Annotated in this window: 47 protein-coding genes (2 of these 47 running past the window's edge); 32 read left to right on the top strand and 15 right to left on the bottom strand. The window is 74.1% G+C overall.

What is annotated here, in order from left to right; all coding sequences use genetic code 11:
* The 3 genes in view from ACIQVD_RS01670 to ACIQVD_RS01660 are tightly spaced (at most 1 nt apart) and all read right to left on the bottom strand, a layout consistent with a single transcriptional unit that may run on beyond the window.
* Positions 1 to 1,106, bottom strand: the 5' end (the start) of a protein-coding gene (locus tag ACIQVD_RS01670) for a transglutaminaseTgpA domain-containing protein (RefSeq protein WP_402285274.1). Its footprint begins 1,393 nt before the window's first position; 1,106 of the gene's 2,499 nt are visible here — the first part of the coding sequence; its start codon is at positions 1,104 to 1,106; its stop codon lies beyond the left edge, outside the window.
* Positions 1,103 to 2,428 carry a DUF58 domain-containing protein gene (locus tag ACIQVD_RS01665; protein WP_402285272.1) on the bottom strand — a complete coding sequence of 442 codons (1,326 nt, stop codon included), beginning with the start codon at positions 2,426 to 2,428 and terminating at the stop codon, positions 1,103 to 1,105. Before ACIQVD_RS01665 ends, ACIQVD_RS01670 begins: the two co-directional genes overlap by 4 nt.
* 1 nt (position 2,429) lies before the next feature.
* The gene (locus tag ACIQVD_RS01660; protein ID WP_400688633.1) at positions 2,430 to 3,377 is read right to left on the bottom strand and encodes an AAA family ATPase; all 948 of its coding nucleotides are present in this window, start codon (positions 3,375 to 3,377) and stop codon (positions 2,430 to 2,432) included.
* Positions 3,378 to 4,199: 822 nt separating this feature from the next.
* Here ACIQVD_RS01660 and rsmH point away from each other — a divergent pair.
* From rsmH to ACIQVD_RS01580, 16 genes are all read left to right on the top strand, one after another.
* Positions 4,200 to 5,168, top strand: coding sequence for a 16S rRNA (cytosine(1402)-N(4))-methyltransferase RsmH (gene rsmH, locus ACIQVD_RS01655; protein ID WP_400688420.1), 969 nt, complete (start codon positions 4,200 to 4,202; stop codon positions 5,166 to 5,168).
* Between the two features lie 126 nt (positions 5,169 to 5,294).
* Positions 5,295 to 5,783 (top strand): cell division protein FtsL, encoded by a 489-nt coding sequence (locus ACIQVD_RS01650; RefSeq protein WP_402285269.1) that lies wholly within the window; start codon positions 5,295 to 5,297, stop codon positions 5,781 to 5,783.
* A complete protein-coding gene (locus ACIQVD_RS01645; RefSeq protein WP_400688416.1) occupies positions 5,780 to 7,978 on the top strand; it encodes a penicillin-binding transpeptidase domain-containing protein in 2,199 nt (732 codons plus the stop codon). Before ACIQVD_RS01650 ends, ACIQVD_RS01645 begins: the two co-directional genes overlap by 4 nt.
* A gap of 1 nt (position 7,979) precedes the next feature.
* The gene (locus ACIQVD_RS01640; RefSeq protein WP_400688414.1) at positions 7,980 to 9,623 is read left to right on the top strand and encodes a UDP-N-acetylmuramoyl-L-alanyl-D-glutamate--2,6-diaminopimelate ligase; all 1,644 of its coding nucleotides are present in this window, start codon (positions 7,980 to 7,982) and stop codon (positions 9,621 to 9,623) included.
* Positions 9,620 to 11,023, top strand: a complete 1,404-nt coding sequence (gene murF, locus ACIQVD_RS01635) for a UDP-N-acetylmuramoyl-tripeptide--D-alanyl-D-alanine ligase (RefSeq protein WP_402285266.1) — start codon at positions 9,620 to 9,622, stop codon at positions 11,021 to 11,023. The genes ACIQVD_RS01640 and murF overlap by 4 nt, the downstream gene beginning before the upstream one ends.
* Positions 11,020 to 12,081 (top strand): phospho-N-acetylmuramoyl-pentapeptide-transferase, encoded by a 1,062-nt coding sequence (gene mraY / locus ACIQVD_RS01630; RefSeq protein ID WP_400688410.1) that lies wholly within the window; start codon positions 11,020 to 11,022, stop codon positions 12,079 to 12,081. The genes murF and mraY overlap by 4 nt, the downstream gene beginning before the upstream one ends.
* Complete coding sequence (gene murD / locus ACIQVD_RS01625) at positions 12,078 to 13,508, top strand: UDP-N-acetylmuramoyl-L-alanine--D-glutamate ligase (RefSeq protein ID WP_400688408.1); 1,431 nt, start codon at positions 12,078 to 12,080, stop codon at positions 13,506 to 13,508. Before mraY ends, murD begins: the two co-directional genes overlap by 4 nt.
* A 108-nt stretch (positions 13,509 to 13,616) precedes the next feature.
* Complete coding sequence (gene ftsW / locus ACIQVD_RS01620; protein ID WP_400688406.1) at positions 13,617 to 14,984, top strand: putative lipid II flippase FtsW; 1,368 nt, start codon at positions 13,617 to 13,619, stop codon at positions 14,982 to 14,984.
* 6 nt (positions 14,985 to 14,990) lie between these two features.
* The gene (gene murG, locus ACIQVD_RS01615) at positions 14,991 to 16,097 is read left to right on the top strand and encodes an undecaprenyldiphospho-muramoylpentapeptide beta-N-acetylglucosaminyltransferase (protein WP_100835796.1); all 1,107 of its coding nucleotides are present in this window, start codon (positions 14,991 to 14,993) and stop codon (positions 16,095 to 16,097) included.
* Entirely contained in the window at positions 16,090 to 16,863 is a 774-nt protein-coding gene (locus tag ACIQVD_RS01610; protein ID WP_402285263.1) for a cell division protein FtsQ/DivIB, read from the top strand. Before murG ends, ACIQVD_RS01610 begins: the two co-directional genes overlap by 8 nt.
* A 334-nt stretch (positions 16,864 to 17,197) precedes the next feature.
* Positions 17,198 to 18,424, top strand: a complete 1,227-nt coding sequence (gene ftsZ, locus ACIQVD_RS01605; RefSeq protein WP_400688401.1) for a cell division protein FtsZ — start codon at positions 17,198 to 17,200, stop codon at positions 18,422 to 18,424.
* A complete protein-coding gene (gene pgeF, locus ACIQVD_RS01600; RefSeq protein ID WP_402285261.1) occupies positions 18,421 to 19,155 on the top strand; it encodes a peptidoglycan editing factor PgeF in 735 nt (244 codons plus the stop codon). Before ftsZ ends, pgeF begins: the two co-directional genes overlap by 4 nt.
* Positions 19,152 to 19,940 carry a YggS family pyridoxal phosphate-dependent enzyme gene (locus tag ACIQVD_RS01595; protein ID WP_402285259.1) on the top strand — a complete coding sequence of 263 codons (789 nt, stop codon included), beginning with the start codon at positions 19,152 to 19,154 and terminating at the stop codon, positions 19,938 to 19,940. The genes pgeF and ACIQVD_RS01595 overlap by 4 nt, the downstream gene beginning before the upstream one ends.
* 195 nt (positions 19,941 to 20,135) lie before the next feature.
* Positions 20,136 to 20,753 carry a cell division protein SepF gene (locus ACIQVD_RS01590; RefSeq protein ID WP_111553148.1) on the top strand — a complete coding sequence of 206 codons (618 nt, stop codon included), beginning with the start codon at positions 20,136 to 20,138 and terminating at the stop codon, positions 20,751 to 20,753.
* Positions 20,754 to 20,829: 76 nt separating this feature from the next.
* A complete protein-coding gene (locus ACIQVD_RS01585; protein WP_030463138.1) occupies positions 20,830 to 21,120 on the top strand; it encodes a YggT family protein in 291 nt (96 codons plus the stop codon).
* Positions 21,121 to 21,166: 46 nt separating this feature from the next.
* Complete coding sequence (locus tag ACIQVD_RS01580) at positions 21,167 to 22,504, top strand: DivIVA domain-containing protein (RefSeq protein ID WP_402285256.1); 1,338 nt, start codon at positions 21,167 to 21,169, stop codon at positions 22,502 to 22,504.
* A gap of 279 nt (positions 22,505 to 22,783) precedes the next feature.
* On the opposite strand, the gene ileS is transcribed toward ACIQVD_RS01580, so the two are convergent.
* Positions 22,784 to 25,915: an isoleucine--tRNA ligase gene (gene ileS / locus ACIQVD_RS01575; RefSeq protein WP_402285254.1), complete on the bottom strand. Its 3,132-nt coding sequence runs from the start codon at positions 25,913 to 25,915 to the stop codon at positions 22,784 to 22,786.
* Between the two features lie 582 nt (positions 25,916 to 26,497).
* Here ileS and ACIQVD_RS01570 point away from each other — a divergent pair.
* The 3 genes from ACIQVD_RS01570 to ACIQVD_RS01560 all read left to right on the top strand — a co-directional run bounded on the left by ACIQVD_RS01570 (position 26,498) and on the right by ACIQVD_RS01560 (position 28,824).
* The gene (locus ACIQVD_RS01570) at positions 26,498 to 27,001 is read left to right on the top strand and encodes a TraR/DksA family transcriptional regulator (RefSeq protein WP_400688390.1); all 504 of its coding nucleotides are present in this window, start codon (positions 26,498 to 26,500) and stop codon (positions 26,999 to 27,001) included.
* A gap of 67 nt (positions 27,002 to 27,068) precedes the next feature.
* Positions 27,069 to 27,833, top strand: coding sequence for a signal peptidase II (lspA, locus tag ACIQVD_RS01565; RefSeq protein ID WP_400688388.1), 765 nt, complete (start codon positions 27,069 to 27,071; stop codon positions 27,831 to 27,833).
* A 121-nt stretch (positions 27,834 to 27,954) separates the two neighbouring features.
* The gene (locus tag ACIQVD_RS01560; protein WP_402285251.1) at positions 27,955 to 28,824 is read left to right on the top strand and encodes a DUF3592 domain-containing protein; all 870 of its coding nucleotides are present in this window, start codon (positions 27,955 to 27,957) and stop codon (positions 28,822 to 28,824) included.
* 64 nt (positions 28,825 to 28,888) lie between these two features.
* Here ACIQVD_RS01560 and ACIQVD_RS01555 read toward each other — a convergent pair whose 3' ends face one another.
* Positions 28,889 to 30,403 carry an FMN-binding glutamate synthase family protein gene (locus ACIQVD_RS01555; protein ID WP_400688384.1) on the bottom strand — a complete coding sequence of 505 codons (1,515 nt, stop codon included), beginning with the start codon at positions 30,401 to 30,403 and terminating at the stop codon, positions 28,889 to 28,891.
* Positions 30,404 to 30,562: 159 nt separating this feature from the next.
* Between ACIQVD_RS01555 and ACIQVD_RS01550 the strand changes: the two genes are divergently transcribed.
* Positions 30,563 to 31,501: an RluA family pseudouridine synthase gene (locus tag ACIQVD_RS01550; RefSeq protein ID WP_400688382.1), complete on the top strand. Its 939-nt coding sequence runs from the start codon at positions 30,563 to 30,565 to the stop codon at positions 31,499 to 31,501.
* 1 nt (position 31,502) lies between these two features.
* On the top strand, positions 31,503 to 31,964 hold the full coding sequence (locus ACIQVD_RS01545; RefSeq protein ID WP_402285249.1) for a GNAT family N-acetyltransferase: 462 nt from the start codon (positions 31,503 to 31,505) through the stop codon (positions 31,962 to 31,964).
* A gap of 236 nt (positions 31,965 to 32,200) precedes the next feature.
* Here ACIQVD_RS01545 and ACIQVD_RS01540 read toward each other — a convergent pair whose 3' ends face one another.
* Positions 32,201 to 33,223: a mechanosensitive ion channel family protein gene (locus tag ACIQVD_RS01540; protein ID WP_402285247.1), complete on the bottom strand. Its 1,023-nt coding sequence runs from the start codon at positions 33,221 to 33,223 to the stop codon at positions 32,201 to 32,203.
* 220 nt (positions 33,224 to 33,443) lie between these two features.
* Here ACIQVD_RS01540 and ACIQVD_RS01535 point away from each other — a divergent pair, with 220 nt between their 5' ends.
* The gene (locus ACIQVD_RS01535; protein ID WP_402285245.1) at positions 33,444 to 36,272 is read left to right on the top strand and encodes an alpha/beta fold hydrolase; all 2,829 of its coding nucleotides are present in this window, start codon (positions 33,444 to 33,446) and stop codon (positions 36,270 to 36,272) included.
* A gap of 76 nt (positions 36,273 to 36,348) precedes the next feature.
* Positions 36,349 to 37,224 carry an ABC transporter permease gene (locus ACIQVD_RS01530; RefSeq protein WP_402285243.1) on the top strand — a complete coding sequence of 292 codons (876 nt, stop codon included), beginning with the start codon at positions 36,349 to 36,351 and terminating at the stop codon, positions 37,222 to 37,224.
* Between the two features lie 63 nt (positions 37,225 to 37,287).
* Here ACIQVD_RS01530 and ACIQVD_RS01525 read toward each other — a convergent pair whose 3' ends face one another.
* From ACIQVD_RS01525 to ACIQVD_RS01515, 3 genes are all read right to left on the bottom strand, one after another.
* Complete coding sequence (locus ACIQVD_RS01525) at positions 37,288 to 37,842, bottom strand: hypothetical protein (protein ID WP_402285241.1); 555 nt, start codon at positions 37,840 to 37,842, stop codon at positions 37,288 to 37,290.
* 173 nt (positions 37,843 to 38,015) lie between these two features.
* On the bottom strand, positions 38,016 to 39,944 hold the full coding sequence (locus tag ACIQVD_RS01520; protein WP_402285239.1) for a serine/threonine protein kinase: 1,929 nt from the start codon (positions 39,942 to 39,944) through the stop codon (positions 38,016 to 38,018).
* A 183-nt stretch (positions 39,945 to 40,127) separates the two neighbouring features.
* On the bottom strand, positions 40,128 to 41,126 hold the full coding sequence (locus ACIQVD_RS01515) for a serine protein kinase RIO (protein ID WP_402285237.1): 999 nt from the start codon (positions 41,124 to 41,126) through the stop codon (positions 40,128 to 40,130).
* A 374-nt stretch (positions 41,127 to 41,500) separates the two neighbouring features.
* Between ACIQVD_RS01515 and ACIQVD_RS01510 the strand changes: the two genes are divergently transcribed.
* From ACIQVD_RS01510 to ACIQVD_RS01495, 4 genes are all read left to right on the top strand, one after another.
* Positions 41,501 to 41,914 (top strand): helix-turn-helix domain-containing protein, encoded by a 414-nt coding sequence (locus tag ACIQVD_RS01510; protein ID WP_400688365.1) that lies wholly within the window; start codon positions 41,501 to 41,503, stop codon positions 41,912 to 41,914.
* Positions 41,911 to 42,294, top strand: coding sequence for a DUF4180 domain-containing protein (locus ACIQVD_RS01505; protein ID WP_402285235.1), 384 nt, complete (start codon positions 41,911 to 41,913; stop codon positions 42,292 to 42,294). The genes ACIQVD_RS01510 and ACIQVD_RS01505 overlap by 4 nt, the downstream gene beginning before the upstream one ends.
* 185 nt (positions 42,295 to 42,479) lie before the next feature.
* The gene (locus ACIQVD_RS01500) at positions 42,480 to 44,726 is read left to right on the top strand and encodes a M9 family metallopeptidase (protein ID WP_402285834.1); all 2,247 of its coding nucleotides are present in this window, start codon (positions 42,480 to 42,482) and stop codon (positions 44,724 to 44,726) included.
* Between the two features lie 122 nt (positions 44,727 to 44,848).
* Entirely contained in the window at positions 44,849 to 45,436 is a 588-nt protein-coding gene (locus tag ACIQVD_RS01495; RefSeq protein WP_402285233.1) for a dienelactone hydrolase family protein, read from the top strand.
* Positions 45,437 to 45,476: 40 nt separating this feature from the next.
* Here the strand turns inward: ACIQVD_RS01495 and ACIQVD_RS01490 are convergent, their stop codons facing one another.
* A complete protein-coding gene (locus ACIQVD_RS01490) occupies positions 45,477 to 46,568 on the bottom strand; it encodes a winged helix DNA-binding domain-containing protein (protein ID WP_400688359.1) in 1,092 nt (363 codons plus the stop codon).
* 47 nt (positions 46,569 to 46,615) lie between these two features.
* A complete protein-coding gene (locus ACIQVD_RS01485; RefSeq protein ID WP_402285231.1) occupies positions 46,616 to 47,302 on the bottom strand; it encodes a hypothetical protein in 687 nt (228 codons plus the stop codon).
* A gap of 153 nt (positions 47,303 to 47,455) precedes the next feature.
* Here ACIQVD_RS01485 and dnaE point away from each other — a divergent pair, with 153 nt between their 5' ends.
* Complete coding sequence (gene dnaE, locus ACIQVD_RS01480; RefSeq protein ID WP_100835774.1) at positions 47,456 to 50,989, top strand: DNA polymerase III subunit alpha; 3,534 nt, start codon at positions 47,456 to 47,458, stop codon at positions 50,987 to 50,989.
* 66 nt (positions 50,990 to 51,055) lie between these two features.
* Here the strand turns inward: dnaE and ACIQVD_RS01475 are convergent, their stop codons facing one another.
* The 3 genes from ACIQVD_RS01475 to ACIQVD_RS01465 form a co-directional block, all read right to left on the bottom strand.
* Complete coding sequence (locus ACIQVD_RS01475; RefSeq protein ID WP_402285229.1) at positions 51,056 to 51,589, bottom strand: RDD family protein; 534 nt, start codon at positions 51,587 to 51,589, stop codon at positions 51,056 to 51,058.
* A gap of 89 nt (positions 51,590 to 51,678) precedes the next feature.
* Positions 51,679 to 52,128: a type II toxin-antitoxin system PemK/MazF family toxin gene (locus ACIQVD_RS01470; RefSeq protein ID WP_400688352.1), complete on the bottom strand. Its 450-nt coding sequence runs from the start codon at positions 52,126 to 52,128 to the stop codon at positions 51,679 to 51,681.
* Between the two features lie 37 nt (positions 52,129 to 52,165).
* Positions 52,166 to 53,050, bottom strand: a complete 885-nt coding sequence (locus ACIQVD_RS01465) for a LysR family transcriptional regulator (protein WP_100835771.1) — start codon at positions 53,048 to 53,050, stop codon at positions 52,166 to 52,168.
* A 72-nt stretch (positions 53,051 to 53,122) separates the two neighbouring features.
* Between ACIQVD_RS01465 and ACIQVD_RS01460 the strand changes: the two genes are divergently transcribed.
* Both ACIQVD_RS01460 and ACIQVD_RS01455 read left to right on the top strand, forming a co-directional pair.
* The gene (locus ACIQVD_RS01460) at positions 53,123 to 53,950 is read left to right on the top strand and encodes a dihydrodipicolinate synthase family protein (protein WP_400688350.1); all 828 of its coding nucleotides are present in this window, start codon (positions 53,123 to 53,125) and stop codon (positions 53,948 to 53,950) included.
* A 169-nt stretch (positions 53,951 to 54,119) separates the two neighbouring features.
* A complete protein-coding gene (locus tag ACIQVD_RS01455) occupies positions 54,120 to 55,166 on the top strand; it encodes an aspartate-semialdehyde dehydrogenase (RefSeq protein WP_400688348.1) in 1,047 nt (348 codons plus the stop codon).
* A gap of 91 nt (positions 55,167 to 55,257) precedes the next feature.
* Here ACIQVD_RS01455 and ACIQVD_RS01450 read toward each other — a convergent pair whose 3' ends face one another.
* A complete protein-coding gene (locus ACIQVD_RS01450; protein ID WP_402285226.1) occupies positions 55,258 to 56,052 on the bottom strand; it encodes a hypothetical protein in 795 nt (264 codons plus the stop codon).
* Positions 56,053 to 56,195: 143 nt separating this feature from the next.
* On the opposite strand from ACIQVD_RS01450, the gene ACIQVD_RS01445 reads away from it, so the two are divergent.
* Together ACIQVD_RS01445 and ACIQVD_RS01440 are read left to right on the top strand one after the other, a co-directional pair.
* A complete protein-coding gene (locus ACIQVD_RS01445) occupies positions 56,196 to 57,392 on the top strand; it encodes an NYN domain-containing protein (RefSeq protein ID WP_402285831.1) in 1,197 nt (398 codons plus the stop codon).
* Positions 57,393 to 57,458: 66 nt separating this feature from the next.
* Positions 57,459 to 57,671 carry the start of an ABC transporter ATP-binding protein gene (locus ACIQVD_RS01440; protein WP_400688344.1) on the top strand. Its footprint extends 753 nt past the window's final position, so 213 of the gene's 966 nt are visible here — the first part of the coding sequence; its start codon is at positions 57,459 to 57,461; its stop codon lies off the right edge, out of view.

Raw genomic sequence — 57,671 nt, 5'->3', positions numbered from 1 at the left:
CGCCAGTCCGCGGTGTTCGGCAGCTCCAGCCAGGACATCGGGTACGGCATCGGCAGCCAGGCGGTGCTCAGCTGCTCGGAGACGGTGACCTTGGTGCGGACCGAGGTGGTGGGCAGGTTCGGGGCCAGGCCCTCGGGGGCGGGCATGGTGGTGGGCAGCGCCTGGGGGCTCTGCTGGCCGGGCAGCCACTCCTGGCCGTTGAACTCGCTGAGCGCGGCGATCCGCAGGTAGAGCTGGTCGGCGTCGGGCGCGTCGGTGGAGAAGCTCAGCAGCGGGGTGTCGTCGTTGGAGCGCAGGTTGGCGGTGAGCGCGACGACCAGGTTGAGCGAGCGCTCGTCGCCCTTGCCGCTCCCGCTGCCGCCGCCCGCGCCGTCGTGGCCGCCCAGGCCGCCGAACAGGCCGGGGCCGACCGCGGGGGCGAACACCGGCACCAGCACGGCGGCGGCCAGCGCGATCACGCCGATCCGGCGGCCGCCGTTGGACAGCGCGGTGGCGGAGCGGCCGGCGCCGTGGAAGACCCGGCCCCAGCGGGTGAGCCGGTCCTGGCCCTCGGTGTAGAGCAGGGCCAGGAAGCCCGCGGCGCCGAACAGGAACCACAGCCACATGCCGCCGGGCGAGTCGGCCAGGCCGCCGGAGACCGAGTACAGGGCCAGCAGCGGCAGGCCCGCGGCGGCGGCCCGGCGGTAGGTGACCGCCAGGGTGTCGACCAGGACGGCCACCAGGGCGACCGAGCCGACCACGATCAGCCGCAGGCCGTCGCTGGCCGGGGCCGGGATCGCGTACGCCTGGATGTCGTCGCCGCCGCTGCTCAGCAGCGTGGAGACCGCGTCCAGGGCGCCCGGGCCGGGCAGCACGCCGAAGCTCATCGAGGACTGCACGGTGGTGAGCATCAGCACGTACAGCACGACCAGCAGTTGCAGCGGCGGCACCAGCGCCCGGGGCAGCGGCAGGGCGCGCAGCCCGGCCCCGGCGCCGGCCGTGACGGCGATCAGCAGCAGGCCGTGCGGGGCGAGCGCGAACGGGTCCTGGAACAGCGGGGACAGGCACAGCGCCGCCAGGGCGGTGGCCAGGGCCGCGCAGAGCGTCAACTTGGCCCGGGTGGTCACGCGCCGACCTCGTCTCGGTAGGGAACGGTGGTGTTCTGGGTGCGGTCCGCGGCCCGCCACAGCGCGGGCAGCGAGTCCCCGGCCCGGACCGGGAGCACCGTCCAGCCGGACTCGCGCAGCCGGGCGACCCGGGCGGCGGCCGGCTCGTCCGCGCTCTCCGGGAAGAGGTGCCGCAGGCCCGACCAGGTGCCGGTGTCCAGCAGCAGGACGACGGCGCCGCCGGTGCGGCGGCGCAGCCGGGCCAGCCGCTCGACCTGCTCCTCGTCGAGCTCGCCGACCACCGCGACCAGCAGGCCCTCGCCGCCCAGCCGGAGCACCTCCTCGGCGCGGGCCAGGGTGCCGCCGTCGGAGTGCTCGACCACGGCCAGCGCGTCCAGCAGCAGGCCGACGGACTCGGCGGCGCCCGCCCCGCCGCCGGCGCCCTGGCCGGGCACCGAGAAGCCGGTGTCGGTGAGCAGCCGGGTGCGGTAGCCGCGCTGCACCAGGTCGACGGCGACCGAGGCGGCGCAGGACACCGCCCACTCGAACGAGGAGGCCGGGCCGGAGCCGCGGTGCGCCGCCTCCCGGGTGTCCAGCAGCACGGTGGCGCGGGCCTGCAGCGGCTGCTCCTCGCGCCGGACCATCAGCTCGCCGTACCGGGCGGTGGACTTCCAGTGCACCCGGCGCAGGTCGTCGCCGTGCCGGTACTCGCGCGGGATGACGTCGTCGTCGCCGGCCAGCGCCAGGGTGTGGGTGGTGGAGTCGCCCTGCCCGCCGGACTCGCCGGGCAGCCGGACCGGCGGCAGGTCCTGGACCTGCGGGACGACGGTCAGCACGTCGGCGGCGCTGAACGCGCGGGTCAGCTCGCACATCCCGAACGGGTCGGACAGCCGCAGCTGGAGCGGGCCCAGCGGGTAGCGCCCGCGCAGGTCGGAGCGGACCCGGTAGGACACCTCGCGGAAGCCGCGCGGCTCGACCCGGTCCAGCACGAAGCGCGGGCGCGGGCCCAGCACGTACGGGACCTTGTCCTCCAGCAGCAGCAGGCCGGTGGGCACCCGGGAGACGTTGTCCAGCCGCAGGTGCACCCGGGCCTCCTGCCCGGCCGCGGCCCGCTGCGGGCTGAGCCGGCGGCCGGAGGCCACCCGGTAGCGGGTGCGCACCAGCAGCGCGGCGGCGGCCAGCGGGAGCGCCGCCAGCAGCACGCCGACCTGGAGCAGCGCGGTCTGGCCGAACACGAACGCGCAGACCGCGGCGGTCGCGCCGGCCGCGAGGAAGGAGCGCCCCCGGGTGGTCAGTCCGCGCAGCGCGGCGCGCACCCCGGAGGCGCGGGCGGGGCGCGCCACCTCAGCGGCCCTGCGGGCGCGGGATGGGCAGTCGGGCCACCAGGTCGAGCACCACCTGCTCGACCGTGCGGCGGCTCAGCTGGGTCTCCGAGGTGGGGAGCAGGCGGTGGGCCAGCACCGGGACGGCGAGCGCCTGGATGTCGTCCGGGAGCACGTAGTCGCGGCCGTCCAGGGCGGCGTGCGCGCGGGCCGCCCGGACCAGGTGCAGGGTGGCCCGGGGGGAGGCGCCGAGCCGCAGTTCGGAGGTGGTGCGGGTGGCGGCGACCAGGTCGACGGCGTAGCGGCGGACCGGGTCGGCCACGTAGACGGTCTTCACCAGGTCGATCAGCTTGAGCAGGTCGGCGGCGTGCGCGACCGGCTGGAGGTCGTCCAGCGGGTTGGCCGCGGAGTGCAGGTCGAGCATCGCGAACTCGGCTTCGGCGCTGGGGTAGCCGATCGAGATCCGGGCCATGAAGCGGTCCCGCTGGGCCTCGGGCAGGGCGTAGGTGCCCTCCATCTCGACCGGGTTCTGGGTGGCGATCACCATGAACGGCGAGGGCAGCTCGTGGGTGGTGCCGTCGATGGTGACCTGGCGCTCCTCCATCGACTCCAGCAGCGCGGACTGGGTCTTCGGCGAGGCCCGGTTGATCTCGTCGCCGACCACGATCTGGGCGAAGATCGCGCCGGGCCGGAACTCGAAGTCCCGCTGGTGCTGGTCGAACACGTTGGTGCCGGTGACGTCGGAGGGCAGCAGGTCCGGGGTGAACTGGATCCGGCGGACCGTGCAGTCCACCGAGCGGGCCAGCGTCTTGGCGAGCATGGTCTTGCCGACGCCGGGTACGTCCTCCAGCAGCAGGTGGCCCTCGGCGAGCAGCACCGTCAGGGCGATCCGGATCGCCTCCGGCTTGCCCTCGATCACGCTCTCCACGGACTTCCGGACCCGGTCGACCACCGCCGCCAGCTCCGCCAGACCGGTCGGTTCCCGCCGGTCGTACCGGTCCGGCTCCGGCTGGTCCGTGCCCTGCCCGCTGATCGTCGTCACCCGTACGCTCCCATGTTGCACAGTCGCCGGGCGGCTGGTTCGAGCCCGGCCCACCCCGAATACCTGGCGCATTCTTCCCTGTCCCACGGCCAGAAGTCACCCGGCCGGGCGAGACGCGAAGGCTGTCCCGGTTTGGGACGAGCGGCCGGCCCGGGCGGTTTCGCCCGGCCCCGGCGGATCTCCCGCAGCGGGCCGGTGCGCAGGTCGGACCCGGAGCCCCGGACGCCGCCGGTGCGCGGCGGGAACGGCGGGGTGCGCACCCGCCGGACGCCGGCGTCCACCGCGGCGCGGGTGCCCGGAGCGGTGCACCGCCGCGGTCCCGGCCCCCGGGCCCGTTCGGACGGCTCCGCCCCGGTTCACCCGGCGCGGGGGCCCGCCCTCGCGCCCCGGCCCCCGGGCGGCCCGGCCGCCCGTCCGACCTGCGCGAACCGATACCGCCGGCCGGGTGGTGCGCTGGAGCGGAACGTTGACTGACGGGGCGCGGACGATAGGCTGCAGGCGCAGTGGAGCACGGCGGACGGCGCCCGGCGGACGGGCGGTCGGGCCGCTCTCCGCGCCGGGCCGGCCGTCCCGCACGCAGCCCGCGGCCTCCTCCCGCTCCGTGCCCACCTGGCGCACCTTCCCCGGTGCCGGGCGGTCGCTCCTTCCCCGAGCGAGCGGGCGGGGACCACGGGCGGTGTGCGGCGCGGCCGGCCCGGTGCGCGAGAATGGCCCGGCCACACCGCACCTGAGGAAGGGCCCCGCCCCCGTATGAGTACCGACAGCCCCGCCCCCCGGCACATCCCGGTGATGCTGGAGCGCTGCCTGGACGCCCTGGCCCCGGCGATCTCGGCGCCCGGCTCCGTCGTGGTGGACGCCACCCTGGGCCTGGGCGGCCACAGCGAGGCCCTGCTGACCCGCTTCCCGGACGTCCGCCTGATCGCCGTCGACCGCGACCCGCGCGCCCTGGAGCTCTCCGCCGCCCGGCTGGCCCGGTTCGGCGACCGGGCCACCCTGGTGCACGCCGTGTACGACGAGATCCCGCGCGTCCTGGACGAGTTGGACGTCCCCGAGGTGCAGGGCGTGCTGTTCGACCTCGGCGTCTCCTCGATGCAGCTGGACGAGGCCGACCGCGGCTTCGCCTACGCCCAGGACGCCCCGCTGGACATGCGGATGGACCAGACCCGCGGCATCTCCGCCGCCGAGGTCCTCAACACCTACAGCCACGGCGACCTGGCCCGCATCCTCAAGGTGTACGGCGAGGAGCGGTTCGCCGGGAAGATTGCCTCCGCCGTTCTGCGGGAACGCGAGCGGGAACCGTTCACCACCAGCGCTCGTCTTGTGGAGTTGGTCCGCAACGCCATCCCGGCGGCCACCCGGCGCACCGGCGGCAACCCGGCCAAGCGGACCTTCCAGGCGCTGCGGATCGAGGTCAACGGCGAGCTGGAGGTGCTGGACCGGGCCGTCCCCGGCGCGCTGGACGCCCTGGCGGTGGGCGGCCGGATCGTGGTGATGTCCTACCAGTCGCTGGAGGACCGCCTGGTCAAGCAGTACCTCCAGGCGGGCGCGACCTCCACCGCCCCGCCGGGCCTGCCGGTGATCCCCGAGGAGCTCCAGCCCTGGCTGAAACTGCTCACCCGCGGTGCCGAACTGGCCACCGAGGAGGAGATCGAGGAGAACCGGCGCGCCGCGCCCGTACGGCTGCGCGTGGCGGAGAGGATCAGACGGACCCGGAGGTAGCCAGCCGCCGGGAGCAGCGGAGCGAAGGGGAGTGGAGCGGTGCCGGTGGCCGGCGAGCGGACCCGGGGGAGCGTCCCCGGGCAGGGGGGCAGGGCGCGGATCACCGTCCGGCCCGGAGCGCGCTCGATGCGGGGGCGCACCCCGTTCGCGGTGCTGGTGGTCACCCTGCTGTCGGCCGGGCTGCTCGGCCTGCTGATGCTCAACACCGCCCTGAACGAAGGATCGTTCACCCTCTCCCGGCTCAAGCGGCAGACCACCGAGGCCACCGACCAGCAGCAGACCCTGCAGCAGCAGATCGCCGAGCAGTCCGCGCCCGACGCGCTGGAGCGGCGGGCCCGCGAGCTCGGCATGGTGGCCGGCGGCGACCCGGTCTTCCTCAACCCGGACGGCTCGGTCACCGGCAAGGCCAGGGCCGCCGAGGACAAGCCGCCGGTGCCGCGCCCCAGCAGCGCCGCGCCCTCCGACCCGGCCGCCTCGCCCGGCGCGAGCCCGAGCCCCGGCGACCCGGGCATCGACCTCGCGCCCGCCCCGCCGGCCGGTGCCGCGTCCGGCAGTCCTTCCGGCAGCCCGTCCGGCAGCCCCTCGGGCAGCCCGTCCGCCGGGGCGCAGCGGTGAGCCGCCCGCCCGGGGACGCGCCCCGCCCGCGCCGCACCCCGCCCGGCTCCGGCTCGGGCCGCTCCGCCGCCGGCCGGGCCGGTTCGGGCCGCCCCGCCGAACAGCCGCCGCGCCGCCGCCCCACCGAGCAGCAGCCGCCGCGCCGCCGGGTCGCCGAACCGCGCCGCGCCGCCGACGGCGCCCCCGCCCGCCCGGCCCGGCCGCGCGCCGCCGGGCACCGCGAGGTCGCCCCGCCGCGCCCGGGCACCCGCCCGGCCCGCCGCCCGGCCGCGCCGCGCCGCCCCGCCCCGTCCGGGTCGCGGACCATCAAGCTGGCCGATCCGCGCCGCCGGCTGCGGCTGGTGACGGTCTCCCTGCTGCTGGTGTTCGCGATCTTCGCGGGCCGGCTGGTGCAGCTGCAGCTGCTGGACTCCGACGCGCTGGCCGCCGCCGCGGGCGCCAACAAGTACGTGCGGGTGGCGCTGCCCGCCGAGCGCGGCTCGATCACCGCCGCGGACGGCACCGTGCTGGCCACCTCGGTCGACGCGTACGACATCACCGCCGACCCGACCATGTTCACCCCGGAGGCCACCCACCTGCCGGACGCGCCGGAGCAGGCCGCGGCGCTGCTCGCGCCGATCCTCGGGCAGCCGAAGGAGAAGCTGGCCGAGAAGCTGCACCTGAACAGCAAGAACCCGAAGAGCCAGTACGCGCTGGTGATGGCCCGGCAGACCCCGGAGGCGAAGAACCAGATCGCCGACCTGAAGTCCTCGCTCACCAAGCAGGTGGACACCGCGGCCTGCCGCGCCCAGGTGCAGCTGCTCAAGAAGCCCGCCGACAAGGGCGGCCGGCAGTTCCTGGACGCGGCCTGCGTCAACCCGCTGGCCGGGATGTTCTGGGAGCAGTCGACCCGGCGCAGCTACCCGGCGGGCGGCCTGGGCGCCAACCTGGTCGGCTTCGTCAACGCGGAGGGCGTCGGCACCGGCGGCCTGGAGCTCCAGTACCAGCAGCTGCTGGCCGGGCAGGACGGCCACTCCACGTACGCCTCGGCGGGCGGCAACCGGGTCGCCACCGCGGGCGGCGCCCGGCAGGACCCGGTGCCCGGCACCGACCTGCGGCTGACCGTGAACCCCGACGTCCAGTGGGCCGCCCAGCGGGCCATCACCGACCAGGTCGCCAACGCCGGGGCGGAGAAGGGCTACGTGATCGTCCAGGACGTGAAGTCCGGGCAGCTGCTGGCGATGGCCTCCTCGCCCGGCTTCGACCCGAACGACCTCTCCTCGGCCCGCGCCGACCAGCTCGGCAACCCGGCCCTCCAGGACGCGTACGAGCCCGGCTCGACCGCGAAGCTGATGACCATGGCGGCGGTGCTGGACACCGGCAAGGCCGACTGGGACACCCACGTCGAGGTGCCCAACACGCTCCAGCGCTCGGACCGGGTGTTCCACGACGACGTGGACCACGAGACCTGGTACCTGACCCTGGCGGGCGTGCTCGCCAAGTCCTCCAACATCGGCACCATCGAGGCGGCCGAGCACCTGGGCGCCACCCAGGCCGAGTCCAACAAGGTGCTGGCCGACTACCTGGACCGGTTCGGCATCGGCAAGCCCAGCGGCCTGGGCTTCCCCGGCGAGACCCGCGGCATCCTGGCCAAGCCCGAGGACTGGAGCGGCTCGCAGCAGTACACCATCCCGTTCGGCCAGGGCCTGTCGGTGAACGCCCTGCAGGCCACCTCGGTGTTCTCCACCATCGCCAACGGCGGCGTCCGGGTCGCCCCCGGTCTGCTGGCCGGGACCACCGGCCCGGACGGCGCCTTCACGCCCGCGGCGGCCGGGGCGCAGAACCGGGTGGTCTCGGAGCGCACCGCCAAGACGCTGACCGAGATGCTGGAGTCCGTCGTCACCGACGAGCAGGGCACCGGCACCACCGCGAAGATCCCCGGCTACCGGGTGGCGGGCAAGACCGGCACCGCCAACCGGGTGGACCCGAAGACCGGCAAGTACTCCGGGTACACCGCCTCCTTCATCGGCTTCGCGCCCGCCGACCAGCCCCGGGTGACGGTCTCCTGCGTCATCCAGGACCCGGTCAACGGGCACTTCGGCGGGCAGCTGTGCGGGCCCGTCTTCAAGCAGGTGATGGAGTTCACCCTCAAGACCCTCCAGGTCCCGCCGAGCGGCAGCGAGGCGCCGAACCTGCCCGTCGACTGGAAACCCTGAGATGAGCGACACCCCCCGGCGCGCGCAGCGCCCTGTGAGCAGCGTCACGGAGCAGGCCCGGTTTGGCCCCGGGGGGCGCGGGGCCGATAGCCTTCCGGCCGTGCCGAAACCCGATCAAACCCCCGCGAGCTCCCCCCGCCCCCGCCGCACCGCGGCGCTGCCCCTCGCCGAGGCGGCCCGGCTGCTCGGCCTGGCCCCCCAGGAGGGCCCCGAGGTCACCGGCGTCACCCACGACTCCCGGGCGGTGCGCCCCGGCGACGTCTACGTGGCCTTCCCCGGGGCCAACCACCACGGCGCGGCGTTCGCCGCCGGCGCGGCGGCGTCCGGCGCGGTCGCGGTGCTCACCGACCCGGCCGGGGCCGAACTGGCCGCCGGCGCCGGCGTCCCGCTGCTGGTGGTGGACAGCCCGCGCGAGGCGATGGGCCCGCTGGCCGCCGCGGTCTACGGGGCGCCCAGCGAGAGCATGCTGATGATCGGCCTGACCGGCACCAACGGCAAGACCACCACCTCCTACCTGGTGGAGGGCGGCCTGCGCGGGGCCGGCCGGCTGCCCGGCGTGATCGGCACCGTCGAGATGCGGGTCGGCGAGGAGCGGATCAAGTCCGAGCGCACCACCCCCGAGGCCACCGAACTGCACGCCGTGCTCGGCGTGATGCGCGAGGCCGGGGCCGACGCGGTGGTGATGGAGGTCTCCAGCCACGCGCTGGTGTACGGCCGCACCGACGGCGTGGTCTACGACGTCGCGCTGTTCAACAACCTGACGCCCGAGCACCTCGACTTCCACCCCGACATGGAGGACTACTACCGGGCCAAGGCCCGGCTCTTCCAGGAGGGCAAGTCCCGCCGGGGCGTCGCCAACCGGGACGACTCCTACGGCCGCCGGCTGGCCGGCGAGGCCCGCATCCCGATGACCACCTTCTCCGCGTCCGGCGACCCGGCCGCCGACTGGCGCGCCGTCGACGTCCAACTCGGCCCGTCCGGCTCGACGTTCCGGGTGCTCGGCCCGAACGGCGAGCAGGCCGACGCCGCGGTGCCGCTGCCCGGCCCGTTCAACGTCGCCAACGCGCTGGGCGCGATCACCGCGCTGGTCACCGCCGGGATCGACCTGGACGCCGCGGTGGCGGGCGTGGCCGCGGTGGCCGGGGTGCCCGGCCGGCTGGAGAAGGTCGAGGCCGGGCAGGACTACGTCGCCGTGGTCGACTACGCCCACAAGCCGGACGCGCTCAGCGCCGTGCTCGCCTCGCTGCGCGAGGTCACCAAGGGCCGGCTGCACGTGGTGGTCGGCTGCGGCGGCGACCGCGACCCGTACAAGCGCGGGCCGATGGGCGCGATCGCCGCCCGGCTCGCCGACACCGCCGTCCTCACCAGCGACAACCCGCGCTCCGAGGACGCGCTGGCGATCCTGGCCACCATGCTGGCCGGTGCCGCCGAGGTGCCCGAGGAGGAGCGCGGCGAGGTGCTCGCCGTCCCCGACCGGGGCGAGGCGATCGCCCTGGCCGTCGCCCGGGCCCACACCGGGGACACCGTGCTGGTGGCCGGCAAGGGCCACGAACTGGGCCAGTACGTGAAGGGCGAGGTCCGCCCGTTCGACGACCGCCAGGTGTTGCGGGTCGCGATTGAGCAGCTGATGGAGGCGGAGCGATGATCTCTCTCACCCTGGCCGAGGCCGCGCAGGCCGTCGGCGGGACGCTCGACGGCGCGGACCCGCAGGCGCCGATCACCGGCGCGGTGGTCACCGACAACCGGCAGATCGAGCCCGGCGGCCTGTTCGTGTGCGTGGCCGGCGAGCGCGTCGACGGCCACGACTTCGCCGCGAAGGCCGTCGCCGACGGCGCGGTCGCGGTGCTCGCCACCCGGCCCGTCGGCGTGCCCGCGATCCTGGTGGACGACGTGGTGGTCGCGCTCGGCCGGCTCGCCCGCGCCGTGGTGGCCCGCGCGGACGGGGTGCGGATCGTCGGCCTGACCGGCTCGGCCGGCAAGACCTCCACCAAGGACCTGATCGGCCAACTGCTCTCCGAGCACGGCGAGACGGTCTTCCCGGCCGGTTCGCACAACAACGAGATCGGCCACCCGCTGACCGCGCTGCGGATCGCCCCGACCACCCGTCACCTGGTGATGGAGATGGGCGCCCGGCACAAGGGCGACATCGAGTACCTGACCGGCATCACCCCGCCCACCGTCGGACTCGTCCTCAACATCGGCACCGCCCACCTCGGCGAGTTCGGCTCCCGCGAGGCGATCGCCGAGGCCAAGGGCGAGATGGTGGAGGCCCTTTCGCCCGAGGGCGTCGCCGTCCTCAACGCCGACGACCCGCTGGTGCGCGCGATGAGCAGCCGCACCAAGGCCCGGGTGGTGCTGTTCGGCGAGTCCCCGGACGCCCACGTCCGGGCCACCGACGTTCGCCTGGACGCCACCGGCAGGCCGCAGTTCACGCTCAGCACCCCGGCCGGTTCCGCACCCGTGTGGCTGCGCCTGTACGGTGAGCACCACGTCTCGAACGCCCTCGCCGCCGCAGCGGTGGCGGTGGAGCTCGGGATGCCCGTCGACCGCGTCGCCGAAGCACTCAGCGAGGCGGGTGCGCTGTCCCGCTGGCGCATGGAGGTGGTCGACCGGGCCGATGGCCTCACCGTCGTCAACGACGCCTACAACGCGAACCCGGAGTCCGTGCGGGCCGCGCTGCGGACCCTCGCGACGATGGCGGGCACCGGCCCGGAGCGCCGCCGCACCTGGGCGGTGCTCGGTGAGATGCGGGAGCTCGGCGAGGACAGCCTCGACGAGCACGACACCATCGGAAGGCTCGTGGTACGGCTCGACATCACCAAGCTGGTGGCGGTCGGCGGACGCGAGGCGGCCCGGATGGAACTGGGCGCGAGGAACGAAGGTTCGTGGGGTGAGGAGTCGGTGCTGGTGTCCGACGCGGACGCGGCGATCGAGCTGCTGCGCAGTCAGGTGCGGCCGGGGGACGTGGTCCTGGTGAAGGCCTCCCGTTCGGTGGGTCTGGAGAAGGTCGCCGAGGCGCTGCTCGCGGACGGTGCCGCGAAGTGAAGCAGATCCTCTTCTCCGGCATGATCGGCCTGGTGCTGACCCTGCTCGGCACCCCCGCCCTGATCAAGCTGCTCGCCAAGCACGGCTACGGCCAGTACATCCGCGACGACGGCCCCAAGGCGCACCACAGCAAGCGCGGCACGCCCACCATGGGCGGCATCGCCTTCATCCTGGCGACACTGATCGCCTACTTCGGGACCAAGGCGATAACGGGCGAAATGCCCACCGCCTCCGGCCTGCTGGTGCTGTTCCTGACCACGGGCCTGGGCCTGGTCGGCTTCCTGGACGACTACATCAAGGTGGTCAAGCGCCGCTCGCTGGGCCTGCGGGCCAAGGCGAAGCTGCTCGGCCAGTCCTTCGTCGCCCTCGCCTTCGCCATCCTGGCCCTGCAGTTCAGCGACAGCCGCGGCCTGACCCCGGCCTCCGACCACCTGTCCTTCGTGCAGGACTTCAAGTGGGCGATCGGCCCGGTGCTGTTCGTCATCTGGGCCTACTTCATGATCGCCGCGATGTCGAACGGCGTGAACCTGACGGACGGCCTGGACGGCCTGGCCACCGGCGCCTCGGTGATGGTCTTCGGCGCCTACACCTTCATCGGGCTGTGGGAGCACGGCCAGAACTGCGCCTACGCGATCAAGGCCACCGCCTCCTGCTACGACGTCCGCGACCCGCTGGACCTCGCCGTGGTCGCCGCCGCCCTGATGGGCTCCTGCTTCGGCTTCCTGTGGTGGAACACCTCGCCCGCGAAGATCTTCATGGGCGACACCGGCTCGCTGGCCCTCGGCGGCGCGCTGGCCGGCCTGGCCATCGTCTCGCGCACCGAGCTGCTGCTCGCCATCCTCGGCGGCCTGTTCGTGATCATCACCCTTTCGGTGATCATCCAGGTCGGGTCGTTCCGGATGACCGGCAAGCGCGTTTTCAAGATGGCGCCGCTCCAGCACCACTTCGAACTCAAGGGCTGGAGCGAAGTCCTGATCGTGGTCCGGTTCTGGATCATCCAGGGCCTGTGCGTCGCCGTCGGACTCGGACTCTTCTACGCGGGGTGGGTGACCGGATGAACAACCCGGAGTGGGCCGGCCTTCCGGTCGTCGTCGCAGGACTCGGCCTCTCCGGGGTCAGCGCCGCCCGCGTCCTGCACGGGCTCGGCGCGCACGTCACCGTGGTGGACGGCGGCGACGGCCCCGGCCTCGCCGCCAAGGCCGCCGCCCTCACCGAGCAGGGCGTCGCCGTCCGCCTCGGCGACGGCGCGAGCCTGCCGGACGGCACCGCCCTGATCGTCACCTCGCCCGGCTGGGCCCCCGACAGCCCGCTGTTCACCGCCGCCGCCGCGGCCGGCGTCCCGGTCTGGGGCGACGTCGAACTCGCCTGGCGGCTGCGCACCCCGCACCCCGCCACCGGCGAGCCCGCCCCCTGGCTGGCCGTCACCGGCACCAACGGCAAGACCACCACCGTCCAGATGCTGGCCTCGATCCTCACCGCCGCGGGCAGGCGCACCGCCGCCGTCGGCAACGTCGGCGTCTCGGTGCTGGACGCGGTGCTCGCCGCGGAGCCGTACGACGTGCTGGCCGTCGAGCTCTCCAGCTACCAGCTGCACTGGGCGCCCTCGCTGCGGGTGCACTCCGGCGCGGTGCTCAACCTGGCGCCCGACCACCTCGACTGGCACGGCTCGATGGAGGCGTACGCCGCCGACAAGGGCCGGATCTACCAGGGCAACCAGGTCGCCTGCGTGTACAACCTGGCCGACCCGGCCACCGAGGCGCTGGTCCGCGAGGCCGACGTCGAGGAGGGCTGCCGGGCGATCGGCTTCGGCCTGGACGCCCCCGCCGTCTCCCACCTCGGCGTGGTCGACGGCCTGCTGGTCGACCGGGCCTTCGTCGCCGACCGGGCCAACGCCGCCGCCGAGCTCGGCACCGTCGCCGACGTGCGCCCGCCCGCCCCGCACAACGTCGCCAACGCGCTGGCCGCCGCCGCGCTGGCCCGCGCCTACGGCGTGGACGCCAAGGCCGTCCGGGACGGGCTGCGCGCCTTCACGCCCGACGCGCACCGGATCGCGCACGTCGCCGAGATCGACGGCGTCGGCTACGTCGACGACTCCAAGGCCACCAACACGCACGCCGCCGCCGCCTCGCTGGCGGCCTACCGGCCGGTGGTGTGGATCGCCGGCGGCCTGGCCAAGGGCGCCACCTTCGACGAGCTGGTCGCCGCCGCCGCCCCCCGGCTGCGGGCCGCCGTGCTGATCGGCCAGGACCGGCAGCTGATCCGCGAGGCGCTGGAGCGACACGCCCCGCAGGTCCCGGTCTTCGAGCCGGCCCCGGGCCAGACTGGCGCCGGGGCGATGACCGCGATCGTCGCGGCCGCGGCCGCCGCCGCCGAGAAGGGCGACACCGTCCTGCTGGCACCGGCCTGCGCCTCGATGGACATGTTCACCAACTACGGTGAGCGCGGGGACGCGTTCGCCGCCGCCGTCCGGGCCCTGCAGCCCTGAAGCACGCACCACGAGGTCGCGCCCGCGGGCAGTCCGCCGCCCGGGCGCGGCCTCGCCGTCGGAGGACCCCGGCGCGTTCCCGTCCGTGACCCGAACCGTGAGGAGCCCGTGGTGCCGACCAGGGAGAAGGAGCCGCCCCGGGGCCTCCAGCTGATCTCGGCGACCACCACCACCTTCAAGTCGGCCGGCCCGCTGGCCCGCTTCCGGGCCGCCCGGGAGCGGTTCGGCTACCTGATGGCCCGCCCGCTGACCCCGTACTACCTGATCCTGGGCGCGGCGCTGCTGCTGGTGGTGCTGGGCCTGGTGATGGTGTTCTCCGCCTCGCAGAGCGTGGTGGTCGAGTACGGCCTGCCGATGACGTTCTTCTTCCGCAAGCAGCTGATCGCCCTGCTGCTGGGCGGGGCGATCGCCGTGGTGCTGACCCGGGCCCCGGTCCGGGTGCTGCGCACCGCCGCCTACCCGCTGCTGTTCGGGGTGGTGGGCGCGCTGGTGCTGGTGGCCATCCCCGGGGTCGGCGTGCGGATCAACGGCAACCGGAACTGGATCAGCCTGGGCTTCTTCCAGATCCAGCCCTCCGAGTTCGCCAAGCTCGCCCTGCTGCTCTGGGCGGCCGACCTGCTGGCCCGCAAGCAGCGCACCCACACGCTGGACCGGTGGAAGCACCTGCTGGTCCCGCTGGTGCCGGGCACCGTCGTGCTGATGATGCTGATCATGATCGGCGGCGACATGGGCACCACCATGGTGCTGATCGCCATGCTGTTCGGCCTGCTGTGGATGGTCGGCGCCCCGCTGCGGCTGTTCGCCGCCACCCTGGGCATCGCGGTGGTCGCCTGCACCGCGCTGATCATCACCGTGCCGCACCGCCTCGGCCGGCTCTCCTGCGTCGGCGTCACCAAGCCCGACCCCTCGATGGACTGCTTCCAGGCCCTGCACGGCCTGTACGCCCTGGCCGCGGGCGGGCCGTTCGGATCCGGACTGGGCGCCGGGGTGGAGAAGTGGGGGCAACTGCCGGAGGCCCACACCGACTTCATCTTCGCCGCGACCGGCGAGGAACTCGGACTGGTGGGGACGCTGTCGGTACTCGGCCTCTTCGCGGCACTAGGCTACGCGGGTATCCGAGTGGCCCTCGGCACCACGGACCCGTTCGTGCGGTACGCGGCGGGCGCCGCCACCACGTGGATCATGGCTCAGGCCGTGGTCAACCTGGGGTCGGCGCTGGGACTCCTGCCCATCGCGGGCGTCCCGCTGCCGCTGTTCTCGTACGGCGGTTCCGCGATGCTGTCGGCCATGTGCGCCGTCGGGCTGCTGCTGTGCTTCGCACGCAGCTCCCCGGCGGCGAAGGCAGCGCTGGCTGCCCGGCCCCGCAGATGGCGAAAAGGGGCCAACTCCCGGTTCGGGCCCGTCCTGGACCGGGTGCTGCCAGGTAGGAAAACCACAGCGCGCAAGGCCCCCCGGCCGCCGCGCAGGGAGCGGTGAATTTCGGTGCATGTCGTACTCGCCGGCGGCGGGACCGCCGGTCACATCGAGCCGGCCATGGCGCTCGCGGACGCGCTGCGCAGGCACGACCCGTCCGTCGGGATCACCGCTCTCGGCACCGAGCGCGGCCTGGAGACCCGGCTGGTGCCGGAGCGCGGCTACGAGCTGGCGCTGATCCCGGCCGTGCCGCTGCCCCGCAAGCCCACCCCGGAGCTGATCACCGTCCCGGGCCGGCTGCGCGGCACCGTGCGCGCCGCCCAGGAGGTGATCGAGCGGGTCAACGCGGACGCGGTGGTCGGCTTCGGCGGCTACGTGGCGATGCCCGCCTACCTGGCGGCCAAGCGGGCCGGCGTGCCGATCGTGGTGCACGAGGCCAACGCCCGCCCCGGCCTGGCCAACAAGATCGGCGCCCGCTACAGCGACTTCGTCGCGGTCTCCACCCCGGACTCCAAGCTGCGCGACTCCCGGTACATCGGCATCCCGCTGCGCCGCACCATCGCCACCCTGGACCGCGGCACCGTCCGCCCGGAGGCCCGGCACTACTTCGGCCTCGACCAGCGGCTGCCCACCCTGCTGGTCTCCGGCGGCTCGCAGGGCGCCCGGCGCCTGAACGAGACGGTGCAGGCGATCGCGCCCCGGCTCCAGCAGTACGGGGTGCAGATCCTGCACGCGGTCGGCCCGAAGAACGAGCTGCCGACCATCGACGACATCCCGGGCATGCCGCCGTACCGGGTGCTGCCCTACCTGGACCGGATGGACCTGGCGTACGCGGCGGCCGACATGATGCTCTGCCGGGCCGGTGCGATGACGGTGGCGGAGCTGGCCGCGGTGGGCCTGCCGGCCGCGTTCGTGCCGCTGCCGATCGGCAACGGCGAGCAGCGGCTGAACGCCCAGCCGATGGTCAAGGCGGGCGGCGGCCTGCTGGTCGACGACGCCGAGCTGACCCCGGACTGGGTGCTGAAGAACGTGCTGCCGGTGCTGACCGACCCGGCCAAGCTGTGGGAGATGTCGCGCTCCGCCGCCGAGTTCGGCCGCCGGGACGCCGACGACCTGCTGGTGCAGATGGTGTACGAGGCGATCGAGGCCGCCCGCGGCGGCCGCCGCCGTGGCTGACGAGGAGTACGAGGAGGAGCTGGGGGAGGAGGGCGGCCCGGGCCGCCCGCCCCGGCTCCGACTCTCCCGCCGGGGCGTCGCGGTGCTGGTCGCGCTGGGCGCGCTGGTGGCCGGGGCGCTCGGCTGGACGGTGTTCTTCTCCTCCGCGCTGGACGTCCGCGGGGTGGCCGTCCAGGGCCTGGACTCGGGCCGGCTGACCCAGCAGGACGTCGAGCGGGCGCTCGGCGGCACGGCCCGCGGCCCGCTGGCCCGGGTCGACCTGGACGAGGCCCGGGCCGAGGTGGCGAAGGTGCCCCGGGTGGCCGGCGCCGAGGTCTGGCGCGGCTGGCCGCACACCCTGCGGGTGAAGGTCACCGAGCGCCGCCCGGTGGCGGCGATCCAGCACGAGGGCGGCGGCTTCGTCCAGGTCGACGCGGACGGTGTGGAGTTCGCCACCGAGCCGCAGCCCCCGGCCGGCGTCCCGGTGGTGGCGCTCGAACTGAGCCGGCCGGCCCAGGACGCGGCGGCCGTGATCGACCGCCCGACCCTGGTCCGCTCGGCGATCACGGTGGCCGCGGGCCTCCCGCCGGAGGTGGCGCAGCAGGCCGGTTCGCTCACGGTTTACTCCTACGACGACATCCGGCTGAAGCTGGCCTCCGGCGCGACCGTGCGCTGGGGCAGTGCGGAGGACACCGGCCGGAAGGCGAAGGTGCTGACCGCCCTGCTCGGTCAGAAGGCGTCGAATTACGACGTGAGTGCGCCGGACGCTCCGGCGGTGTCGGGTTGATCCGGTAAGTTCTGTGCCCGGGGGCGGTATTGACGGGGCCACGGCTCCGGTCCGACCCTTGGTGGTCACCCCGGTTTCACCGCGGGGTCGATGATCACATAGGCTCAAAAGAAAAAGGGAAGCTCGGCGTGTTCGTTGAAACACGCGCCGGTTGCGACCTACTGTCCTGTGTCAACGAGCTGTGCTCGACACTGAGGTGGCACGGGCACAGCCATAACCCTCAACCTCAAGTTTAGGGTTCGGGTTGGAACCACGTGCTTCCCACCCATCGACATCCGTCGGCCTTCACAATCCAGGGGAGCCGACCCGGAAATTCGAGGCGAGAGGCCCCGACGTGGCAGCACCCCAGAATTACCTCGCGGTCATCAAGGTCGTCGGCATCGGCGGCGGCGGAGTCAACGCCATCAACCGGATGATCGAGGTCGGGCTCAAGGGCGTCGAGTTCATCGCGATCAACACCGACGCCCAGGCGCTGCTGATGAGCGACGCCGACGTGAAGCTCGACGTCGGCCGCGAGCTCACCCGCGGTCTCGGCGCCGGCGCCAACCCCGAGGTCGGCCGGAAGGCCGCCGAGGACCACCGCGAGGAGATCGAGGAGGTCCTCAAGGGGGCCGACATGGTCTTCGTGACGGCCGGCGAGGGCGGCGGCACCGGCACCGGCGGCGCGCCCGTGGTGGCCAACATCGCCCGCTCGCTCGGCGCCCTGACCATCGGCGTGGTCACCCGCCCGTTCACCTTCGAGGGCCGCCGCCGCGCCAACCAGGCCGAGGACGGCATCGCCAGCCTGCGCGAGCAGGTGGACACCCTGATCGTCATCCCCAACGACCGGCTGCTGTCGATCTCCGACCGCCAGGTCTCGGTGCTGGACGCGTTCCGCTCCGCCGACCAGGTGCTGCTCTCCGGCGTGCAGGGCATCACCGACCTGATCACCACCCCCGGCCTGATCAACCTGGACTTCGCCGACGTCAAGTCGGTCATGTCGGACGCCGGTTCGGCGCTGATGGGCATCGGCTCGGCCCGCGGCGAGGACCGCGCCAAGGCCGCCGCCGTGATGGCGATCTCCTCGCCGCTGCTGGAGGCGTCCATCGACGGCGCCCGCGGCGTGCTGCTCTCCATCTCCGGCGGCTCCGACCTCGGCCTGTTCGAGATCAACGAGGCCGCCCAGCTGGTCAGCGAGGCCGCCCACCCGGAGGCCAACATCATCTTCGGCGCGGTGATCGACGACGCGCTCGGCGACGAGGTCCGGGTCACCGTGATCGCGGCCGGGTTCGACGGCGGCCAGCCGCCCGCCATCGTCCGCGAGCCGGTGGTGAAGTCGACCTCCTCGTCGTCCTCCGCCTCGTCCGCGACCCCGGCCCCCGCCCCGGAGCGCCCGGCCTCCCGCCCGTCCTACGGCTCGATCGGCTCGGTCACCCGCGCCGAGGAGCCGGCCCGGGCCGCCGAGGCCCCGGCCCCGGCGACGGCCACCGCCCCGCCGGTGCCGCCGCAGGTGCAGCCGGTCCGGCAGCCGTACGTCGAGAGCCCCGCCGAGGAGCTCGACGTGCCGGACTTCCTCAAGTGATCCATACGGTCTCCCGACACGGTGCTCACTTCGCCTCCACCACCCGGTGGGGCGGGGTGAGCACCGCGCCGTACGGGGAGCTCAACCTCGGCGGTGCGGTGGGCGATTCGCCTGAATCCGTCAAGCAGAACCGTTTCCTCGCGGCCCGGGAACTGGGCCTCGATCCGGCCGACGTGGTCTGGATGAACCAGGTGCACGGCGCCGAGGTCGCGGTGGTGACGGAGCGCCAGCCCGAGGGCACCGCCCCGACCGTGGACGCGGTGGTCACCGACCGCCCGCTGGCGCTGGCCGTGCTGACCGCCGACTGCACCCCGGTGCTGCTGGCCGACCCGGCCGCCGGAGTGGTCGGCGCGGCGCACGCCGGGCGCCCGGGCCTGGCCGCCGGGGTGGTCCCCGCCGCGGTCGCCGCGATGCGCGAACTGGGCGCCCGCCCCGAGCGGATGCTCGCCGCGATCGGCCCCGCGGTCTGCGGCCGCTGCTACGAGGTGCCGGCGGCGATGCGCGCCGAGGTCGCCGCGCTCGTCCCGGCCGCGCACGCCGAGACCTCCTGGGGCACCCCCGCGCTGGACGTCCCGGCGGGGGTCGCCGCACAGCTCGCCGAGGCGGGCGTGCAGGATGTGGTGCGATCATCCGTCTGCACCCTCGAGTCCGCCGACCACTACTCCTACCGCGGGGAGCAGCGCACCGGCCGGCTCGCGAGCTACGTCTGGCTGGGGCCCACACACTCATGACGAACGACATCTACGGCCCGTTCCCGGGCCGCGCCGAGTTCGCCGACGCGCTGACCGAGGGTCAGCGCGTCCGCTACGAGCAGCTCGGCGCCAACCTCGACGTGGTCGAGCGCCGGATCGCCGACGCCTGCGCGGCGGCCGGCCGCCGCCGCGCGGAGGTCACCCTGATCGTGGTGACCAAGACCTACCCCGCCGAGGACACCGCGCTGCTGGCCGGCCTCGGCGTCACCGACGTCGCCGAGAACCGCGACCAGGACGCCGCCCCCAAGGCCGAGCGCTGCGTGCAGCTCCCGCTGACCTGGCACTTCGTCGGCCAGCTCCAGACCAACAAGGCCCGCTCGGTGGTCCGCTACAGCGACCTCGTGCACTCGGTGGACCGCGACCGCCTGGTCGACTCGCTGGCCGCCGCCGTCCGCAACGCCGAACGGCCGCCGCTGGGCTGCCTGGTGCAGGTCGCCCTGGAGAAGGAGGCGGGGGAGGGCGAGCACCGCGCGGGCGTCGCCCCCGCCGAGGTGCGCGCGCTGGCCGACCGGATCGCCGACACGCCCGGCCTGCGGCTGGACGGTGTGATGACGGTCGCACCGCTGGCCGGCCCGCTGGCGGGCGACCCGGCGCGCGCCTTCGCGCGGCTGGCGGAAATCGCAAGCGACGTACGCGCGGCCCATCCGGCTGCAACCATGGTCTCGGCAGGGATGAGCGGGGACTTGGAGCAGGCGATCGCCGCCGGAGCGACACACGTACGCGTCGGTACGGCGGTGCTCGGAGTGCGGTCACCGCTCGGGTAACGTCACCGAGTAAGTAGATCAGACTGCAGGACAAAATAGGACAGAACCTAGCAGATGATCAGTCTGCTGGTAAACCGTGGATCGCATTCCGAGCGTACCTCCGCGGTCTGACGGACCGTCGGCCTGACAGGTCGTAGGAGGACCGCGGCATCCGCAGGGCGACACGGTGGGCGCATGAGCGGAGGAGACAGCAGCATGGCCGGCGCGATGCGCAAGATGGCGGTCTATCTCGGTCTGGTCGAGGACGAGACCTACGACAGCCAGGGGTACGACCCCGACGACGACTACGACGCGGACCCGGAGCCGATCCGCACCGGTCGGACCGAGGACCTCCGGGCCGCCCCCGCCCCCGCCGCACCCGTCCCGCAGCCGGCGCCCGTGGCGCACATCGCGCCCCAGCCGGTGCCCGCCGCGGTCCCGATCCGGCAGGAGCAGCCGCGGATGGCACCCGTGTCGTCCATCACATCCGAGCGTCACCGCAACCTGGAGAAGAGCACCCCGGTGATCATGCCCAAGGTCGTCAACGAACGAGAGCCGTACCGCATCACCACGCTGCACCCGAGGACCTACAACGAGGCCCGTACCATCGGGGAACAGTTCCGCGGCGGCACTCCCGTGATCATGAATTTGACCGAGATGGACGACACGGACGCCAAGCGGCTCGTAGACTTCGCCGCTGGACTCGTCTTCGGTCTGCACGGCAGTATCGAGCGCGTGACACAGAAGGTGTTCCTGCTGTCGCCTGCTAACGTCGATGTAACGGCGGAGGACAAGGCTCGGATCGCCGAGGGTGGGTTCTTCAACCAGAGCTGACCCGACCACGACTGCACGTGTGGGTCTGTTGACAGAGCGTCACTGACGGTACGTCGGCCAGGGAGAGGGAGACGCGATGGGGATCTTCGGTTCGGTGCTCTACTGGGTGCTGACCGTGTTCCTGCTGATCCTGCTCTTCCGACTCGTCATGGACTGGGTGTTCCAGTTCGCCCGTTCATGGCGTCCCGGGAAGCCCATGGTCGTGGTGCTGGAGGCCACGTACACTGTCACGGATCCGCCACTCAAGCTTCTTCGGCGTTTCATTCCGCCGTTGCGTCTCGGGGGCGTGGCGCTCGACCTGTCCTTCTTCGTACTGATGATCATTGTGTATGTCCTGATCTCGCTCGTGCAGCGCCTGTCGTTCTGAACGATGCGACAGGATGCCGGTCCGACGATCACGTTGAGGTGAAGAGATGCCATTGACCCCCGAGGACGTTCGGAACAAGCAGTTCACGACCGTCCGGCTGCGCGAAGGCTATGACGAGGACGAGGTCGATGCCTTCCTCGACGAGGTCGAAGCCGAGCTGACCCGCCTGCTGCGCGAGAACGAGGACCTGCGCGCCAAGTTGGCCGCCGCCACGCGTGCCGCCGCGCAGAACCAGGCCAACATGCGCAAGGAGCAGCAGGCCCCGCAGGACGGCGGCCGCCCCGGCGCGCCCGTCCCCGCCGCCATATCCGGCCCGCCGGTGCCCGGCCAGCAGGGCCCCGGTCCGCAGCAGCTCGGCGGCCCCCAGCAGGGCATGGGGAACCAGCAGGGCATGGGCAACCAGCAGGGCATGGGGAACCAGCAGGGCATGGGCAACCAGCCGCTCGGCCTGCCCTCCGGTGCCCCGCAGCTGCCCGCCGGCCCGCAGCAGGGCATGGGCGGCCCGATGGGCAACCCGATGCAGCAGCAGATGGGCCAGACCATGGGCGGCCAGCAGCAGTTGGTCCAGCCGATGGGCGGCCAGATGCTGCAGCCGATGGGCAACCCGATGCAGCAGCAGATGGGCCAGGGCATGGGCGGGCAGCAGCTCCAGCCCATGGGCGGCCAACTGCAGCCGATGGGCGGCCCGATGGGCAACCCGATGCAGCAGCAGCAGAACCCCGGTGGCGACAGCGCGGCCCGGGTGCTGGCGCTCGCCCAGCAGACCGCGGACCAGGCCATCTCCGAGGCCCGCTCCGAGGCCAACAAGATCGTCGGCGAGGCCCGCAGCCGCGCCGAGGGCCTGGAGCGGGACGCCCGCGCCAAGGCCGACGCCCTGGAGCGGGACGCCCAGGAGAAGCACCGCGTCGCGATGGGCTCGCTGGAGTCCGCCCGCGCCACCCTGGAGCGCAAGGTCGAGGACCTGCGCGCCTTCGAGCGCGAGTACCGCACGCGGCTGAAGTCCTACCTGGAGACCCAGCTGCGCCAGCTGGAGTCGCAGGCGGACGACTCGCTCGCCCCGCCGCGGATCCCCGCCACCGCGTCGCTGCCGCCGGCCGCGTCGTCGATGGCCCCCGCCGGTGCCAGCGCGATGTCCTCCCCGGCGCCGTCCTTCGGCTCCAGCCCGTCCTTCGGCGGGAACCAGTCCTTCGGCGGCTCCTCCTTCGGCAGCTCCTCCGGTGCCCCGTCCTTCGGCGGCGGCTCCTCGGCGGGCAACAACGGGGCGATGGCGCCGGCGGGCATGACCCAGCCGATGGCGGCCGTGCGGCCGCAGCCCCCGCAGCCGATGCAGCAGGCGCCCGCTCCGATGCGGGGCTTCCTGATCGACGAGGACGGCGACAACTAGCGGTTCCGGAACGCGCAACCGAAAGGGCGCCCTTGGCCATCGCGGCCGGGGGCGCCCTTCGCCGTGTGCGGAGCGGTGCGGCCGGGGGCGCGGGGAGCCCGCGGGCAACGGGGGGAACGTCGGCAGGACCGCGAGGAGGGCGGTGGTTCGCCGCCTCCTCGCCGTCCTGCCGCTGGTGCCCGGCCGGTCGCGCGGTTCCCCGCGCCCCCGGCCCCGTCGCCCGGCGTTCTCCCCGCGCCCCCGGCCCTGGCCTTCGCCGGGGGTGGGGGGACCGGGAGGTCAGACCTTGCGGAGGGTGAACTCCAGGGCGAGGTCCTCGTCGGTGAAGCGCGGGGCGTCGGGGTCGGTGATGGTCAGGCCGAGGGAGTCGGCCAGGACCTCCTCGGCGATCAGGGACTGGTGCTCGGTGAGACCGGCCAGGGTGTTCTGGTCGGTGGTGGCGAGCTGCAGGTGGATGTGGTCGACGATGTCGAGGCCGGAGACCTTGCGGGCGTCCTGGATCTGCCGGATCGCGTCGCGGGCCACGCCGAGGCGCTTGAGCTCGGGGGTGATCGTCAGGTCGAGGGCGACGGTGGCGCCGGACTCGTTGGCGACGGCCCAGCCCTCGCGCGGGGTCTCGGTGATGATCACCTCCTCGGGGGAGAGGGTGACCGGCTCGCCGTCCAGTTCGACCGTGGTGGCGCCGGTGGCGCGCAGCTCGGCGGAGAGCCGGGCGGCGTCGGCCGCGGCGACCGCCTTGGCGACCTCCTGGACGCCCTTGCCGAAGCGCTTGCCGAGCGCGCGGAAGTTGGCCTTGGCGGAGGTGTCGACCAGCGAGCCCCCGACCTCGGCGAGGGATTCGAGCGCGGCGACGTTGAGCTCCTCGGCGACCTGGACGCGCAGCTCGGCCGGGAGGTCCTCCCAGCCCTGGACGGCGATCAGCGCGCGCAGCAGCGGCTGGCGGGTCTTGACGCCGCTGCCGGCCCGGGTGGCGCGGCCGAGCTCGACCAGGCGGCGGACCAGCACCATCCGGGCGGCCAGCACCGGGTCGATCAGGCTCTCGTCGGCGACCGGCCAGCTGCTCAGGTGGACCGAGGCCGGGGCGTCCGGGACGACCGGGACGACCAGGTCCTGCCAGACCCGCTCGGTGATGAACGGGGTGAGCGGGGCCATCAGCCGGGTGACCGTCTCCAGCGCCTCGTGCAGGGTGGCCAGCGCGGCGGCGTCGCCCTGCCAGAAGCGGCGGCGGCTGCGCCGGACGTACCAGTTGGACAGGTCGTCGATGAAGCCGGACAGCAGCTTGCCGGCCCGCTGGGTGTCGTACGCCTCGTAGGCGGCGTCCACCTCGCCCACCAGGGTGTGCAGTTCGGACAGCGTCCAGCGGTCCAGCGGCTGCCGCTCGGCCGGGGCCGGGTCGGCCGCGGACGGGGCCCAGCCGGCGGCGCGGGCGTACTGGGCCTGGAAGGCGACGGTGCTCCAGAAGGTCAGCAGTGTCTTGCGGACCACCTCCTGGATGGTGCCGTGGCCGACCCGGCGGGCCGACCAGGGGGAGCCGCCGGCGGCCATGAACCAGCGCACCGCGTCGGCGCCGTGCTGGTCCATCAGCGGGATCGGCTGCAGGATGTTGCCCAGGTGCTTGGACATCTTGCGGCCGTCCTCGGCCAGGATGTGGCCCAGGCAGACGACGTTCTCGTAGCTGCTCCGGTCGAACACCAGGGTGCCGACGGCCATCAGGGTGTAGAACCAGCCGCGGGTCTGGTCGATCGCCTCGGAGATGAACTGCGCCGGGTAGCGCTTCTCGAACAACTCCTTGTTGCGGTACGGGTATCCGTACTGCGCGAACGGCATCGAGCCCGAGTCGTACCAGGCGTCGATCACCTCGGGCACCCGGACCGCGGTGGCGGAGCACTGCGGGCAGGGGAAGGTGACCTCGTCGATGTACGGGCGGTGCGGGTCCAGGCCGGACTGGTCGGTGCCGGTCAGCTCGGAGAGCTGGGCGAGCGAGCCGACGCAGGTCAGGTGGTCGTCCTCGCAGCGCCAGATCGGCAGCGGGGTGCCCCAGTAGCGGTTGCGGGACAGCGCCCAGTCGATGTTGTTGTTCAGCCAGTCGCCGAAGCGGCCGTGCTTGACCGTCTCCGGGTACCAGTTGGTGGCCTCGTTCTCGCGGATCATCGCGTCCTTGACGGCGGTGGTCCGGATGTACCAGGACGGCTGCGCGTAGTAGAGCAGCGCGGTGTGGCAGCGCCAGCAGTGCGGGTAGCTGTGCTCGTACGGGAGGTGGCGGAACAGCAGGCCGCGGGCGGCGAGGTCGGCGACCAGGGTCTCGTCGGCCTTCTTGAAGAACACCCCGCCGACCAGCGGCACGTCGGGGGCGAAGGTGCCGTCGGTCTCCACCGGGTTGACCACCGGCAGGCCGTAGCGGCGGCAGGTGGCGAGGTCGTCGGCGCCGAACGCGGGCGACTGGTGGACGATGCCGGTGCCGTCCTCGGTGGTGACGTACTCGGCGTTCAGGACGTAGTGGGCGTCCGGGACGGCGACCAGGTCGAACGGGCGCCGGTAGGCCCAGCGCTCCATCTCGGCGCCGGTGAAGGACTCGCCGGTGGCCTCCCAGCCCTCGCCGAGGGCCTTGGCCAGCAGCGGCTCGGCGACCACCAGGCGCTCGGTGCCGTCGGTGGCGACCACGTAGGTCACCCCGGGGTGGACCGCGGCGGCGGTGTTGGAGACCAGCGTCCACGGGGTGGTGGTCCACACCAGCAGGGCGGCGGTGCCGGCCAGCGGGCCGGAGGTGAGCGGGAAGCGGACGAACACCGACGGGTCGACCACGGTCTCGTAGCCCTGGGCCAGTTCGTGGTCGGACAGGCCGGTGCCGCAGCGCGGGCACCACGGGGCGACCCGGTGGTCCTGGACCAGCAGGCCCTTGTCGAAGATCTGCTGGAGCGACCACCAGACCGACTCGATGTAGGACGGGTCCATGGTGCGGTACGCCTGGTCGAGGTCGACCCAGTAGCCCATCCGCTCGGTCAGCTCGGCGAACGCGTCGGTGTGCCGGGTCACCGACTCGCGGCACTTGGCGTTGAACTCGGCGATGCCGTACTTCTCGATGTCCGGCTTGCCGGAGAAGCCCAGCTCCTTCTCCACCGCGAGCTCGACCGGCAGGCCGTGGCAGTCCCAGCCGGCCTTGCGGGCGACGTGGTAGCCCTTCATGGTGCGGTAGCGCGGGAAGACGTCCTTGAAGACCCGGGCCTCGATGTGGTGCGCGCCCGGCATGCCGTTGGCGGTCGGCGGGCCCTCGTAGAACACCCACTCGGGGCGGCCCTCGGACTGCTCCAGGCTGCGCTGGAAGACCTGCCGCTCCTGCCAGAAGGACAGGATCCGGTGCTCCAGGGCGGGCAGGTCGACCTGCTTGGGGACGTCGTTGTACGTGGGCGACATGGGGGCGTCTACCTCCGGCGGATGCGTGGACTGGCTCCGACGGAGGGACGAGGCGGCGAGCCGCCCCGCGGTACCACCCTCCTTGACCGCGCGCGCTGCGGCCCTCTCTTTGGGTTTGCGGCCGGTTCTACCGGGCCCGTGGCGGGCCTTTCTTCCGGCGGCTCCGGGGTGATCTTCCCGCCGCGCACACCCCCGGGCTCACACCGCCCCCGGGTCGCTCCTGGCTGCGTACGTCGGTACTCGTCCCATCTGCGCCTTGCACGGCCCAGTGTATCGGCCCCCGCAAGCGGCTTTGCGCATCCGTGAGCCGGGGCGCCGGGTGGTTAGGCGGGGGCGATCTGGGCACAACCTGTGCAGCGCGGACCCGACGGGGGCTGCGCGGGTGGGATCGGTGAGGCGCTTCGGTATGTCCCGTTGTGGGCTGATTCGATGGGGTTTATCGTTCCGGGACCGGCAAGATCGTCGGGAACCGACGCTTCTGATCATTCGTGAATGAGGTCGAAAGCCATGGCTGAGAAGGCGACAGGAACCGTGACCAAGGGGTCGCGCGAGGCCGTGGCGGGCGACCCAGGGGAGGGGACCGTGACTACTGCGCGGCGAAAGACCGGCACCACCGGACACACCGAGGCGACCAGCCGCACCCACGCGCCGGCGGGCACGGGGGCCCGCGGCGGCGCCGAGTCGGTCGACCCGGCCGAGCTGCCGGTCCGCCCCGGGGAGGACCCGTGGACGGCCGAGGAGGTCGCCGAGCTGCACGACGAGCTGGCCGCCGACATCGTCCGGCTGCGCGCCGAGATCGAGGCCTCCGAGGCCGCCATCGCCGGCCTGATGCGGGACTCCAACGACGGCGCGGGCGACGACCAGGTCGACGCCGGCACCAAGAACATCAACCGGGAGAGCGAGCTCTCGCTCGCCAACAACGCCCGCGACAGCCTCGCCCAGACCGAGCGCGCCCTGGCCCGCCTGGAGGGCACCGGCTTCGGCCTGTGCGAGTCCTGCGGCGAGCCGGTCGGCAAGGCCCGGCTGCAGGCCTTCCCGCGCGCCACGCTCTGCGTCAGCTGCAAGGCCAAGCAGGAACGCCGCTGACCGCCGGTGCCGGTCGACCGGCCCGCGGACCGGACAATCCCGGCCGCGGCGGCCAACGGGGCGGGTGGTGCCGTACCCTCGTCCCCAAGTACGTCGACCGGCATTCCACCCGGCATTCCACACGGCAGCGGAGCGGATCATCAGCACGCCAGGTTCCCACCAGACCCAGGACGACGCCGTCCCCCTCGCCCGGCCCACCGGGGCGGGTGAGCCGGTGACCCCCGCGGAGCCCGAACCGGCCGCGCCGGTCGCCGGTGCGACCGCCGCCGAGGGCATCCGGGTGGTGGTCCGGCGCCGCCGGATCAGCCTGCTGCTGGCCGTCGCGGTGCTGGCCTACCTGATCGACCTCGGCTCCAAGCTGCTGGTGGTCTCCAGGCTGGAGGGCCGCAGCGAGCCGATCAAGGTGATCGGCGACTGGATGACCTTCCAGGTGATCCGCAACGGCGGCGCCGCGTTCGGCATGGGCCAGGCGATGACGGTGCTGTTCACCGCGATCGCCGCCGGCGTCATCGTGGTGATCTGGCGGATCGCCCGCCGCCTGTACAGCCTGCCCTGGGCGATCGCCCTCGGCCTGCTGCTCGGCGGCGCGCTCGGCAACCTCACCGACCGGCTGTTCCGCTCCCCGGCGGTGTTCCGCGGGCACGTGGTCGACTTCATCTCGGTCCAGCACTTCGCGGTCTTCAACCTGGCCGACTCGGCGATCGTCTGCGGCGGCATCCTGGTCGTGCTGCTCTCCTTCCGCGGCTCCAACCCGGACGGCAGCGTGCACGGCGCCCCGCGCGCCGGGGCGGCGAAGCCGGAACCGGCTGCCGAGCCGGACCACGAGGGCTGAGCCCGCGAGAACCGAGCCCGCGTGCCCGTGTCGGACCCCCGGTCCGGCGGGCACCGCTGTGTCCGGGTTCGTCCGATCGGGCAGAGTGCTCCGGGACGGGACGGCGGCCGGGGAGGGACGCATGGGCTGGGACGGGTTCCTGCTGCTGTGGTGCGCGGGGTGGGGCGCGGTGGCGCTGGTCGGCGCGGCCAGGTCGCTGGCCGGGGTGACGAAGGCGCAGCGGACGGTCCGGTCGACCGGGCGGATCAGGGAGGTCGGCGAGCCGCGGCACGGCGCCTCCCGGACCGGCGGCATCCCGCTGGTGGTCGACTACCCGGACCCGGACACCGGGCGGCGGGTCACCGTGACGGACGACGAGGGGCGCGGCGAGAGCGTCACCGCGGCCTGGGCGGGCCGGGAGATCGGGGTCAGCCACCCGCGGGGCCGACCGCGGGAGTTCCGGTTCACCGACGCGCCGGAGCGGCCCGCCCGGGGGCTGGCCGGGCCGGCCGCCGCGCTGTTCGCGGCCTACGCGGGCCTGGTGGCGCTGGCCGCGGTCCGCTGGGCGTGGCCGTGGGCGCTGGTCGGCGGCGCCGGGCCGTGGGCGCTGTCCGGCCTGTGGTACCTGCCGGAGGCGGTCCGGGACCGGCGCGGGAAGCGGGCGCGGCTGGCCGCGATGGACGCGGTGCCGGGCCGGATCGTCGCGGTGTTCCGGGACGTCCGGGTCGACCCGGACGACGGCTCCACCCTCACCACCCGCACCCCGGTGGTGGCCTTCACCACCCGCGACGGCACCGCCGTCACCGCGCACTGCACCGCGCACCTGGCGGACCCGGCCAGGGCGCGCGGGCGCGAGGTGACGGTGCACCACACGCCCGCGGACCCGGCCGAGTTCACCCTGGACCCGGCGGCCGACCGCCGCTCCTGGGGGTGGGACACGGCGGTGCACGTGATCGCCGTCGTGCTGCTGGCGGCGACGGCCGGGGCCGGCGCGGTGCTGCTGCTGCGGTGAGGCGCGGGCGGCTGCCGCCGGTGCGGTGCTGCCGCGCCGGGGGACGCGGGCGGCGCGGGGCCGGTCAGGCGGTGAGCAGGGCGGTGATCTCCGCGGCGAGCTCCGGGCCGAGCCGGCCCCAGCCCTCCTTGTAGCCGTAGACCGCGCCCAGCGTGCGGGCCTCGTAGTCGCCGTTCAGCACCTCGATGTCGTCCGGGGTGATCAGCGAGGGGTGGGCGACGCCGAGCGCCGCGGAGACCTTGGTCAGCTCCCGGCGCAGGGTGCGCAGGTAGGCGGCGGCCCGGGCGGCCTTGGAGACCGGGTCGACGCCGCGGGCCAGCCACGGGTTCTGGGTGGCGACGCCGGTCGGGCACCGGTCGGTGTGGCACTTCTGGGCCTGGATGCAGCCGATGGACAGCATCGCCTCGCGGGCCACGTTGACCAGGTCGGCGCCCAGCGCGAAGGCCACCGCGGCGTTCTCCGGCAGGCCGAGCTTGCCGGAGCCGATGAAGGTCAGCCGGTCGGTCAGCCCCAGCTCGGCGAAGGTGCCGTAGACCCGGGAGAAGCCCATCCGGAACGGCAGCGCCACCGAGTCGGCGAAGATCCGCGGCGCCGCGCCGGTGCCGCCCTCGCCGCCGTCGACGGTCACGAAGTCCACGCCGCGGTCGCCGCGCGCCATCATCGAGGCCAGCTCCTGCCAGAAGCCCAGCTCGCCGACCGCGCTCTTGATGCCGACCGGCAGGCCGGTCTCGGCGGCCAGCAGCTCGACGAAGTCCAGCATCGAGTCGGCGTCGCCGAACGCGCTGTGCCGGGACGGCGAGGCGCAGTCCTTCCCGACCGGTATGCCGCGGATCCCGGCGATCTCCGGGGTCACCTTGGCGCCCGGCAGCATGCCGCCCAGGCCCGGCTTGGCGCCCTGGGAGAGCTTGATTTCGATCGCCCGGACCGGGGCGGACGCCACCACCTCCTTGAACCGGCGGAGGTCGAAGCGGCCGTACTCGTCGCGGCACCCGAAGTACGAGGTGCCCAGTTGCAGGACCAGGTCGCCGCCCCGGCGGTGGTAGGGGGACAGGCCGCCCTCCCCGGTGTTGTGCAGCGCGCCGGCCTGCGCGGCGCCCTCGTTCAGGGCGGTGATCGCGGCGCCGGAGAGCGAGCCGAAGCTCATCGCGGAGACGTTCACCACGCTGGTCGGGCGGAACGCCCCGGCGCGCCCGCGCGGGCCGCCCAGCACCTTGGCCGAGGGCAGCGGGGCGTCCGGGTCGTGGGCGTCGGGCAGCGGGCCGGCGAAGGTGCGCTGCTTCAGGTAGGCGTGGCCCTGGACGTGCGCGACGTCCACCTCGGTGCCGAACCCGGAGTAGTTGTTCTCCTCCTTGGCGGAGGCGTAGATCCAGCTGCGCTGGTCGCGGCTGAACGGGCGCTCCTCCTCGTTGGAGGTCACGATGTACTGCCGCAGCTCCGGGCCGATCCGCTCCAGCAGGTAGCGGGCGTGCCCCGCCACCGGGAAGTTGCGCAGCAGCGCGTGGCGCTTCTGCATCAGGTCGCGGGCCGCGAGCGCGGCCACCGCGGCCGCGGCGGCGGTGCCGATGGTGCGGGCCTTCATGGGCGTTCCCCCCTCGGGTCCGGCCCCGTCGCCGTCGACCGGGCCGTCGTGTGGTGGTGCAGGGCGATGCTAGGAGGCGTCCCGGAGCGGCCCGCGGCCAGGGGGTGCGGGGGCCCCGGTGGGGCCGGGGGGAGGTGCGGGTCGGGCATACTCGGGTGGGTGAGCATCGCAGCGCAGACCCGTAGCCTCCCCGTACCCGACGGCCTGGAGGGCGAGCGGCTGGACGCCGCCCTGGCCCGGATGTTCGGGTTCTCCCGCACCAAGGCCGCCGAACTCGCCGCCGAGGGCAAGGTGACGCTGGACGGCGCGGTCGCGGGGAAGTCGGACCGGGTCACCGCCGGGTCCTGGCTGGAGGTCGAGATCCCGGCCCCCGCGGCGCCGGTGCAGATCGTCGCCGAGGCCGTCGAGGGCATGCGGATCATCCACGACGACGACCACGTCGTGGTCATCGACAAGCCGGTCGGCGTCGCCGCGCACCCCAGCCCCGGCTGGACCGGACCGACCGTGATCGGCGGCCTGGCCGCGGCCGGCTACCGGATCTCCACCTCGGGCGCCGCCGAGCGGCAGGGCGTCGTGCACCGCCTCGACGTCGGCACCTCCGGGATCATGGTGGTCGCCAAGTCCGAGCGGGCCTACACCGACCTGAAGCGGCAGTTCCACGACCGGGTCACCGAGAAGAAGTACAACGCGCTGGTCCAGGGCCACCCCGACCCGCTGTCCGGCACCGTGGACGCGCCGATCGGCCGGCACCCCAGCAGCGACTGGAAGTGGGCCGTCACCCGGGACGGCAAGCCCTCCGTCACGCACTACGACCTGATCGAGGCGTACCGGGCCGCGTCCCTGCTGGACATCAAGCTGGAGACCGGCCGCACCCACCAGATCCGGGTGCACATGTCGGCGCTGCGCCACCCCTGCGTCGGCGACCTCACCTACGGGGCCGACCCGACGCTGGCCAAGCGGCTGGGCCTGACCCGGCAGTGGCTGCACGCCGTCTCGCTCGGCTTCGAGCACCCCGAGGACGGGCGCTGGGTCGAGTTCAGCTCCACCTACCCCGAGGACCTCCAGCACGCGCTGGACGTCATCGCGGCGGAGAGCTGAGATGGACGTCTCGATCCGGGTGGTCGACGGGGAGCCGGACCTGGCGCTGGCGCGCCGCGTCCGGCACGAGGTGTTCGTGGTCGAGCAGCAGGTGCCCGCGGAGCTGGAGTACGACGAGTACGACGCGACCTCCGCGCACCTGCTGGCCGTCGGTCCGGGCGGGGCGGCGCTCGGCACCGCCCGGCTGATCTCCGGCGCGCAGGCGCTGGGGCTCACCGGCGGGGTCGAGGGCCGGGTGCTGCTGGGGCGGCTGGCCGTGGTCGGGTCCGCCCGGGGCACCGGGCTGGGTGCGCGACTGGTGCGCGCCGTCGAGGAGCTGGGCCGCGAGCGCGGGGCGCGCGAGGTGGAGCTGCACGCGCAGGTGCAGGCGCTCGGGTTCTACGAGCGGCTGGGTTACGTGGCGGAGGGGCCGGTGTACGACGACGCCGGGATTCCGCACCGGACGATGACGCGGGTGCTGTAGCGGCCCCGCCGGCCGCCGCCCCGGGGCCGGTCCTCCTCGGGCCTGTCTTCGGACCCCCGTCTGCCCCGCAGCGCCTGGCACCCACTCTCGCCGCACCGGGCAGAGAGCCGAGTACATCCAGTACGAGGCCCTCCGCCCGGCACGCCGAGAGCACGCACCAGACGCCGCAGGGCTACGACGGGGGTTCGAAGACAGGCCCTGGTGCCGCGGCAGGCCACCTTCGCCCGGTCGCGGCACTAGGCCCGGTCCCACTCGGTCCGGACCCGGGGCAGCGACTCGGGGTGGTGGTCGCGCAGGTACGCCAGCAGGTGTTCGCGGGCGGCCAGGCGCAGGGCGGCGGTGGTGTCCGGGTCGCGGGCGGTCATGGCGGCGCGGACGACGATGGTGGACGGGGTGGTGTCGGTGACGGTGAGCGACCACTCCCGGCCGTCCCAGAGCCCGCTGCCGGCGAGGTAGCGCTCCAGTTCGGCGCGCAGCTCGTCGACGGGGGTGCGGTGGTCGAGGTGCAGCAGCGCCCAGCCGAGCAGGCCGGGGTCGCGGCGGGTCCAGTTCTCGTACGGCCGGGCGACGAAGTAGGAGACCGGGACGACCAGGCGGCGGTAGTCCCACAGGCGCAGCACCAGGTAGGAGAGGGTGATCTCCTCGACGGTGCCCTGCTGGCCGTCCACGACGACGGTGTCGCCGATCCGGACGGTGTCGCTGAAGGCGATCTGCAGGCCGGCGAAGAAGTTGCCCAGGGCGGACTGGGCGGCGATGCCCGCGATGATGCCGATGACGCCGGCCGAGGCGAGCAGGCTGGTGCCGACGGTGCGCATGGTGTCGAAGGTGAGCAGGAGCGCGCCGACGGTGACCGTCCAGACCGCGGCGGAGCCGACCCGGCGGACCAGGCCGAGCTGGGTGCGCACCCGCCGGACCCGGGAGGCGTCCTCGGTGACCGTCTCGTAGCGGCTGAGGAACGCCTCCAGGACGGCGGCGAGCACCCGGACGGACAGCCAGCCGAGCGAGGCGATCAGCACCAGCAGGACGCCGTGCCGGACCGCGGCGTCGTCACTGTGCAGGACGCGGTGGACCGGCCGGGCGGCGAGCAGCAGGGCGGCGAGCAGCACCAGTTGGAGCGGGACGCGGCAGCGGCGCAGCAGGCCCCAGACCGGCGCGTCGGGGCGGCGGGCGGCCAGGCGCTGGAGGACCTGGTCGACCAGCCAGCCGGCGAACAGGGTGGCGAGGACGGCGGTGAGCAGGCTGGCGAGCGGCCAGAGCACGGGGCACCTCGGGTGGCGTCCGGTACGGGGGAGTCCGGTACGGGGAGTCCGGTAGCGGGGGATTCGCACCTTATCGTGGGGTGCGGCGGGGTTCCGGCAGCCGTGCCGGGGCGGGTCGAGACGTGCCGGGCCGGGTCGGGCAGGTGCGGGTCGGGCCGGGTCGGGCCGCGTCGGCGGGCTGATGGTTTCCTTACCTGCCGCCCGGTTAGGATCACCTGCCATGGGCTTCGGTGGGGCGTGGCGAAGGTGGCTGACCCGGCGCAGGGCGGTGCTGGCCGGTGGAGTGGCGGCCGCGCTGCTGGTCGGCGGCGGGGCGGTCGCGGTGGCCGGGCAGCCGCAGCGGGTGCACCGGGAGGACCGGTTCCTGGAGCTGCCGGAGGTCGCGGGCAGCACCGAGAGCGTCCGGATCGACACTTCCTTCTTCACCGCGGGCGGCTCCGGGCGGCGGCCGGCGGTGCTGCTGGCGCACGGATTCGGCGGCTCGAAGGACGAACTGCGCGGGCGCGCCGAGGAGTTGGCCCGGCACGGGTACGCGGTGCTGACCTGGTCGGCGCGCGGGTTCGGGAAGTCGACCGGGCAGATCGGGCTGAACCAGCCGGAGCGCGAGGTCGCCGACGTCTCCCGGCTGGTGGACTGGCTGGCCCAGCGCCCCGAGGTGCAGCTCGACGGGCCGGGCGACCCGAAGGTCGGCGTGACCGGCGCCTCGTACGGCGGGGCGGTGTCGCTGCTGGCCGCCGGGTACGACCGCCGGATCGACGCGATCGCCCCGCAGATCACCTGGTTCGACCTGGCCGACGCGCTCTTCCCGCAGGCCGCGCAGGGGAGTTCGGCCGCCGACGGGGTGTTCAAGAAGCTCTGGGCCGGGATCTTCTTCACCACCGGCTCGTCGTCCGGGCTGGGTTCCGGGCTGGGTTCCGGCCTCGGCTCCGGCTCCGGTTCGGACCAGGGTTCCGGTTCCGGCTCCGGCCCGGGCTCCGGTTCCGGCTCCGGCGCTGAGGCGGGGACGGCCGCTCCGGGGTCAGGCCCGGTGGGCTGCGGGCGGTTCCGGCCCGAGCTGTGCGCGATGTACAACCGGGTCGCCGCCGCCGGGCGGCCGGACGCGGACGCGGTGGCGCTGCTGGAGCACTCCAGCCCCGCCGCGGTGGCGGACCGGATCAAGGTCCCCACGCTGGTGGTCCAGGGCCAGCAGGACTCGCTCTTCCCGCTCGACCAGGGCGACCGGATCGCCAGGGCGGTGGCCGCGAACGGCGCGCCCGTCGCGGTGGACTGGTTCGGCGCGGGCCACGACGGCGGCCAGGAGACCAGCACCCGCGCGGACGCCCGGGTCACCGCCTGGTTCGACCACTACCTCAAGGGCGACGGCGCGGACACCGGCCCCGCCTTCCGGGTCACCCGCACCGGCGGCGTCGACTCGACCGGCTTCCAGGCGGTGCTGCGCGGCGCCGACGCCGACGCCTACCCCGGCCTGGACGGCACCGCCCGGCGCGGCGTCGAACTGACCGGCCCGGAGCAGCGGATCGCCAACCCGCCCGGCGGCGCGCCGCCGAACATCTCCACCCTGCCGGGCATCGGCGCGCTGGCCCAGCTGTCCTCGGTCGGCGCGGGCCTGTCGATCGACTTCCCCGGCCAGTTCGCCTCCTTCGACTCGGCCCCGCTGACCGGCGCCCTGCACCTGACCGGCGCCCCGTCGGTGTCGGTGCGGGTGCGCGCCGACACCCCCGAGGCGGTGCTGTTCGCCAAGCTGTACGACGTCGCCCCCGACGGCAAGCAGAGCCTGCCGCAGCAGCTCGTCGCCCCGCTGCGGGTGACCGGCGCGGACGCCGACGGCGGGCGGACGGTCCAGGTCGCGCTGCCCGCCGTCGACCACGAGTTCCCGGCCGGGCACCGGCTGCGGCTGGTGCTGGCCGCCACCGACCTGGCGTACGCCTCGCCCGCCCAGGCCGCCACGTACACCGTCGCCGCGGCCGGGCCGCTGAGCGTGCCGACCGTGCCCGGGCTGCGCACCGAGTCGGCGCCGCTGCCCGCCCGCACCTGGGTGCTGCCGCTGGTCGCGCTGGCGATCGGCGCGCTGCTGGTCTTCGCCCGGCGGCGCCGGGACACCACCCCCGCGCCCGAACCGGAACTCGCCGACGTGCCGCTGCAGATCACCGGCCTGACGAAGAAGTACAAGGGCGCCACCGACCGGTACGCGGTGCGGGACCTCTCCTTCCGGGTGGAGGCCGGGCAGGTGCTCGGCCTGCTCGGCCCCAACGGCGCGGGCAAGACCACCACGCTGCGGATGCTGATGGGCCTGATCCGCCCCGACGCGGGCGAGATCCGGGTCTTCGGCCACGCGATCCGGCCGGGCGCGCCGGTGCTCTCCCGGGTCGGCGCGTTCGTCGAGGGCGCGGGCTTCCTGCCGCACCTCTCCGGCCGGGCCAACCTGGAGTCGTACTGGGCGGCCACCGGACGCCCCGTCGAGGACGCGCACTTCGCCGAGGCGCTGGAGATCGCCGGCCTCGGCGAGGCACTGGAACGCGCCGTGCGCACCTACTCGCAGGGCATGCGCCAGCGCCTGGCGATCGCCCAGGCCATGCTCGGCCTGCCCGACCTGCTGATCCTGGACGAACCCACCAACGGGCTCGACCCGCCGCAGATCCGCGAGATGCGCGAGGTGATGGTCCGGTACGCCGCCGCCGGGCGCACCGTCATCGTCTCCAGCCACCTGCTCGCCGAGGTCGAGCAGTCCTGCACCCACCTGGTGGTGATGGAGCGCGGACGGCTGGTGGTCGCCGGACCGACCACCGAGATCACCGGCGCGGGCGAACAGCTGCTGGTCTCCGTCGAGGACGGCTTCGACGGGACCGCCGCGGTCGCCGAGAAGCTGGCCGAGCTGGTCGGCGTCGGCGCCGCGGAGGCGGTGGACGGCGGGCTGCTGGTCCGGCTGGACGGCCTGCCCGCGAGCCGGCTGACCGCCGAACTGGTGCGGCTGGGCGTGCCGGTGACCGGCATCGGGCCGCAGCGACGGCTGGAGGACGCCTTCCTGTCCCTGATCCGAGGAGCGGCATGAGCGGGACTGCGAGCGGAACGAGCGGAACGAGCGGAACGAGCGGGACTGCGAGCGGGACTGTGATCGGAGGGGTGGCATGAGCGGCACCGTGCTCGGTCCCGGGGTCGAACGGGACACCGCCGCGCCCGGCTACCGGCCCGGCCGGACGCTGCCGCTGCGGGTCGAGGCGATGCGCCAACTGCGCCGCCGCCGGACCCTGGTGGTCGGCGGGGTGCTGGCCGCGCTGCCGTTCGTCGTGCTGGCGGCGTTCCAGATCGGCGGCACGCCCGGGCGGGAGAACCGCACCACGTTCATCGAGCTGGCCACCGCGTCCGGGGCGAACTTCGCCGCCACGCTGCTGTTCATGGGCACCGGCTTCCTGCTGGTCATCCCGGTCGCGCTGTTCGCGGGCGACACGGTGGCCTCCGAGGCGAGCTGGTCCTCGCTGCGCTACCTGCTGGCCGCGCCGGTGCCCCGGGCCCGGCTGCTGGTGCGCAAGTTCACCGTGGCGATGGTGTTCTCGGCCGCCGCGGTGGTGCTGCTGCCCGCCGTCGGACTGGTGGTCGGCACCGCCGCGTACGGCTGGGGCGACCTCAGGCTCCCCACCGGGGCGACGCTCTCCGCCGCCGAGGCGCTGCCCCGGCTGGCGGTCGCCGTGCTGTACGTGTTCCTGGCCGAGATCGTGGTCGGCGCACTGGCGTTCTGGCTCTCCACGGCGACGGACGCCCCGCTCGGCGCGGTCGGCGGCGCGGTCTTCGCCTCCATCATCACCGGCGTGCTGGACGCCGTCACCGCGCTCGGCTCGCTGCGCGAGTGGCTGCCCGCGCACTGGCAGTACGCCTGGGCGGACGCGCTGCAACCGCAGTTGGAGTGGGGCGGCATGGTGCAGGGCGTGGTGCTGTCGCTGTCGTACGCGGTGGTGCTGCTGGCGCTGGCGTTCCGCGGGTTCGCGGCGAAGGACGTGGTGTCCTGAGGGCTGTGGCTGTGGCCGTGGGAGGGGGAGGGGGCGGGACGGGGGTGCGCCGGGTGCGGCCGGTCAGCGGGCGCCGTCGCGGACCAGGAGCAGGTCGAGGTCGAGGGCGTGGGCCCGGGAGGCCCAGACGGGCAGGTGCTCGGTGAGGAACCAGGCGGCCTCCTCCAGGTCGTCCTCGTCCAGCGCCTCGACGTCCTGCTCGTGGATCGACTCCGAGGCCAGCAGGGAGAGTTCGGCGAGCAGGTCGGCGGTGTCGGTGCGGGCCGCGAGGGTCGGGTACGGCCACGGCCAGTCGTAGGCGGCGTCGGCCGGGAACGGCCACGGGCGGGACCAGAGCGCGGCCAGGGCGGGCAGTTCGAGCGCGGTGAAGACCTCCGTCAGCTCGTCCCAGTGCCGCCCCGGGACGGAGACCGCGCCCAGCGGCGTGCCGAACGCGCCCGCCAGGGCGGGCAGCAGGGCGGTGTAGCGGGAGTCCGCGTCGGCGCGCAGCCGACCGGAGAGCAGCTCGGTGAGCGCGGCGGAGGACGGCACGCCGGGCAGTACGCGCTCGCCCGAGCCGGGGAGGCGGTGCAGGACGGCGGCGTCCACCGCGAAGGCGGAGAAGTACTGTTCGGCCATGCCCCGCATTCTGCCCCGGCCGGGCGACAACTCCATTGGCGGGTAGCGGTGTTGGACGGCGCACCGGTCGGGGGGCGGTGTGCCGGGCGGGCGGTGCGGGCGCGAAGTGGGTGCGGTGCGGGCGTGGAGCGGGTGGGCGGCGGGTGGCTGGCGGCCGGGGGTGCGGGGCGGGGTCAGGAGAAGCGGAAGAGCTGGGTCCTGGCGCCGGGCGTGCAGGTGCCGACGTTCAGGGCGTTGCCGCTGCCGCTGTCGGTCAGGCAGCTCTGGACGCCGTAGCCGAACTTCAGCTGGAAGGTGCCGGAACCGGCGTCGGCGAGCGTCCAGTAGGCCATGTCGCCGTAGGAACTGGCCCCGGCGAGTTCGGTGGTGTTGGGGCTGCCCGCGTAGGGGGCGCCGAGGCTGACGCCGCTGCTGGCCGCGCAGGCGGTGAAGACCGTCACGCCGTTGCTGGTGCTCATGACCCAGCCGTAGGCGGTGTGGCCGCCGGACACCACCGGGACGCCCGCGCTGACGGCGTCGGCGCCGAGGCCGACGGAGCGGCCGCTGCCGACGTTCACCAGGTGGCCCCAGCCGCTGCCGCCGCAGCCCTTGGCCGGGCCCGAGGAGGAGGCGGGCGGGGTGGTGGCGGCGGGGGTGGCGGGGGTGGTCGGCTTGGGCTGGTTCGGGGTGTTGCCGGAGCCGGAGCCGGTGCCACTTCCGGAGCCTGAGCCGCTGCCCGTGCCCGGGTTGCTGCCGCCGCCCGAGCCGTTCGCGGTGCCGCCCGAGTTGCCGCCGTTGCCGGAACCGCCGCCGCTGCCGCCGCCGTTGGCGGTGCCCGGGTTGCTGCCGGTGTCCGCGCCGGGGGCGGTGTTCGGCGGGACGGGGTTGCCCGCCGGGTCGGTGGCCGGGGCGGAGGCGGGCGGGGTGGGGTCGGCCTGGACGGTGCCGGAGGCGGCGGCGGACGGGGCGGCGCCGTCGGCGGTGCCGGTGGCCGGCCCGCCGGGGCCCGGCGTGGAGCCGGACGCGACCTGCTGCTGGTCCTGCTTCTGCTGCCAGGGCAGCAGGTCGAGCTGCTGGGCCGTCACGCCGCCGCCGGTGACCAGTACCACCGGCAGGATCAGGGTGGCCAGCCGGCGGCGCGCGGCCCGCTTGTCCCCGGCCGCGGCGGGGGCGGTGGGCGCGAGGGCCGCGACGGGGGCGGGGGCGAGGACGGGTGCGGGCGCGGGTACGGGTGCGGGGACGAGCGGCGGGGCCTCGACGGGTTCGGGCGGGTCGAGCACCGCGCCGAGCCCGGTCGGGGTGGACATCGCCTGCCGGGCGGCGAGCGCCATCGCCGCCGCGTCCGGGTAGCGCTCCCCGGGCTGCTTGGCGAGCGCCCTGGTGACCACCGCCCGGACCGGCGCGGGCACCTCCGCGGGCAGGTCGGGCAGCGGCTCGCGGACGTGCTTGAGCACCACTTCGAGCGGCGTCCCGCCGGTGAACGGCACGGCGCCGGACAGCAGTTCGTACAGCACCACGCCGACCGAGTACAGGTCGGAGGCGGCCGAGGCGTCCTTGCCCTCGGCGCGTTCCGGGGCCATGTACAGGGCGGTGCCGATCACCGCGTGGGCGGTGGTGATCCGGGTGTCGGCGAGGGTGCGGGCGATGCCGAAGTCGGTGACGGTGATCCGCCCGTCCTGGTCGATCATCAGGTTGGACGGCTTGATGTCCCGGTGCACGATGCCCTGCCGGTGCGCGGCGTGCAGCGCGTCCAGCACCTGGGCGGCGACGTCCAGCGCCCGGTCGGGCGGGAACGCGGTGCGGCCGCGGGCCTTGTCGAGCGGCTTGCCGGTGAGCAGCTCCATCACGATGTACGCGGTCCGCGCGCCGGGCTCGCCGTCGTCCTCGCCGTAGTCGTGGATGTGCACCACGCCGCGGTGGTTCATCGCGGCCAGCACCGTCGCCTCGCGGCGGAACCGGGCGGCGAAGACCTCGTCCTCCATCAGCGCCGGGAGCACGATCTTCACCGCGACCTGACGGCCCAGCACCTGGTCCTCGGCCCGCCAGACCTCGCCCATGGCGCCGCTGCCCAGCCGTTCGGAGAGGGCGTAGCGGCCCCCGAGCACGGTCCCCCGACCCCACATGTCCCGCAGTCCCCCGAGCATGTTGTATGGCTTGTCAGTAACGATTCTGACCGTTCGAACGCGCGCTGGGAAGCCGGTACCGCCCCCCGTCCCGCCCGACCGCGGCGACTCTACACCTGCGGTGCGGAGCAACTGCCGGTCGGGCGGGGCGAGATGAGGCGAGGTCAGGCCGCGGGGGAGCGGTCAGCGGCGCAGGCGGGCGTCGGCGGCCAGGGAGTCGACCAGGGCCTCGACGCTCGCGGGCGGGAGGCCGCGGGAGACGAACCAGGCGCCGACGTTCCGCACGTCCCGCTCCAGGAAGGAGAGGCCGCGCGGGTTGGCCACCACGTCGACGATCTGCGGGACGTCGATGATCACCAGGCGGCCGCGGTGCACCAGGATGTTGTAGGCCGAGAGGTCTCCGTGGGCGTAGCCGTCGTAGGCCAGCAGCGCGAGGCTGCGGCCCAGTTGGCCCCAGAGGTCCTCGATGTCGGCCTCCTCGGCGCGCAGTTGGGCCAGCCGGGGTGCGGCCGTGCCGTCCTCGTCGCCGACGAACTCCATCAGGATCTCGGTGCCGGTGATCTGCACCGGGTACGGCACGGCGACGCCGGCCGACCAGAGGCGGCACAGCGCGCCGAACTCGGCCGCCGCCCACTGGCCGGCGATCGCCTCCTTGCCGAAGGCGGTGCGCTTGGCCATCGCCCGGCTGATCCGGGTCTCCTTGTGCTGGCGGCCCTCCAGGTAGCCGGAGTCCCGGTGGAACATCCGGTGCTGGGCGTCCCGGTACCGCTTGGCGGCCATCAGGGTGCGGCGGCCGGTGCCGGGGACGGCGCGCTCCAGCAGGAACACGTCGGCCTCCTTGCCGGTCTTCACGATGCCCAACTCGGTGTCGACGGCCGCGAGTTCGGTGACGACCCAGTCGGGGCGCGGCTCGGGGCCCTTCTCGGTCGGGGTGGACTGGTCCCAGGTGGACCAGCGGTCGCCGACGGCCGGGCCGTCGGCGACGGGGGCGGAGAACTCCTGCTCGGCGTCGGTGAGGGTCCCGTCGGCGGTGTCGTGCTCGTCGTCGGCGGCCCGGTAGGAGGCGAAGTAGTCGTACTCGGGCTGGGAGTCGTCGAAGCGGTCGGCCCGGCGGCCGCGACGGGAAGCGCCCTTGGGGCGGATGCGGGAGAAGGAATCGCTGTCGGCAAAGCGCTCGCGCACTGCGGTGGCTCCTGGTGGGGTGGCCCACCGGGGCGCGGAGTGCCGCGCGGTCAGCCGGTGGGACGAAGACGGGGGGAGGCGGATGGCGCGCACACGAAGGCGCGCCGCGTCACGGCGGCAACCATCGGTCTGCACCCCCTCTCGTCGGGCCCGCGGGCGCACGGCGGCGCGGCGGGACGGTGACCACCCTAGCGAGGGCTGCGCGCGACGCAAGGGGTTTTTCGGCGGGGCGGGCGGCGGCGGGGTGCGTGGCCGGGCGCGCAGTTCCCCGCGCCGCTGACGGGGCCGGGAGGGGTTTCTTGAACGCTCGGCGTGGTGGGCGTCAAAGTCCCCTATCTGGCTGTACGGTTGGGATGGATAGGGAAGGATGGGGAATGAACGATTTCTACTCGGTCGAGGACGTGGCCGAGCTGCTCGGGCTGCACGTGAAGACCGTGCGGGGGTACGTGCGGGACGGGAAGCTCAAGGCGGTGCGGATCGGGAAGCAGTACCGGATCGCCCGGGCGGAGGTGGAGGCGTTCACCGGGGGCGGGGTGCCGCTGAAGCCGGCCCGGGTGGACGCCTCGGCGGTGGTGCAGGTGGAGGGGGTGGGCGCGCGGGACGCCGATCGGCTGGTGACGGGGGTGCTGGCGGCGGCGAACGCGTGGTCCGGCGGGCCGCGGCCGCTGTGGGTGCAGGCGGTGCGGGAGGAGGAGCGGAGCGTGCTGCGCTTCGTGGTGATGGGGCCGCCGCGGCGGGTGGCGGACGTGCTGGCGCTGGTCGACGACCTGACGGGAGAGGTGCGGTGACGGACGTTCGGGAGCTGGGCGGGGCGCGGGTGCTGGTGGCCGCGGCCGAGGGGGAGGTGGTGGCGGGGGAGCGCGCGGCGCTGGACCTGCTGGGTGACGCGTACCACCGGGAGGCGTCCTGGGTGGCGCTGCCGGTGGAGCGGCTGGGGGCGGAGTTCTTCCGGCTGCGCAGCGGGGTCGCGGGGGCGGTGGTGCAGAAGTTCGCGCAGTACCGGACGGGCCTGGCGGTGGTGGGGGACGTCGCGGCGTGGGTGGCGGAGTCGGACGCGCTGCGCGACTTCGTCCGGGAGAGCAACCGCGGTCGGCAGCTGTGGTTCGTCGAGGACCTGCCGGAGTTGGCCGGGCGGCTGGCGGACCGGGGGGCCGTCCGGGGCGGTTGACTTGCGGACGGGGTCTTCCGGTGACAGGTGACATGTGCAATTGTACATGTCACCTGGCCGTCGGGGCACCTCGACGGCCTCCGACCCTCGGCCGCGGCCCCCCAACCGCGGCGCCACACCGGCCCGGAGGCCCCCACGTGCGAACCTTCCGGAAAACAGCCGCGCCCACCGGACGGGCGACGAGTCTGCTGCTCTCCCTCAGCCTGGCCCTCGGCTTCCTCGGCGCCCTGGCGCCGAGCGCCGGGGCCGCCGCCCCGGCCGGACAGCGGCCGACCGACTCCGACCGGGCGGCGAAGTCGTCCCGGTCTGCACCCCGCAGCACCCAGGCGGCCGAGCGCCGCAAGGACTCCGACCGCGACGTGCGGGCGGACGCCAGCAAGCGGCCGCCGCTGACGCTCAAGGCCGAGCCCGCCACCGCCCGGGCCACGGCGACGGCCGGGGCGACGGCCGCCGCGGCGACCTGCAACGCCTCGGACTTCACCGGCCGCACCGGCAGCGCCCTGGTGGCGCAGATCAAGTCCGCCTCGGTGGACTGCGTCAACTCGCTGTTCCTGCTCAAGGGCAACGACGCGAAGCTGGCGTTCAAGGAGTCGCAGATGGTCGGCGTGGCCGACGCGCTGCGCGACCTGTCCGCCACCTACCCGGGCGACGACTCCACTTCGGCCACCCAGATCGTGCTGTACCTGCGGGCCGGCTACTACGTGCAGTGGTACAACCCGGACGTGGTCGGCAGCTACGGCAGCGGCCTGAAGAGCGCGATCGAGGGCGGCCTGGACGCCTTCTTCAACAGCGCGCACTCGCGGGACGTCACCGACGCCAACGGCGCCACGCTCTCCGAGGCGGTCACCCTGATCGACAGCGCCGCCGAGAACGCCCGCTACCTGAACGTCGTCAAGCGCCTGCTGAACGGCTACGACAGCTCCTACGACGCGTCCTGGTACATGCTCAACGCCGTCAACAACGTCTACACGGTGCTGTGGCGCGGCCACCAGAACAGCGACTTCCCGCCCGCCGTGCAGGCCGACCCGAGCGTGCTGGACGCCCTGCAGTCCTTCGCCTCCCGCAACGGCGCGCTGCTCGGCGGCGACAACGGCTACCTGGTCTCCAACGCCGGCCGCGAGCTGGGCCGCTTCCTCCAGTACCCGGCGCTCCGGGCGAAGGTCCGGCCGCTGGTGAAGGGCCTGCTGGACCAGAGCGCGATCACCGGGCGCACCGCCGCGCTCTGGGTCGGCCTGGCCGAGATGACCGACAGCTACGACCGGGCCGACTGCTCGTACTACGGCACCTGCGACCTGGCGAACCGCCTAGAGGCCGCCGTGCTGACGGTCGACTACACCTGCAGCCCCAGCATCAGGATCGTCGCCCAGGCGCTGACCGCCGCCCAGCTGACCACCGCCTGCACCAGCCTCAAGGGCCAGGACGCCTACTTCCACGGCGTGGTCCGGGACGGCGGCGCGGTCGCGAACGACCATAACTCCACCATCGACGTGGTGGTCTTCCACTCCAGCGCCGACTACCAGACCTACGCCGGCACCATCTTCGGGATCTCCACCGACAACGGCGGCATGTACCTGGAGGGCGACCCGGCCGCGGCGGGCAACCAGCCCCGGTTCGTCGCCTACGAGGCCGAGTGGGTCCGCCCGGACTTCCAGATCTGGAACCTCAACCACGAGTACACCCACTACCTCGACGGCCGCTTCGACATGGCCGGCGACTTCGACGCCGGCATGGCCACCCCGACCGTCTGGTGGGTCGAGGGCTTCGCCGAGTACGTCTCCTACTCGTACCGCGGCGTCGAGTACACCGACGCCCTCACCCAGGCCGGGCAGCACACCTACGCGCTGTCCACCCTGTTCGACACCACCTACGACAACGCCGACCAGACCCGGATCTACAACTGGGGCTACCTGGCGGTCCGCTACATGCTCCAGTCGCACCGCGCCGACCTGGACGCCGTGCTGGCCGAGTACCGCGCCGGGGACTGGAACGGGGCCCGGACGATCCTCAAGACCACCATCGGCACCCGCTACGACGCCGACTTCAACGCCTGGCTGACGGCCTGCAACGGCGGCAACTGCGGCACCCCCACCACCCCCTCCGTCCCCGAGTGCACCGGCGCCGACACCCGGCAGCTCGACCGGGGCTGCGGCCGCTCCGACGTCGCCGCCACCGCCGGCAACTACGCCTACTTCTACCTGTACGTCCCGGCCGGCACCACCAGCCTGACCATCACCGCCGCCGGCGGCACCGGCAACGCCGACCTCTACTACAGCGGCGCCAACTGGGCCACCACCGGCTCCTACACCGCCAGGTCCACCGGCGCCGGCAACGCCGAGACGCTCACCGTCAGCAACCCGCACGCCGGCTACCACTACGTCAGCCTCTACGGGCAGCAGTCCTTCGGCGGAGTCTCCGTCAGCACCTCGTACTGACCGCCCCCGCGCCGAACGGCCCGGCCCGCCCACCGGTGGGCCGGGCCCCCGCGCGTCCCGGGATGGGCGATCATGGAGGGTCCGCACCAGCGCACCACCCGCAGCACCGAGGAGCCCGACCCGTGGCCGAGATCGTCCTGTTCCACTCCGCGTACGGCCTGCGCCCCGCCGTCACCGAGGCCGCCGGGCGGCTGCGCGCCGCCGGGCACACCGTGCACACCCCCGACCTGTACGAGGGGCGGGTCTTCGAGGAGCTGGAGGAGGGCATGGCGTACCGGGACGAGGTGGGCAACGACGAGCTGCTGCGGCGGGCGGTGGGGGCGGTGGCCCCGCTGCTGCCGGTGGCGGGCGGGCTGGTGTACGCCGGGTTCTCGCTCGGCGGGTCGCTGGCGCAGAACCTGGCGCTGGCCGACGAGCAGGCCCGCGGGCTGCTGCTCCTGCACGGCACCTCCGACCTGCGGGAGGACGCCGCCACCCGGATCGCGGTGCAGCTGCACGTCGCCGAGCCGGACGCGTTCGAGTCCGAGGACTGGCTGAACACCTGGTACCTGCTGATGACCCGGGCCGGGGCCGACGTCGAGGTGCACCGCTACCGGGGCGCCGGGCACCTGTACACCGACGCCGAGCTGCCCGACCACGACGCCGAGGCGGCCGAGCGGACCTGGGCGGCCGCGCTGGCCTTCCTGGCCGAACTGGACGGCGAGGGCTGAGGGCCGCCCGGGGCGGGCGGGGCGGGGCGGCCCGGGCGGGTCAGGACGCGAAGGCCACCGTCCGGCTCTCCGCGTCCGGCTCCAGGAGGGCCAGCAGCCGCCCGCCCTCCCGCTCCAGCTCGGCGCGGCGGCCGTGCGGCAGCAGCGGGGTGAGGGTGAGCACGGCGGCGCCGCGGGTGCGCTGGTGCTCCCAGACGCCCGCGACCAGGCCGTCCACCAGGTAGGAGGCCAGCAGCGTCCCGTTGGCCGCCCGGTAGACCTGGTGGTGGATCGCGGCGGGCAGCATCCGGGTGCGGTCGGCGTGCGAGAGCAGCGCGGCGTCCCACTTCGGCAGGAGGCGCACCGGCAGCTCGCGGCCCGGGTCGGACGGCGGCCGGGCGCCGGGCAGGTCGAGCAGCTCGCGGCCGTCCTCGGCCCGGTGGCGGACCAGCTCGCCCAGCTCGGCCAGCGCCGGGTCGACCTGGCGCAGCCGCAGGCCGGTGAAGTGCGCGACGTCGGCGCGCGAGGCCGGGCCGTAGCCCGCCAGGTAGCGGCGCACCAGGCGGGCGGTGGCGGCCGGTTCCGGCGGCAGCTCGCCCGGCCACAGCACCAGCCGCGGCCGGCCGTGCGCCCGCCAGTGCCCGGACGGGGCGACGTGCACCAGCGGGAGCAGCGCCCGCGGGTAGTTCAGCAGGTCCTCGGTGCGGACCCGGCCGCCGGACGCCGCGGCGGTGTGCTCGCGCAGCTCCCGGGCGCTGCGCGGGACGGCCGCGAAGGCCCGCAGCGAGGCTTCCAGGGCCGGTTCGTCCAGGTCGGCGTCCCGGTGCCGGCCGCGCAGGTCGGTCAGCCACCGGCGGCGCCAGGCCGCCGCCAGGTGCCCGTAGTCGGCGCCGGGGACCAGGTGCAGGGTGCCGCGCATCAGCGTCGACTTGACCACGGTGCCGTCCAGCAGCGCGGCCTCCAGCTCCGACGGCCGGAACCCGGGCAGCCGGGCCCACAGCGCCAGGTGCGGCGACGGCGAGTACTGCGCCTGCAGCGCGGCCAGCCGGGAGACCGCCGCGGCGGCGGTCGACCCCCCGGCGCGGTCCAGCAGTTGGCGCTCGAAGTAGCCGACGGTCAGCTCGCGGTCGGTCAGGGTGCGGATCTCGGGCATCGCCGGGCCTTTCGGGCGCGCTCGTCGGGGGCCCACCTCACAGCCGGTCAGGACACCGGCGGGACGGGCGGCGGCGGGGGGTAGGCGTACGCGGCGCCGTGGCCGTCGGCGGGCGGCCGGGGCGGCGGGACGGCCGGGGGCGCGGGCTGCGCGGCGCCCCACGGGCCGGGCACGGGCGCGGGCACCGGGCCGGGGCCGTAGGGCGGCCGGTAGCCGGGCGGTCCGGGCGGCGGGAACAGCGCGGGCGGGGCGGCCGGGACGGCGGGGGCGCGGGTGGCGGCGACGACGACCGCGGTGGCCGCCGCGACCAGCACGGTCACCACCAGGGTGCAGGTCAGCAGCAGGTTCCCGACCGGCCGGTAGGCGAACTCGCGCGACAGCCGGTCCCCGCCGAACAGGTTCACCAGCTGGGACAGCGCCGCGTACCCGTTCACCGCGCCGAGCAGCACGGCCGCGCCGCGCACCCAGCGCCCGCCGGCGAACGCGCCGCACATCAGCACCGCCGTCGCCAGCAGGGAGGCGATGTCCGCCCCGGCGAAGCCCACCGGTCCGGGCACCGGGTGCGCGTACGAGAGGCCGAGCGCGTCGGGCAGGTAGCCGAGGCCGCCGCGGACCAGGCAGGAGCCGAGCACGGCGCTCTGGACGAGGACCTGGAGCAGCATCAGCACGCCGATCCCGGGCAGCCCGCCCCCGCCCGGCCGGGGCGGGACCTGGGGTGGTGGGGCGTAGGCCATGACGGGTTCCCTCCCGGTGCGCGTGTGGTGGATCGGAGGGTAGCGGAGGGGATTAGACTCGGGGGCGCGATCCCGGAAGCCGTGGTCCGAGCCCTGGTGGTGGCTCGGGCCTCACGTGTTTCAGCCCTCTCCCAGGACCCCGGAGGCCCCGCCTTGAGCGACCAGCCGTACGCGCACCTGCACGTCCACACCGAGTACTCGATGCTGGACGGCGCCGCCCGGCTGAAGCAGCTGTTCAAGGAGGTCGAACGGCTCGGGCAGACCCACGTCGCGATGACCGACCACGGCAACATGTACGGCGCCGCCGAGTTCCACAAGCAGGCCACCGCGGCCGGGATCACCCCGGTGATCGGCATCGAGGCGTACGTCGCCCCGGACTCCCGGTCCAACACCAAGCGCGTCCTGTGGGGCCAGCCGCACCAGAAGAAGGACGACGTCTCGGCGTCCGGCGCGTACACCCACAAGACCATCTGGGCCCGGAACAAGGAGGGCCTGCACAACCTCTTCAAGCTGACCTCGCGCTCCTACGCGGAGGGCTGGCTGGTGAAGTGGCCCCGGATGGACAAGGAGATCATCGCCGAGCACGCGGCGGGCCTGATGGCCACCACCGGCTGCCCCTCCGGCGAGGTGCAGACCCGGCTGCGGCTGGGCCAGTTCGACGAGGCGGTCCGCTCGGCGGCCGAGTACCGGGACATCTTCGGCAAGGAGAACTACTTCCTGGAGCTGATGGACCACGGCCTGGACATCGAGAAGCGGGTCCGCGACGGCCTGCTGGAGATCAGCAGGAAGCTGAACATCCCGCCGGTGGTCACCAACGACTCGCACTACACCACCGAGGGCGACGCGGGCGCCCACGACCTGCTGCTGTGCGTGCAGACCGGCAAGAACCTCTCCGACCCGGACCGCTTCCGGTTCGACGGCACCGGCTACTACATCAAGTCGGCCGCCGAGATGTACGGCCTGGACTCCTCGGACGCCTGGCAGGAGGGCTGCCGCAACAGCCAGCTGCTGGTCGCCCAGCGGGTCGACACCGCCGGCATGTTCGAGTTCAAGAACCTGATGCCGCGCTTCCCGATCCCGGAGGGCTTCGAGTCCGAGGCGGACTTCTTCAAGTCCAAGGTCTGGGAGGGCATGGACTGGCGCTTCCCGGGCGGCTACGACGAGGAGCACAAGAAGCTCGCCGAGTACGAGATGGACACCATCATCCAGATGGGGTTCCCGGCGTACTTCCTCGTGGTCGCCGACTTCATCATGTGGGCCAAGAGCCAGGGCATCGCGGTCGGCCCCGGCCGAGGCTCCGCGGCCGGCTCGCTGGTGGCCTACGCGATGGGCATCACCGACCTCGACCCGATCCCGCACGGCCTGATCTTCGAGCGCTTCCTCAACCCCGAGCGCATCTCGATGCCCGACGTCGACATCGACTTCGACGAGCGCCGGCGCGGCGACGTGATCCGCTACGTGACGGAGAAGTGGGGCGCCGACAAGGTCGCCATGATCGTCACGTACGGCACCATCAAGGCGAAGGCCGCCATCAAGGACTCCTCCCGGGTCCTGGGCTACCCGTACGCGATGGGCGACCGGATCACCAAGGCGATGCCGCCGGACGTGATGGGCAAGGGCATCCCGCTGTCCGGCATCACCGACTCCTCGCACCCCCGCTACGGCGAGGCGGGCGAGATCCGCAGCCTGTACGAGAACGACCCCGACGTCCGCAAGGTGATCGACACCGCCCGCGGCATCGAGGGCCTGATCCGCCAGCCCGGCGTGCACGCGGCCGGCGTGATCATGTCCGCCGAGCCGCTGACCGACCACATCCCGGTCTGGACCCGGCACACCGACGGCGTCACCATCACCCAGTTCGACTACCCCACCTGCGAGGGCCTCGGCCTTCTCAAGATGGACTTCCTCGGACTGCGCAACCTGACGATCATGGACGACGCCGTCAAGGCGATCGAGAAGAACAAGGGCGTCAAGATCGAGCTGCTCCAGCTCCCGCTGGACGACAAGCCCGCCTACGAACTGCTCGCCCGCGGCGACACGCTCGGCGTCTTCCAGCTCGACGGCGGCCCGATGCGCTCGCTGCTGCGCCTGATGAAGCCCGACAACTTCGAGGACATCTCCGCCGTCCTGGCGCTGTACCGGCCGGGCCCGATGGGCGTCAACTCGCACACCAACTACGCGCTGCGCAAGAACGGCCAGCAGGAGATCACCCCGATCCACCCGGAGCTGGAGGAGCCGCTCAAGGAGATCCTGGAGCCCACCTACGGCCTGATCGTCTACCAGGAGCAGGTGCAGAAGGCCGCGCAGATCCTGGCCGGCTACTCGCTCGGCCAGGCCGACCTGCTGCGCCGCGCGATGGGCAAGAAGAAGAAGGAGATCCTGGAGGCCGAGTTCGTCCCGTTCCAGAGGGGCTGCCGGGAGCGCGGCTACTCGGACGCGGCGATCCAGGCGGTCTGGGACGTGCTGGTGCCGTTCTCCGGCTACGCCTTCAACAAGGCGCACACCGCCGGCTACGGGCTGGTCTCGTACTGGACGGCGTACCTGAAGGCCAACTACCCGGCCGAGTACATGTCGGCGCTGCTGACCTCGGTCAAGGACGACAAGGACAAGTCGGCGGTCTACCTCAACGAGTGCCGCAAGATGGGCATCCAGGTGCTGCCGCCGGACGTCAACGAGTCCGACGCCGACTTCACCCCGCACGGCAGCGAGACCGTCCGGTTCGGCCTGACCGCGATCCGCAACGTCGGCGGGCCGGTGGTGGAGTCGATGATCCGCACCCGCAAGGCCAAGGGGAAGTACGCCTCGTTCCCGGACTTCCTGGAGAAGGTCGAGTCGGTGGTGTGCAACAAGCGCACCGTCGAATCGCTGATCAAGGCCGGGTCGTTCGACTCGCTCGGGCACACCCGCAAGGGCCTGACCGCCCAGTTCGAGCCAATGATCGACAACGTGGTCGGGATCAAGCGCAAGGAGGCCGAGGGACAGTTCGACCTGTTCGGCGGCGACAGCGTCTCGGACGAGCCGTCCTTCGGGCTGGACGTGGTGTTCTCCGAGGAGGAGTGGGACAAGTCCTTCCTGCTCACCCAGGAGCGCGAGATGCTCGGCCTGTACGTCTCCTCGCACCCGCTGAACGGCATCGAGCACGTGCTGGCCGACAAGGCCGACTGCGCGGTCGCCGACCTGGCCGAGCGCCCCGACGGGACGATCGTCACCATCGGCGGCATCATCTCGGGCCTCCAGCGCAAGATGACCAAGCAGGGCAACGCCTGGGCGATCGCCACCGTCGAGGACCTGGCCGGCTCGATCGACTGCATGTTCTTCCCGGCCAGCTACCAGCTGGTCTCCTCGCAACTGGTCGAGGACGCCGTGGTGTTCGTCCGCGGCAAGCTCGACAAGCGGGAGGACGTGCCGCGGCTGATGGGCATGGAGCTGGCGGTGCCCGACCTGAGCAACGTCGGGGCGCAGCTGCCGATCGTGATCACCGTGCCGGAGAACAAGCTGACCCCGCCGATCGTCTCCCGGCTCGGCGAGGTGCTGGGCAGCCACCGGGGCAGCACCGAGGTCCACGTCCACCTGCGCGGCCGGACCAGGACGGTGGTGCTGCGGCTGGACCGGCACCGGGTGAAGTCCGACCCGGCGCTGTTCGGCGACCTCAAGCAGCTGCTCGGGCCGAGCTGCCTGGCCAGCTGACGGCGGTGCGCGCGGACGGGCCCCGGCGGAGTCGCACTCCGCCGGGGCCCGTCCGCCGAGGGGCGGTCAGTGCTCCTTGACCACCACGGTCCTGGCGCCCTTGTCGTGGAAGCACTGCTGGAGCGGCTTGTCCCACAGCAGGGACAGGCAGTTGACCAGCGAGAACAGGCCACCGACGACCGGGACCAGGTTCGGGCCGCCGTAGATGGCGGCCCGGGTCCAGAACTGGCCGTCGGCCGGGCGGCCGCCGCCGGCCGCGTCGACCACCCGGAGCCTGAGGACCTTCTTGCCGACGGTCTGGCCGTGCTGGGTCGTCAGCATGGCGCCCTCGTAGCCGACCACCACCACCGCGGCCAGCACGTAGTAGAGGAGCACGCCGGGGGAGATCAGGTTGACGATGATCAGCGGGACGATCAGGACCGCCACGTCGACCAGGCGGGCCAGGAAGCGGTCCACCGGGGCGGCCAGCACCCGGGTGCCGGGGGCGGCTTGCGCGCCGGGCGGCGGGGTCGGGCCGAGCCAGTCCGACTGCCCGCCTTGCGCGTACTGGCCGTAGGGGTCCTTCGAGGGCTCGTAGCCGGGAGGGGTGTTGCTGCTCATGCGTACGACTCCAGCTCAACTGGTGGGAATCCTGGAGTTGTTGTACCGGTACCGGGGAGAGCTGGGAAGAATGATCGGATAATCGTTACTCAGCGCCAGCGGTAACGGAGCCGCAGCGAGTCCACCACCCGCTGGAACCGGGCCCGGTCCAGGGCGCACGCCTCGCGCCGCATCCCGCCGTCGCGGACCCGGAACACCCGGTCCAGCGCCACCCAGGAGTCCCGCCCGCTGCGGTCCCACGGGCCGGGGCCCAGCGGCACCCAGTCCCGGTCGTCGTCGTGGCCCTTGCTGGAGAGCATCACCGTCAGCAGCGAACCGCCCGCCTCCCGGGCCACCACCAGCACCGGCCGGTCCTTGCCCCGCCCGTCGTTCTCCTCGTACGGCACCCACGTCCAGACGATCTCGCCCGGGTCCGGGTCGCCGTCGTGGTCCGGCGCGTACTCGGTGCGCACCGCCCCCACCTGCTCGGCCCGGACCTCCACCGTGGCGTCCGGCCCGAACCGGCCCGGCTGCTCCTGCTGCTCGTTCAACTGATGCATGGCGGAAGGCTATCGACCGCCCCCGCGCCCCGGGACGTCAGGAGGAGCGCAGCCCGGCCGGGACCGCCGCGTGCAGGGCCGCCGCGAAGGCCGCCACCGCCGGGTGCGCGGCCCCGCCGGCCCGGAACGCGGTCCGGGTGCGCCGGTACAGCGGCAGCCGGGTCAGCGCCACGCCCGGCGGGCACCGGTCCACGCCCAACTGCGGCACCAGCGCCACCCCCTGGCCCACCGCCACCAGGGCCAGCTGGGCCGCGAAGTCGTCCACCAGGTGGCGCACCCGCGGCGCGAACCCGGCCGCCTGGCAGACCCGCTGCACCATCGCGTGGCACAGCGTCCCGGCCGGGGCGGTGATCCACGGGCTGTCCCGGTGCTCGGCCAGGGCGCCGCCGGAGCGGGCCGCCAGGTACAGCGGCTCGGCGAACACCGGCCCGGTCAGCGCGATCCCCTCCTCCGGCTCGCCCGGCACCAGGTCGTACTCGTGCACCAGCGCCACGTCCAGCTCGCCCGCCCGCAGCGCCCCGGCCACCGCCGCCGGGTCCACCTCGCTCACCATCGGCTCCAGCTCCGGGTGCCGGGCCGCCAGCTCGGCCAGCGCCGCCGGCACCAGGGCGCGCACCGCGGACGGGTAGGCGCCGATCCGCAGCGGCCCGGCCGGCCCGCTGCGGGCGTGCGCCAGCTCGGCGTCCGCCCGCTCCAGCAGCTCCAGCACCGCCTCGGTGTGCCGCACCAGGTTCCGCCCCGCCGGGGTCAGCGCCACCCGCCGCCCGGTCCGCTCCAGCAGCGGCACCCCCGCCTCCCGCTCCAGCACCGACAGCTGCTGGGACACCGCCGAAGGACTGAACGCCAGCGCCTCGGCGACCGCCGCGATCGTCCCCAGCCGGGCCAGTTCGCGCAGCAACCGCAGCCTTCGCACCTCGAGCATCGGCCCAGCTTACGAGAAGCATCGGAAATGTGAACTGGACCCGCACGGTCGCCGCCCGGCAGGCTTCCCCGCATGGAACTGCACGGCATCCACGTCCCGCTGGTCACGCCCTTCACCGCCGACGGCGCCGTCGCCCTCGACGCCCTGGAACGGCTCGCCCGCGACCTGCTCGCGGACGGCGCCGCCGGCCTGGTCGCCCTCGGCACCACCGGCGAACCCGGCTCGCTGACCACCGCCGAGCAGGACGCGGTGGTCGAGGTCTGCCGCCGGGCCTGCGACGCGCACGGCGCGCCGCTCACCGTCGGCGCCGGCCACGGCGGCACCGCCCGCACCGCCGAGGCACTGGCCGCCCTGGACGGCCGGGCCGACGCCGCGCTGGTCGCCGTCCCCGCCTTCGTCCGGCCCGGCGAGGCCGGCGTCCTGGCCCACTTCCGGGCCCTCGCCGCGACCAGCCCGCTGCCGCTGGTGGTCTACCACATCCCGTACCGCACCGGTCAGCCGCTGGGCGCCGCCGCCCTGCTGGACCTGCTCGCGCTGCCCGGCGTGGCCGGGGTCAAGTACTCGGCCGGCGGCATTGACGAGCAGACGATCGCGCTGCTGGCCGCCGCCCCGCGCGGCGTGCTGGCCGGCGACGACCTGTTCCTCTCCCCGCTGCTGGCCCTCGGCGCCGACGGCGGCATCCTGGCCTCCGCCCACCTGGAGACCGCCCGGTTCGCCGCCCTGCACCGGGCCTGGGCGGACGGCGACGCGGCCCGCGCCCGCACCCTCGGCGCCGAACTCGCCGAGGTCTCCCGGTCGGCCTTCACCGGGCCGAACCCGACCGCGCTCAAGGCGCTGCTGCACCGCGCCGGACGCATCCCGACGCCCGCGGTGCGGCTGCCGCTGCTCGCGCACGCCTGAGAACCGCGCGACCACGCGCAGGATTTCCGGTGGGCGGGCACCTGCGCAGGAGGGATTTCCGCCTCGGACGGGAAGCGTTCACGCTTTGGGACGCCCCCGCCGGAACCCGCTCTGACAAGGCATGATGGGCCGGGACAACCGGCCCAACCGGTAGCAGGAGGAGAGACGGATGAGGATCGGCATCGTAGGTGCCACCGGTCAGGTCGGCGGCGTGGTCCGCGAGATCCTGGCGGAGCGGGCCGACTTGAACGGTCCATTGGGCCCGGTCGAACAGCTGCGGCTGTTCGCCTCGGCCCGCTCGGCGGGGCGCGCCCTGCCCTGGAAGGACACCGAGATCACCGTCGAGGACGCCGCCACGGCCGACTACAGCGGCCTGGACATCGTGATCTTCTCGGCGGGCGGCGCCACCTCCAAGGCGCTGGCCCCCGAGGTCGCCGCCGCCGGAGCCGTCGTCATCGACAACTCCTCCGCCTGGCGCCGCGACCCCGAGGTCCCGCTGGTCGTCGCCGAGGTCAACCCCGAGGCGATCACCGAGCGCCCCAAGGGCATCATCGCCAACCCCAACTGCACCACCATGGCCGCGATGCCGGTGCTGCGCCCGCTGCACGAGGAGTCCGAGCTGGTCGCCCTGGTGGTCTCCACCTACCAGGCGGTCTCCGGCTCCGGCCTGGCCGGCGTCTCCGAGCTGCACGAGCAGGCCCGCAAGGTGGTCGACGGCGCCACCGCGCTGGTCCACGACGGCGCCGCCGTCGAGTACCCCGAGCCCGGCGTCTACCAGCGCCCGATCGCCTTCAACGTCGTCCCGCTCGCCGGGTCGATCGTCGACGACGGCAGCAACGAGACCGACGAGGAGCAGAAGCTCCGCCACGAGAGCCGCAAGATCCTCGGCATCCCCGGGCTCAAGGTCTCCGGCACCTGCGTGCGCGTCCCGGTCTTCACCGGCCACTCGCTCCAGGTCAACGCCCGCTTCGCCCGCCCGCTCGCCCCCGAGCGCGCCGTCGAGCTGCTGGCCGGCGCCCCCGGCGTCGCGCTGACCGACATCCCCACCCCGCTCCAGGCCGCCGGCCAGGACCCGAGCTACGTCGGCCGGATCCGGGCCGACGAGACGGTGGAGCACGGCCTGTCGCTGTTCCTGTCCAACGACAACCTGCGCAAGGGCGCGGCGCTCAACGCCGTGCAGATCGCCGAGCTGGTCGCCGCCGAGCTGCGCGGCTGACCCCGGCGCCCCCGCCCCGACGGGCCCCCGGGCACCCGCCCGGGGGCCCGTCGCGTCCGCGGGCCGCGGCCCCTCGCGCCCGCGGCCGGGCTCACCGGCCCGGGTGCGACTCCGGCGCGTCGACCCGCAGCGGCAGCACCTCCGACAGGGCGCTCCCCGTCCACTTGTCGCCCGGCGCGTACCACTGGAACGCGCCCGGGCCGCGCACCGGCACGTTCAGCGACAGCAGCCCGTCGGCGTCCGTGCCGGTGCTGGCCAGGGTGCTCCAGGTGCTGCTGCCGGCCGGCCGGAACTGCAGGTAGGCGGTGGTGCCCTGCTGGGGCACCTCGGCGTCGCGGTCCCAGTCCGCGCGCCGCAGGCGCCCCCGGACGGTGACCGCCTCGCCCACCGCCGCCCGGGCCGGGACCACCGACGCCAGGTCGAACCCGGCGGTGCGCTTGAGCGAGAACCCGGCGGCGTTCTTCGACACGTACCGGTCGCCGTCGGCGGCCCGGATCCGCAGGTCGACGAACCAGGTCCCGGCCTGGTCGTCGAAGAGCGCCCGCGAGCCGGCCGCGATCACCGCCTCACCGCTGCACCGGGCCGTGGTCCCGGCCGCGTCCAGCGGGACGCAGGACATCGGGCCGACCTTCAACGTCCCGTAGTTGGGCCCCCACAGGCCGATCGGGTCCACCGCGCGGATGCCCGAGCGGTCGCTCGCCGTCACCTCCACCGGGACGGTGCGGGTCTCGGCCGGGCCCAGCTCGACCGTGCGGCCGTGGTTGACCACCACCGACACCAGCTCGGTGTCCCCGCTGGAGGTCTCCGGCGAGGTCGCCGGGACCAGGACGACCGCCACCGCCCCGATCGCCGCCACCGCGCACAGCACCACCGCACTCTTCCGCACGGTGTCCCAGTATCCAGGGTCGGCGCGCGGCGGGCGCGGCGCGGTTCGGCGGGCGGACGGAGGGGAAAGGTGTGCCCAACGGTCGCCGGGCCGCCGGGCGGCGCCCCACCGCCGGGGCCCGGGCCGAGGAGGAGGTGCCGGAGATGGACCGCTGCGTCGTCCTGGTCGACGCGGGCTACCTGCTGGGCGCGGCCGCCAGCCTGCTCGCGGGGGAGCCCGGCCGGGCCCGGATCGCCGTCGACCACCCGGTGCTGATCACCGCGCTGCGCGAGCGCGCCGAGACGGAGACCGGCCTGCCGCTGCTGCGGATCTACTGGTTCGACGCCGCCGTCGACCGCCGCCCCGCCCCCGAGCACCGCCGGCTGCGGGTGCTGCCCCGGGTCACCGTCCGGCTGGGCGCGCTCACCCGGGCCGAGGGCCGGTGGGTGCAGAAGGGCGTGGACGCCGCGATGCACGCCGAACTCAGCGAACTCGCCCGCAACCACGCCTGCGCCGACGTGGTGCTGGTCACCGGGGACGGCGACCTGCTGCCCGGCGTCGCCTCCGTCAAGGAGCACGGCGTCGCCGTCCACCTGTGGGCGCTGGAGGCCGCCGACGGGGACTTCAACCAGTCCGAGGAACTGGTCGGCGAGGCCGACGAGCGCCGGGTGCTGGACCGCGCCTGGATCCAGCGCTGGGCCCGCCCCCGGGAGGCCGCCGCCGAGCCGGTCGCCCCCGTCGCGGTGCTGCCCGCCGCACCCCGGCCCCGCCCCGTCCCGCTGCTGCCCGCCGCCGCGGCCGTCCCCGCACCCGCCGCCGCACCCGCTGCCGCGACGGCCGCCCGCAGCGCTCCGCTGCGGGTCATCCCCACCCCCAAGGACCTGGCCGGACGCGCCGCCCCCGGCCCGCCCCCCGACCCCGCCCCGGCCGCCGCCGGCCCGGTGCTGCGCTGGTCCTCCGAGCGCGGCTGGGTCGAGCGCGCCGACACCGCCACCGCCGCCGACGCGCTGCCCACCCTGGACCGGATCACCACCTCCGCCCAGCGCTGGGCCGACCGCGAGGAGGACATCACCAGCGTCGGCGGCGACCCGCAGGAGGTCGGCCAGGTCTTCGCCCGCCGCTGGCTCGACCGCCTCGCCGCCACCGAGCGCCCCGCCCTGCTGTGGACCGACCACCCGCGCATCCCGCACCGCCTGGACGGCGAACTGCTGCGCTACGCCGCCCGGTTCGGCCTGCTCGCGCACAAGGAGGACCAGATCGACGAGCAGGACAGGTACGCCATCCGGGAGGGCTTCTGGAAGGAGCTCGCCGCCCGCGTCCCCGACACCCGGCCCACCGCGCAGGCCCGGCAGGACAGCTGACGCCCGGGCCGACTTGCCCACCCCGCGTGTCCGGAACGCCCTTTACGGCGCGTAGAGTCTTCCGTCGTGAGCAAGGCACCTCAGGGCTGCTGCACGGTCAGCGGCCTGGTCAAGACCTACCGGACGGGCGGCACCGAGGTCAGGGCCAACGACGGCATCGACCTCGCCGTCCGCCGCGGTGAGGTCTTCGGCCTGCTCGGACCCAACGGCGCCGGCAAGTCCACCCTGGTGCGCCAGCTCACCGGCCTGCTCCGCCCCGACGCCGGGACGGTCGACCTG

It is taken from the genome of Kitasatospora sp. NPDC090308 (assembly GCF_044769485.1).
GTDB lineage: Bacteria > Actinomycetota > Actinomycetes > Streptomycetales > Streptomycetaceae > Kitasatospora > Kitasatospora fiedleri.
This window is presented reverse-complemented; position numbering and strand designations above follow the sequence as displayed.

Coding starts and splice junctions, on each gene's coding strand:
- murF (WP_402285266.1), top strand. CDS start 9,620: ATGATCTCTCTCACCCTGGCCGAGGCCGCGCAGGCCGTCGGCGGGACG.
- ACIQVD_RS01530 (WP_402285243.1), top strand. CDS start 36,349: ATGAGCGGCACCGTGCTCGGTCCCGGGGTCGAACGGGACACCGCCGCG.
- ACIQVD_RS01595 (WP_402285259.1), top strand. CDS start 19,152: ATGACGAACGACATCTACGGCCCGTTCCCGGGCCGCGCCGAGTTCGCC.
- murD (WP_400688408.1), top strand. CDS start 12,078: ATGAACAACCCGGAGTGGGCCGGCCTTCCGGTCGTCGTCGCAGGACTC.
- rsmH (WP_400688420.1), top strand. CDS start 4,200: ATGAGTACCGACAGCCCCGCCCCCCGGCACATCCCGGTGATGCTGGAG.
- ACIQVD_RS01640 (WP_400688414.1), top strand. CDS start 7,980: ATGAGCGACACCCCCCGGCGCGCGCAGCGCCCTGTGAGCAGCGTCACG.
- ACIQVD_RS01455 (WP_400688348.1), top strand. CDS start 54,120: ATGAGGATCGGCATCGTAGGTGCCACCGGTCAGGTCGGCGGCGTGGTC.
- ACIQVD_RS01465 (WP_100835771.1), bottom strand. CDS start 53,050: ATGCTCGAGGTGCGAAGGCTGCGGTTGCTGCGCGAACTGGCCCGGCTG.
- ACIQVD_RS01580 (WP_402285256.1), top strand. CDS start 21,167: ATGCCATTGACCCCCGAGGACGTTCGGAACAAGCAGTTCACGACCGTC.
- ACIQVD_RS01510 (WP_400688365.1), top strand. CDS start 41,501: ATGAACGATTTCTACTCGGTCGAGGACGTGGCCGAGCTGCTCGGGCTG.
- ACIQVD_RS01545 (WP_402285249.1), top strand. CDS start 31,503: ATGGACGTCTCGATCCGGGTGGTCGACGGGGAGCCGGACCTGGCGCTG.
- ACIQVD_RS01525 (WP_402285241.1), bottom strand. CDS start 37,842: ATGGCCGAACAGTACTTCTCCGCCTTCGCGGTGGACGCCGCCGTCCTG.
- ileS (WP_402285254.1), bottom strand. CDS start 25,915: ATGTCGCCCACGTACAACGACGTCCCCAAGCAGGTCGACCTGCCCGCC.
- ACIQVD_RS01535 (WP_402285245.1), top strand. CDS start 33,444: ATGGGCTTCGGTGGGGCGTGGCGAAGGTGGCTGACCCGGCGCAGGGCG.
- ACIQVD_RS01470 (WP_400688352.1), bottom strand. CDS start 52,128: ATGCATCAGTTGAACGAGCAGCAGGAGCAGCCGGGCCGGTTCGGGCCG.
- ACIQVD_RS01585 (WP_030463138.1), top strand. CDS start 20,830: ATGGGGATCTTCGGTTCGGTGCTCTACTGGGTGCTGACCGTGTTCCTG.
- ACIQVD_RS01590 (WP_111553148.1), top strand. CDS start 20,136: ATGGCCGGCGCGATGCGCAAGATGGCGGTCTATCTCGGTCTGGTCGAG.
- ACIQVD_RS01490 (WP_400688359.1), bottom strand. CDS start 46,568: ATGCCCGAGATCCGCACCCTGACCGACCGCGAGCTGACCGTCGGCTAC.
- ACIQVD_RS01485 (WP_402285231.1), bottom strand. CDS start 47,302: ATGGCCTACGCCCCACCACCCCAGGTCCCGCCCCGGCCGGGCGGGGGC.
- ACIQVD_RS01555 (WP_400688384.1), bottom strand. CDS start 30,403: ATGAAGGCCCGCACCATCGGCACCGCCGCCGCGGCCGCGGTGGCCGCG.
- ACIQVD_RS01520 (WP_402285239.1), bottom strand. CDS start 39,944: ATGTGGGGTCGGGGGACCGTGCTCGGGGGCCGCTACGCCCTCTCCGAA.
- ACIQVD_RS01460 (WP_400688350.1), top strand. CDS start 53,123: ATGGAACTGCACGGCATCCACGTCCCGCTGGTCACGCCCTTCACCGCC.
- ACIQVD_RS01475 (WP_402285229.1), bottom strand. CDS start 51,589: ATGAGCAGCAACACCCCTCCCGGCTACGAGCCCTCGAAGGACCCCTAC.
- ACIQVD_RS01650 (WP_402285269.1), top strand. CDS start 5,295: ATGCGGGGGCGCACCCCGTTCGCGGTGCTGGTGGTCACCCTGCTGTCG.
- ACIQVD_RS01560 (WP_402285251.1), top strand. CDS start 27,955: ATGGGCTGGGACGGGTTCCTGCTGCTGTGGTGCGCGGGGTGGGGCGCG.
- ACIQVD_RS01445 (WP_402285831.1), top strand. CDS start 56,196: ATGGACCGCTGCGTCGTCCTGGTCGACGCGGGCTACCTGCTGGGCGCG.